Source organism: Halalkalibacter lacteus, from assembly GCF_036663595.1.
GTDB lineage: Bacteria > Bacillota > Bacilli > Bacillales > Bacillaceae_D > Halalkalibacter > Halalkalibacter lacteus.
The window spans coordinates 57,672-115,342 of record NZ_JAWRVL010000007.1; the positions used below are offsets into that span (position 1 = coordinate 57,672).

The window sequence follows — 57,671 nt, forward strand, 5'->3', positions numbered from 1 at the left end:
TGTGTCTTCTGTGGTTCTTCGGCTTGTACGTCTCGAACAAAGTCAATCGTAGGGACAAACAATCCAAATGTCAGAAGTGCTGATGAAATGACGAGGCCACGCTTCATATGTTGAAGCATATTCATACGCCCTTTCATAGTTTCATTTTTCTATTAAATCTATTCTCTCATGAAATCTATGAAAGCGCCATTACAATTCTATTACAAGCTTATGAAATACTATGGTAAATTAGAACATCCCATTAAATAACGATCACACTCTCTTGCTGCTTCTCGTCCTTCATGGATAGCCCATACAACTAAACTTTGTCCGCGACGATTATCTCCAGCAGCAAAAACACCTGGAACACTTGTCATATATTTTCCATACTCCGCATCAATTGTTGAACGAGATGACGTCTGAAGTGACAATTCTTCAATTATGCGTTCTTCTGGACCAGTAAATCCGATAGCTAATAACACAAGATCAGCAGGCCACACTTTTTCTGTACCAGGGATCGGTGTGCGAATTTTTCTACCTTTTTCATCAATCGTTGTCTCCACACCAATTGTATGAATTTCTGTTACATTCCCATTTTCGTCACCAGCAAATTTTGTTGTGCTTACTTGATAACTGCGAGGGTCTGTACCATAGACCGCTTTTGCTTCTTTTTGGCCATCTTCAATTTGGTGAATAATCGGAAATAATGGCCATGGGTTCTTGTCCCCTCGCTCATCAGACTTCTGACGGTTGATGTCAAATTGAGTAATTGACTTTGCACCGTGACGTACTGACGTTGTAATACAGTCAACTCCTGTATCTCCACCACCAATAACAATTACATTTTGGCCTTTTGCAGAAATGTATTTGCCATCTTCATGATTTGAGTTTAATAGGCTTTTCGTATTAGCTGTTAAAAAGTCCATTGCATAGTGAATTCCTTTTAAGTTACGCCCTTCTACCTCAACATCACGTGGTTTTGTTGCTCCTGTACATAAAAGAACAGAGTCGAAGTCATTATTTAATTCAGTAGCTGATATATCTTTTCCGATCTCTACATTTGTCTTAAACGTGATGCCTTCTTCTTTAAGGAGGCTCACACGTCGTTCAACGATATGATTAGCAAGCTTCACATCAGGAATACCATATGTTAAAAGCCCACCAATGCGATCGTCACGTTCAAATACAGTGACAGTATGGCCAGCTTTATTCAGTTGCGCAGCAGCTGAAAGTCCAGCAGGACCTGATCCTACTACTGCTACCTTTTTACCTGTTCGTTTTGACGGTGGTTGTGGTATAATCCACCCTTCTTGGAATCCACGTTCAACGATATGATATTCAATACTTTTAATTGACACAGCATCGTCACTTATCGCTACTGTACAAGATCCTTCACAAGGTGCTGGACAAACTCTTCCTGTAAATTCAGGGAAGTTATTTGTTTTATGCAGTCGTTCTAACGCTTCCTTCCATTTGCCTCGATAAACTAAATCGTTCCACTCAGGAATTAAGTTATACACAGGACACCCAATTTCACCTGACCCATCCATTGTCGTACCAGTTTGGCAAAAAGGAACACCACAATCCATACAGCGGGCACCCTGTTGACGTAAAGTGGGCTCCGGCATTAAGATCTGAAATTCCTTCCAATTTTTCGTACGTTCAAATGGATCTCTTTTCGTTGGGTTTTCTCTTTTGTATTCAATAAATCCAGTTGGCTTCCCCATCGCATTCACTCCAATCTCTCTTCTATATCTACTATTTAGAAGGAAGATGAACTCAAATAACGTTCTGATCTTAGGCTATATCCTTACTTAATATGGATTTGACCTTAAGATCAGAAGTTCATTTTGAGTCACCTTTAGTTATTTTCCAGTTACACGAGACTTATCGCTTTTGTTTGCATCAAAAGCAACCATGACAGCATCCATATCTGTAAGTCCTTCTTGTTTCACTCGATCGATCGCTTCAAGCATTCTCTTGTAATCTTTCGGAATAACTTTTACAAATTTCGGAAAATGATCATTCCAATTCGAAAGAACCTCTTTGGCACGAGCACTCTTTGTATAAGAAGAATGGTTGTTTAGTAACGTGCGTAGTAAATCCATATCTATTTTATCGACTACAGGTTCTAAATGAACCATTTCTTTGTTACATTTCGTATCAAACGTTCCATCCTCATCAAGGACAAAAGCAATCCCACCTGACATACCTGCAGCAAAGTTTTTCCCTACAGATCCTAAGTTCACGACAACTCCACCAGTCATATACTCAAGACCATGGTCACCAACACCTTCTACAACAACACTTAGACCTGAATTACGGACAGCAAAACGTTCACCCGCAATCCCATTGATGTATGCTTCACCGCTAGTGGCACCATAAAAAGATGTGTTCCCGATTAAAATATTCTTTTCTGCTTTAAACGTCGATATTGCCGGAGGATAAACAATGACTTTCCCACCAGATAGTCCTTTGCCAGTATAGTCATTTGCATCACCTTCGAGACGCAATGTCATCCCTTTTGGAACAAAAGCACCAAAGCTCTGACCTGCTGAACCTGTGAAGTCAAATGTGATCGTATCCTCAGGTAAGCCTTCTGCACCGTATCGTTTACTTATTTCACTACCAACAATGGTTCCAACAACGCGGTCAACGTTTTTAATAGGGAAGCTAGCATAGACTTTCTCTCCGTTTTCAAGAGCCGGCTTACTAGCAGTTAGTAATTCTCTGCTATCAAGCGATACCTCAAGCTGATGATCTTGACTCTTAGTACAGTAATTGCTTTTTTGGTCTTCAGGCTTAGGTTGATAAAGAAGGTTTGATAAATCAATGTGCTCAGCCTTCCAATTATCTACAGCCTTGTTCCCCTCAAGTAAGTCTGTGCGTCCAATTAAATCATCAAGTTTACGGAAACCAAGTTCTGCCATAAGCTCACGAATTTCTTCAGCTACAAAGCGCATGAAGTTCTCCACGTGCTCAACCTGTCCCATATATTTTTTACGAAGCTCTGGATTTTGCGTAGCAATACCAACAGGACATGTATCTAGATGACATACTCGCATAACAATACAGCCTAGCACAACTAATGGTGCTGTTGAAAATGCAAATTCTTCTGCTCCTAGTAAGGCAGCTACAACTACATCACGACCCGTCATTAACTTCCCGTCCGTTTCAAGTGTTACACGATCACGGAGGTTGTTAAGTAAAAGCGTTTGATGCGTCTCCGCTAAACCAATTTCCCATGGCAACCCAGTGTGCTTAATACTTGTTCTTGCAGCAGCTCCTGTACCACCATCATAACCACTAATGATAATACCGTCCGCTCTACCTTTCGCAACACCGGCAGCAATGGTCCCAACTCCTGTACCAGCAACAAGCTTTACGCTAACTTTCGCTGTAGGGTTCGCATTTTTTAAATCATGAATTAATTCAGCTAAATCCTCAATTGAATAAATATCATGATGCGGAGGTGGTGAAATAAGTCCAACACCTGGTGTTGATCCACGAACTTCTGCAACCCATGGGTAAACTTTATTACCTGGTAATTGTCCACCTTCACCTGGCTTAGCTCCTTGAGCCACTTTAATTTGGATCTCATCCGCATTAACTAGATAATGGCTTGTTACACCAAATCTTCCAGAGGCTACTTGTTTAATAGCACTTCGACGTAAATCGCCATTTTCATCAGGAGTAAATCGATTTGGATTTTCTCCACCTTCACCTGTATTACTTTTCCCACCAATACGGTTCATCGCAATCGCAAGTGTTTCATGTGCCTCGCTCGAAATTGAGCCAAATGACATTGCACCTGTACGGAATCGTTTAAAGATTTGTTCAGCAGGCTCCACTTCATCTAATGGCACAGAGGTACGGCCTTCTTTAAAAGCAAGTAATCCACGTAACGTTGTTTGTTCCTTTGTTTGCTCATTAATTGCATTTGAATACTTTTTAAACAAACCATAATTATCGTTTCGACATGCATTTTGAAGCATATGAATCGTATGAGGGTTATATTGATGAGGCTCCCCATTACGACGCCATTGTAAGTCATCACCTGGATCTAAAGCCTTATCGACACCTTCTTGGTCAGAATACGCTCTGCTGTGGCGTGTGCGTACTTCTTTTTCAATAATTTCAAGATTCACTCCACCAATTCGCGTTGTTGTCCAAGTGAAATAACGATCGACAACAGAGTCATGAATTCCGACAGCTTCAAAAATCTGTGCTCCACGATAACTCTGGATTGTAGAAATTCCCATCTTTGATAAAACCTTCATAATACCCTTTGTAGCTGCCTTTACATATTTGTTAACAGCTTCAACGTACGAAACATCCTCAAGCAATCCATCTTGAATTAGACCATCAATGGAATCTAATACAAGGTAAGGATTTACAGCTTCAGCACCGTATCCAAGCAAACAAGCAAAATGGTGTACTTCTCTCGGTTCACCTGACTCTACTAATAGGCTAACCTGCGTTCTCGTCCCTTGACGCATGAGATGATGATGCAATCCCGCAACAGCAAGTAAAGCAGGAATAGCACCTTGAGTTTCACTTACTCCACGATCACTTAAAATAATAAGCGAATGGCCAGTCTTAATTGCTGCATCTGCACGAGCAAAAAGAGAATCCAACGCCTGGTCAAGTTGACTTTCTTTCTTTGAAACATCAAATAGGATTGGTAACGTAATAGATTTGAACCCTTCCATTTTGTTATGACGAAGCTTCGCTAGTTCTTCATTATCCAAAATTGGGTAAGGAAGATGAATGTGACGACAGCTTAAAGGTTCTGGATTTAACAAATTACGTTCTGCTCCAATGGTTGTTCCCATTGCAGTAACAACTTCTTCACGAATCGCATCAATCGCAGGATTCGTTACTTGAGCAAACAATTGTTTAAAATAGTTATATAAAAGTTGTGGTTTCTTAGATAGAACTGCTAAAGGTGAATCATAACCCATTGAACCGACAGGATCGACTCCATCTTTCACCATTGGTTGGATAACTTTTGATAACTCTTCATACGTATAACCAAACGCTAGTTGGCGTGTGCTTAAGTTTTTAAAATCAGTATTTACAACATGAGCTGTTTCAAGAACATCCTCAAGTTGAATTAAATGATCTTTCACCCATTCTTCATATGGGTGTTCACTTGCAATTTGATGCTTAATTTCTTCATCTGGGATAATGCGCCCTTCCACTGTATCAACTAAAAGCATTTGACCTGGATGAAGTCGCTCTTTATAGAGGACATTCTCAGGAGCAATATCAAGAACACCTACTTCAGAAGACATAATGATGTAGTCATCTTTTGTTACATAATAACGAGATGGACGTAATCCGTTACGATCTAAACAAGCTCCAATTTGCTTACCATCTGTGAAGGCAATCGCAGTTGGACCATCCCAAGGTTCCATTAACGTACTATGGAATTGATAGAATGCTTTTTTCTCTGCACTCATTTGGTCATCATTTTGCCAAGGCTCTGGTATCATCATCATCGCCGAGTGCGCCATTGATCTACCAGCAAGAGAGAGAAATTCAATTGTATTATCAAACATTGAAGAGTCAGAACCATCTTTATCAACAACTGGATGGATCTTGTCAATGTCGTCACCAAATGCGTTTGATTCAAACATTGCTTCACGTGCGTGCATCCAGTTTACATTTCCTTTTACTGTATTGATTTCACCATTATGAATCATATAACGGTTCGGATGAGCTCGCTCCCAGCTAGGAAATGTGTTTGTACTAAATCTTGAATGGACTAGTGCAATCGCTGTTTCAAAATCAGCATCTGGAATGTCTAAATAAAATTGGTCAACTTGCTCTGTTGTCAACATCCCTTTATAAACAATTGTCCGACTTGATAAACTTGCAAAATAAAATGATTCATTATCTGGAACCATTGAAGCAAGTTCATTCTCGGCACGTTTACGAATAACGTAAAGCTTACGTTCAAAATCCAATTCAGTTTCTAGTTCTGAATTACGTTTAATAAATAGTTGGCGAATATATGGCATTGCTGCTTTTGCCGCATTACCAAGCATTGAATTATCAACAGGAACATTACGCCAGCCTAGAAGCTCCATATTTTCTTTCTCTATAATTGCTTCTAAACCTTTCTCGCAATTATCTCTTGCCTCTTCATCCTGTGGCAGAAACAGCATCCCTACTCCGTATTCGCCTGCTTCAGGAAGAGTTACACCATCTGCTAAACAGACTTTTTCAAAGAAACGATGAGGAATTTGTAATAGAATCCCTGCACCATCTCCAGTATTTACTTCGTCGCCTTGCCCACCGCGATGTTCTAAATTGCGCAAAATTTGAAGCGCATCTTGAACAACTTGATGCGATTTCTTCCCTTTCATATGGGCTAAAAAGCCGATACCGCAATTATCATGCTCAAATTGTGGATCATATAGGCCTTGTTTTTTCGGTAATTGTGCGTACCGCATTTGGCATCAACCCTTTCTCCAAAAAAGTAAAAATCAATCAACTCTCCCCAAAATCTAATGAGCTAATATACAGGATCATATCATTTTTCTGACATTTCGGCAAATTGAAATTTGCTGAAATATGTAATGAAAGCGCTTCATGTCGTGTGCTTTTACAAATTTTTTTTAGATTTTCTATAGTCAACAAATAAAAAAACTGCATAATAACAACTTTAAATTGTATAAAAATTCAAAAAAAGGTAACCGTAAAACTTTTTTTAGAAAAGTTTATTACCTTTTCAATTGAGTAGTTCCCGACAACTGAAAATTATCAAATTATCAATTCTAAATAAATTCTCTTACTAGCTCCATTGATATTTCTCTCCCCTACTCTTCTATAATCCTTAATTATATATCTGGTTCCATCTAGAGGAGGATTGTATTACTTCCAAAAATCCATCATAATATTACATAACCTGAAACTATATGACACGTAAAACGTAATAAATTTAATGAAATGATAACAAGTAAGAGGAGGATGAAAAGTGAGCGAACTTTCCAATAAATCAAAATCCGTTTTAGATCAGCTTAAACAAGATGAAGATATTTCGAAGCTATTAACTTCATTAGATACTCTAGGTGAGGAGGAACAACGCGAAGCTGGAGAATCTCTTGAAGCCCTCAAACGACCTGTAAAAGAAATGATGCAAGATCAGTCGAATCAACTACCAAGCCAGCTTCACCAATTAAAAGAAACAGTAAGTCAGTTAGAACCGAGTTATCTTAAAGCTAATCAAACGAAGAAGTGGCTCAACAAATTATTGCGTCGTAATCCCATTGAACAATATGCTCGCAAATACCAAACTGTAGAATCTCAAGTTGATCATATCGTCGAAGGACTTCTCTCTGGAAAAGATAAATTACAAGAAGACACATTAATGCTACATCAATTGAAAGGCGTTGCAAAAGAACGAATTGCTAACTTGAATGAACAGATTGAACTTGGTCATCATTTAAATAAAATGCTTGAAGATGAAATGACGAAAGAACAATGGCTAGATAACCCAAATGAATTGAAAAAAGGGCAGCTGAAAGTCATATCTCGGATTAAAAATATGTCTCAAGCAGTCATGGTCTTACAACAATCATTAGCTTCTGTTGATTTAATAGTTGAAAATAATGATAAATTAGAAGAGGCCATTTTCAACGCTATTACGATGACTAAAAACGTTATTACTGTCTCAGCATCTATTCAATTAGCCTTATCTAACCAACAAAAAGTCATTAAAGCAGTAAAACATGTTAATGAAGCAACAGAATCAATGCTCTTATCTAACTCTGAGCTACTGAAACAAAATACAGAGGACACACTAAAAACGTTAGAAGAGCCTGCTATTGCACTAGAATCTTTTAGAAAAGCTTATAATAATGTTTTTGAAGCGATTGAACTAACTGAAAAATCCAACGAACGAATCGTTCAAACTGGACAACAGTTTATTACTGAATTAGACTCCTTAAACAAAGAAATGTCGACAAAGCTACTTAAATAATAAACATACTGATCTAATAGAGAAAGGAGGGACATTATTTTATGCAATGGTTAGATAAAGTAAAAACCATATTTATCCCCGCACATAAAAAACAAGTTGAAGAACATTTAATTAGAGATACAACGACAAGAAAGTTAATAGACGATACTGAGGAATTACTTATTAGAATTGCAGAAAAGGCCCCCTCCTCTAATCAAAAAAAGACAGTTCGGAGAAAACAGAAAGAATGGCTAATTAAAGTGAAGGTGACTCATACATTTATTTCAGTTGTGATGATCGATGCAAAACATTCATCTTCACCAATAAAAAAACGATTTGTCATTAAGTGTTACAGAAAATACATGAAAGCAAAAAATGGTGTAGGTTTATGCAAGGAGGCAACGATTCGTTATATGAAAGATGGACGAGCTCACATACGTTCCATCCGCGAATCCCCTATGTTTCATAATCTTTTTTATCGAATTCATCATCTTGATCTAGCTTTTTCTAATGACCAAGTCACTTTTGATCAGCCTTCTAAGAAATTACTTGTTAATCAGCAACACCTCTTACAAGAAACAAATACAAACGATGTGACCTACTTACTCGAGGAAGCAAAACGATATGTTCAAACAGTCAAACAATTTTCTGTAGATCCTGTAATCGAAAGTCGAATGCATCGTTTGATACAACAAGCGCAGAAGTTACAAGAAGATTTTTTGCTTTTAGATTTTGAGGAACGCCATATTGTCAGACGAATGTTCAAAGAGGACATTCCCTCGATGATTCATACATATTTGTCGTTATCTTTAAAACATCAATTAGAACATAAAGAGAATATCTATATCACTTTATCAAAAATGGAACTAACTCTCATCGACTATGTTGAACGTTTGGAAAAGTTAAAAGTTGAAAGAATGAATTATTTATTTCAATTACAAACTTTGCGGTATGATAAAAAAACATAAATGGGTAATAAATCTTCCAACGACAACTTGCTAAAAGAATTCTAACCTGACTATAATTAAACTACATAATTAAAAGCTAATGGCTAGTCTGAAAAGTGAGGGATTATATGGACCGCAAGCAAGCACAATCACTTATAAATAAAATCGTGAAAGTTAAAGAAGGTGTTGAGGGAAGTTATTTAGGTATCTTAAAAAAAATCATTGCAGAGCCAAGAAAACCATGGAGGGGCATTGTCCAAATTCTTGCTGTAGATAAACTCCCTTTTTTTGATGAAACACTCGACCAACCTCAATTAAAACCTTTAAAATATCAAGATAGAGAAATGATTGAATGTGAAGGCGTGAAGTTATCAGCAGTGAGTAAGACAGAGACTCCTTCTTCTTTCGAATTGACTTTGCTAGATGCCGTTGAGCAGCGATACAACGAATTAACACTAAGCATTCAAACCATTCAAAACAAACAAGATGTGTTACGACAGTTCTTATCAGAGCGTAGCTTGAATGATCATTTCCAATCCAATGTAAAAAAAGAAGTGTCTGTTATTACCTACACTTTTCACCATGACGGTAATCACTTCATACTAATTGATGAGAATGAAAACAGACTTAATTTAGAAGATTGTCCTTTTTCGATCTCTTGGGAAAATCAACATGAGTGGATAACTGGAAAATATGAGGGGAATGGCATCTTTGTCTCTGAAAATGGCATCCGGTATGCTCCGAAAGAAGGTGCAGTCTTTGTCATAGAAGATGAGCAATTTAAGCCGTATGTTATTTTGCGTAATGAGCTTGAACCAGCTGCACTATCATCTCTTGAGAAAAGTTTAGAACGCTATCAAATTACTCACGATGATCTAGTTGAGTGTCACAACTCACTTCTCGCCCAACTATTAGAGGCTAGTGAAAAGAAATCTTTTCAAGGTGTAAATTTTCTTACCTATAGAGGACCACAAGGAATAATCCTCGTACAACACCATTATGAAAGAACGCTTCAGAACTACAATAATGATAGAATTTACGATCGGTTTGAATTTACAACTGAACAGGGTAAGCGTTCTATTTCAACTTATACAAACGCCTATTCCTTATAATATTAGAGGATGTTGCAAAGGGATCCCCCCTTTTTGCAACATCCTCGTTCTTTTCACATTATTCTATCGTTGTTTTTGAATGAGCCGAATACCAGTTAAGCATCTTATCTGCTTCTTTTTTGTCAACGTCGAACACTGTAAATGATTTCCCAATGACACTCGATAAAATGGAAAATCGAAAAGTTGCTAACCTGTATCGCTTTTGTAAAATTGACGTTCTTATTTCAGCTGATTGGATCTTTCTCTTGTTTGAAATAACGAGTATTTGACTAATTTTACGATAACGTAACCACAAATGAGTATGGTCAAAGCCTGATCCAGCATCATTATATTGTAAAAAACCAAACAATAAACAAACCGCCACAGCAATAAAGCCATAATAACCATATGGGCTAACCAGCGCCCCAATTACTACAGTAGCAATAAACGGCGCAATAGATGCGCGGATAAAAAAGCGTCGTAGCGATCTCTGTGGTACGGATTCTACCTTGTACTCCCTAGCATAATCAGGTAAGAGTTCAGCAAAAGCAGCGATCATTTCTTCTTCTTTTGCTATAGGTAACAAGACGGTTGAAAGTTGTTCATCATTTGTGCCACCACCGGCACTTTCAACATAAACCGTCCCAAATCCTAAAGGCTGACGAAAAATGTTTCGGACAACTCGAATTGCTGTTACATTGTTCGAATGAATCGTAAGTTGCCGTTTTTCTATTAACCCTCTTGAGATGACTAATTCTTTTTCGTATTTCTCTATGGTAAATCCCCCATACTTCAAAAGGGTTCCAACAAACGATATACACCATGAAATAAAAACAATAATTACAATGAACGTAGTAATAAGCATGATTTCAGTGCTCGCAAAAAAACGAAACACTTGATCATATATCATTTCAGGAAGAAACTGCTCAATCTGACTAAATAACGCTGCTACAGCAGATATCGTAAGGCCCAGACCACTTGAAGTTAGAGCGGCAATGATCAAGTGATTTGTCTTTAACTTCCATGTATAATCAGCTTCCGGTTTATCTAGCTTCTCTTCTAATCGTTCTGTTTGATCTGTGACAGCGTTTCTTTTTTTTAACTCAGCGCGAATTCCTTCCGCTTCTTCTCTGCTTATTGCAATAAGATTTACTTCTGGCTCTGCTCCTCCACCTGCTGTCTCAATTTTAAGTTTTACAAGTCCGAATAAACGTTGAAAGAGCCCAGCCGTTATATCAATACTTTGCACTCGATGTTGTTGAATATAGCGTTTCTTTTTCACAAAGATTCCTCTTTGAATGTAAAGCTCTCCTGCAATAATCCGATATTTAAACGTTACCCAATGTCCGATACCCGTAAAAAATATAAAAACCAATATAGCAATCCAAATGTACTCAAACCGAAAAAAACCGATTGGTTCACTTGAACTACCTAAAAAGAAACTTATGATAAAAGGAATCAAAAAACTTCTTAAGGCACTTAAAAATGATACAAAAATGGCAGCAATATGTAATCGTTTTAAGTCACTCATCTTCAACCACCGCAGCAAGCTCGGCAATACGATCTCGCAGCTCATCTGCCACTTCTATAGTTAGCGAAGGAATCTGATGCACTGTTGCTGCCGTTGAAATAGAGACTGCTGCTAATTTGTATCTTCGAAGTAGCGGCCCTTGTTCAGTATCTACGTGCTGAACACGTGACATCGGAATAAGTGTCCGTTTTCTGATAAAGAAACCGCGTTGCAAATCAATTTCATCTGCTAATACATCATAGCGCCAGCGCTTCCATCGTAATGGTGGGATTATCACCACTGTTAAAACTACATAAATGATATACCCGCTTAGTAAGATCCATAAAATCCATAACGGCACTGAAAAAAAGTAAATAATAATGCCATATGTAATTGGTACAAGCGCTACAAAAAGACTTTCTACGAATGCGCGTAGTCTCCAAACAGGTAATGCTTTTTCAGATAAAAATTGAGATGGTTCGAGGCGCAAAACTTTCCCCCCTCATATAAATAATTACTCGATTTCTTCATCGTCTGAAACATACACAATCTCTACACCAAGATCCTTAAATACTTGAATAAGCGTATGATTTAAATCACGGTCATAAAGTAAACCAATCGATTCAACTATTTCCAACTCTTCAAGTTGACCAGCTTCAGCATCTTCAATCAATTCAACGATATCATCCATTTTACGTTTTTTTAACTCATCTAGAACTTCTTCTTTAGTCATCGTCGCACCCCTATTCGTTCAATTTACGAGATTCAGTCATTTGTTTCCAAACAGAACCCTTTGCAACTTCGCCACCTTCAATACGCTCTAGAGCCATTTTCACTTGCAAAGCAACTTCAAATTCTCGGTCGTTCTCCGCTTGTTTTAATGGACCAATTGCTCTTTCATCCCCTACTTCATATAAAAACATCGCAGCACGCCAACGAACCAATTTATTTTTATCTTTTAATGCTTCAATCATAGCTGGAATTGCATTTTCATTTCCAAGATCAGATAAACAATCTCCTGCTGTACGCCTGACAGTGACAGAACTATCTTTAAGTGCCTTGTACAAATATGGTAATACTGCTTCTTTTTCAATCATTCCAAAGTAAACCGTTGCTAAGCGCCTGATTGATGCCTTTTCGTCATTTAGTGCTTTTTCTAAAACAGGAATATCTTTCTCTTTTGGATCCATTCTCTCTAACGCTGCATAGCGTTCACGCCAATCTGTTCGATCGAGCATTTCTAATGTAACGTCAACGAATCTTTCACGCCATTCTACTTGGATGTCTTGAGCTCCATTTGCCATCGCTGCAAGCCCCTTTAAACGCTCCTCGGAATACGCAGCCAAAAGTTCATCTGCGACTTCTTTAGCTACATTATCCAACTCACCATAACGGACTCCTTTTTCTATCCATTTTCGTTCCATTACTACATTATCATCAGGCTTTTGAGCACTTGCTATCGCCTGTACAAAACGTTCTGGTAAACCCTCGCGCTTTTCTTGTTCACCATCTGTTACTTTAAGTTGCATCGGAATCCCTTTAAATATTTGAACAAAGACATTTACTTCACCAAAGTGATCATTTCCCTTGTCGTTATCTTCTTGAGTTTGTACATCTTCTCCAAAAACCGCACGAACTTGTGGGAGGATACTTTTCCAATCAACTTTAGGGTGCCGGTCTATCGCAATAAAGTCAGCAACATGGTAAATCCCTTTTACGCCTTCGATTTCGAATAAAGCCTGTATGTATGACGGTGCTTCCTGCTTATTTTTTTCTGTATAATTATTTCTCGCACTTTCACCAAGGCTCTCACTTAACGTCAATTTCATCGTATTTGGACTTGGTGTCGGTTCAATTGATGTAATATGCACTGTTATAACCCCCAATTACTTTCCTTTTCTCTCCTTGATCTTATCACAGCACCGAAATTCGTGCCAACATCACCGACCTCGTAGAGATTGTTCAAAAAAGTCGGTTTTTACCTTTTTAAACAATCGCGAAGCAATGTTTGGAGCCACTTCATTGTTCAAGCCTGCTATGAGTGGATTTCCAATAGCACAGAACGTGGCGTGAGGAGCGATTGAAGTACCCTTTCGAACACGCTCTTGACAACTACTTTTAAATTTTTTTAACTTGATTGTCATTTACATGCATTTGAAACATGAAAAATGTAGCTTGTCTGTTATAATAGAGGAAAAGGGAGGGGTTTTTTCAATGAGAATAGCTTTTTTATCTGATATACATGGAAACGCTACCGCTTTAGAAGCGGTACTGGGTGATCTGAGATCTCAGCAAATTGATAAAATTTGCTTCCTCGGGGATTTGTGTTTCCGTGGTCCTGAACCAAAACGCGTTCTAGATATTGTCCGTAGCCTTGAAACAGATGTTATCAAAGGAAATGCCGACGAATGGCTAATACGTGGAATCAAAGAAGGTGAAGTTCCCGAAAGTGCTCTTTCTATCATGCAACAAGAACGCGATTGGACATTACAGCGACTGAACGAGGACGATTTAACGTATTTAAAGAATTTACCGACTGAACTAGTATTAGAAGAAGGATTAGATTCAATCGTTCATGCATTTCATGCAACACCATCAAGCCTTTTTGATGTTGTTCTACCTGACCAGACAAAAGAAATCGAAAACAACCTTATGCAACGAGATGACGCTGACCTTTACGTTTATGGACATATCCATCAGCCATTCATTCGTTCTCTTCACGGGAAAAATGTTGTGAATACAGGGAGTGTTGGAATGCCGTTTGATGGACACCCACTTGCTTCTTATGTTGTAGCAGAAATTGAAGAAGGCAGACATCGCCTCCACTTAAACCGTGTTCCTTATAATAGAGAACACGTTGTTGAAATTTACAAGCAAGGTGGGTATCCAAATATTGAAACGATGGGCCGAGTCATTTTTTATGGTGTTAGACCTTAATGGTTAGCACTTAGTAATGATGCAATACCTTTCATAATATCCATAATGGTTGCCTTATCATGATAGATAAAGGCAACTTCTTTTTTTTCATTTAGGAGAACCGTCGTTGGAACACCCATACAGTGGTAGAGGTCATAAACTTTTGTTCCTTCGTCTTTTAATACAGGAAATGTATAGGCGTTTTCCTCTAAAAAAGAGGCTACATTCATCTCTGGATCACGACCCGTTACGTGAATCATCACCATTTCCATTTCGTTCGTTTCCATTGATTGATATAAGGCATGTTTAGCTTGAAGGTCTCTTTGTGAATCCGGACACCAAGAAGTCCAAAACGTTAACAGCGTCACCTTCTTTGAAGCATCAGCTAATGACCATCTATTTTCTGAATTTAAAGTTGGTAATGAAAAGTCAGGTGCTTGTTTCATTCGTATCATTCCTTTTAAAGGTTGGTGACCCACTAATTGCTTGAGTCACCGTGTTTATAATTATTTAGAACAATGCTCATTATAAGCAAGAGCTAAATTACGAATAATATTCTCCGGGGCAGCGCCTTCAATCTGTTCACGCGGAATAAAATGCACAACTTTATTTCCCTTTAATAAAGCCATTGATGGTGAAGAAGGTGGAATTTCCTTAAAATACGAACGCATTTGGGCTGTTGCTTCTTTATCTTGACCCGCAAATACTGTAACTAGGTGGTCTGGTGTGTGATCATGTTGAAGTGAAGTAACCGCAGCCGGACGAGCCAATCCAGCCGCACAACCACATACAGAATTAATCATGACTAAAGTCGTTCCCTCTGCTTGCTCCATATATTGATCTACCTCTTCTGTTGTTGTTAACTCTTTAAATCCATTTTCCGTTAACTCTGCTCTCATTGGCATAACGACTTGACGCATGTATTCTTCATAAGCCATTGACATCTTTCTTATCCCCTTTCAGTATGTTCTTTTTCAATTAAAGACCAAGTTGCTGCATAAGGCTTAACAACGTTATGAACATAACCAATTGATTGGAATGCGTAAACACGTTCTACCCCTAGCCCTTTTTGAAACAAAAGTAAACATGGTACACTTTTAATCTTCCATTTTTGCGCAAATGCTGGTGAATGGTTAATATTTAATGAAAAAATAGGTAACGTTTCAAAAGCTGTTTCTACAACACGTACCATCCTCTCTGCCAACATACACGTCCCGCAAAGTGGAGTATAAACAAAGACGATCGTTAAGGGGGCACGAGCAGCAATCATTTTATCCAGTGTGCTACTTGAAATCTCCTCCATTTTTCTCTCCCTCATTTCATCACTTATCATTTTAACAGAAAACAATAAATGATGCATAAAATCTTACCCTGGGGTCTGACCCCACTTTCGTGAACAAAAGCGAGCATCAAGGATGCTCGCTTCTTTGTATTAGCGTCTGAGAATGAAATGATTTTTTAATTGGTTAACTTGAATTTGTGTACGATACAATTGATCACGCTGTTCAGGAGTTGCTGCATGCATTAATGTATCAAGCTCCATACTCAGTTCTTCTAAATGGGTTTGAGCTTGTATGTAGTTCTCTGGCTCCTCAGGTTGTACTCGTTGTGAATTGTTAAAAGCCTTCTGGGCTTCTTCAAGTGTTGTTTCTGCTTTTTCTAGAAAGTGTTCAAGGTTCGTGCGCTCTGCCATGATCATTCCTCCTATAATTGTTGAATTCCTGATCTTACTTTGCGCAACTAATTCAAGCGTTATTCATTAACTTAAATACCATGAAATCAAAAGCAATTATTGAACTTGGAAAGATCAATTGTGCTTCTTCTTCTAGCGCCTTTTCTTCTCCTGCATAACGCGAGCTAATATGAGTAAGAATTAAATTGGCAACATTTGCTTTTTTCGCAAGGGCAGCAACTTCCGCAATCGTAGAATGGCCAAATTGCTCAGCATGACTTTGTTTATCCATAAGGAAAGTTCCTTCATGGATAAGCAAATTAGCAGATTTAGCAAAAACAACCATTTTTTCTAGCGGACGTGTATCGCCAGCAATTACAACGATCCTACCTTTTTTATCCTCTTCAACGAAATCTTCCCCATAAATGATTCTCCCATCATCAAGGGTAATCTTTTCTTTTCGTTTAATTTGTTGATAAATTGGGCCTGGCTCTAATCCCCATTCCTTTAGCTTCTCTACTTTTAATGATCCAGGTTGATTTGACTCCGTTAGTTTGAATGCAAAACTTGGCATCACATGGTCAAGTTGTACGCACTCAACGTAAATGGTATCATCACTATATACCTTTCCTTCTTGCAATACAACAAAATGAAGATCATAGGAAAGATACGACTGTGATACAGTTAACGAAGTTTGAACATATTCTTCAATCCCTTTTGGTCCATAAATCGTTAACGGTGTTTTAGCACCTTGTGCTGACCGTGAGCACAACAAACCCGGCAGACCGAACAAGTGATCCCCGTGAAGGTGACTGATAAAAATCCGATCAACTTTTGTTAATGTAATTGGACTTTGTAAGATTTGGTGTTGTGTTGCTTCCCCACAATCAAATAACCATTGTGTGCTTTTTTTTTGCAGAAAACGAACAACTAATCCGCTAACATTTCGACTTGTTGAAGGTACTCCTGAACCAGTACCTAAAAAATGAAATTCCATAAAGTCACCTATTCTTTTAATGTTTCTATTTCGCTAAAGCATCTGCAAATGCTTTTGCATAAGGTGGTAAATCAGGAGGTCGGCGGCTAGAAATAATATGCCCATCTATTACTACTGCCTCATCAAGCCATACTGCACCTGCATTTTCCATATCGTCACGAATACCTGGTGTACTAGTAACCTTTTTTCCTTCTAAAATCTTCGCTGAAATTAGAACCCAACCAGCATGACAAATTTGACCAATCGGCTTTTGATCCTTATCCATCTCTTTTACAATTGTTAAGACTTCTTCGTATCGGCGTAATTTATCTGGTGCCCATCCACCTGGAACAAGGATTCCATCATACTCTTGCGCTTTCACATCCTGATAGGCAAATTCTGATGTGGCAGGAACCCCATATTTCCCTATGTACGTTTTCCCTTTTTCATTCCCGATTAAATGAACCGTTGCACCTTCTTCTCTTAATCGCATGACTGGGTACCAAAGTTCTAGATCTTCAAACTCGTCATCTACTATCGCCATCACTTTTTTCTCTTGTAGCCGCATACTATCACTCCTTTATTACGTAAGTATAGCATGACTAGTTGATTAAGAAAAATGGGATGAATAAAAAAACAGACAACGATTTGTCTGCTTTTCTCCGTTGATTCCAGTTATGACTCGTTTGCAGAATGAGAGTGAACCTCTTCATACTGATGTTGTTTTTCTGTGACTTTGATTGGTGATTTCTTGTAACGCCCTATGATCGTACTTGCAATAAAGATGACAAAAACAGACAAGAGAGCATTTCCCCATCCGACCAAAAATCCGGCAAAGACAATTATCAATAAATCACAAACAAAAATAGAAATGCCTCGATTAATCGTCCATTTTTGATCAAGATATAAAGCCAAAATATGAATTCCACCAAGTGACGAACCATTATTTAGTACTAGTGTTACCCCAAATCCTATACAGAGTCCTGCCAAAATCACAGCAAGCCACATCGGAACTGAGAAAAATGGGATAAGATCTAAACTTTCACGCACTATCGATATTCCAACAATTGACATAAAACTGGAAATCGTAAACCATTTTCCTAGTTTCTTTAACGACATCCAGAAAAACGGTAAGTTCACTAAGAAAAACAGCACACCCCACGACCACGTACTCACAAATGTTAATACAGTCGCAAGTCCTGCTGTTCCTCCAAAAGTAAGTTCATGTATCGCCAGAAATTTCAGCCCAATCGATGTAAGAAATAATCCTAATAGAACCAAAAAGACCATTTTCATTCGGTCAATCAATGTAAGCCACCTCCGACTTTTCTATTATACTATCTACCATACGAGAAAAAAGAGATTTGGTCAATGCATATCAATGTATTTTTATTCATCAGAATTATCAGTTAATGATTGTTTATCTCGTTTTTTTAGATTACCCCTTAAATAATATGCAGTTTTTCATTCATCAAAACGCATAAAAAAACAAGGAGCAAATAAGTCTACTACCTTATTCGCCCCTTGAACTTGTTACTAATAATTATATTGATTCCAAATGTTCCTGAACCAACTTGAAAAAAATGACTTCAAATTGATTTGTTCCACTTTCCAGTAATAAGCCAAAGCTATATAAGCAAGTGAAATAAACTTTCATCTTTATTAATTTCTTGATAATCAAACCCTTTTTTGTTTAAACGCTCAATTAGACCAGGATAATCATCACGACATTTCAACTCAATTCCAAGTAACACGGGTCCATTTGACTTATTGTTTTTTTTAGTATACTCAAAACGAGAAATATCATCGTCTGGACCAACAACTTCTTGAATGAACTCTCTTAAGGCCCCTGAACGTTGTGGAAATTGAATAATAAAATAATATTGAAGTCCTTCGTAAATAAGTGAACGTTCTCTCATTTCTTGCATCCGTCCAATATCATTATTCCCTCCACTAACTACACAAACAACGGTTTTTCCTTTAATTTCTTCTTTGTAGAAATCTAACGCAGAAATACTCATTGCACCAGCTGGTTCTGCCACAATGGCATTTTGATTATACAATTCTAAAATCGTTGTACAAATTTTCCCCTCAGGAACAAGCACAATATCCTTTAGTAAATTTTTACAAATCTCAAATGGGATTTCCCCCACTTTCTTTACAGCAGCACCATCAACAAACTTATCAATCTTTTCAAGTGTTACTACTTTCCCTTTTTCCAAAGACTCTTTCATCGCTGGTGCGCCTGCAGGTTCACAGCCAATAATCTTCGTATGTGGACTAATGCTTTTAATATAGGTCCCCACCCCGCTAATAAGGCCTCCACCACCAATGGCTGCAAATAAATAATCAATATTCTCATCAATATCATTCATTATTTCCATACCAGCCGTGCCTTGTCCAGCAATAATCTTTTCTTGATCAAAAGGATGAATAAAGGCCATATTATTCTCATTCGAATACACCATTGCTTCAGTAAAAGAATCATCAAATGTATCACCGGATAAAACGACTTCTACATATTCTTTGCCAAAAAATTTAACTTGGTCGACTTTTTGACGTGGAGTTGTAGAAGGCATAAAGATTCTTCCTTTAATACGCAATGTACGACAAGAGTAAGCGACACCTTGCGCATGATTCCCTGCGCTTGCACAGACTACTCCATTATCTAATTCCTCTCTTGAAAGACTAGAAATTTGATAAAATGCACCACGTATTTTAAATGAACGAACAACTTGCAAATCCTCTCGTTTTAAGTACACATTACAATCATAACGCTCAGATAAAACTTGATTTTTTTGCAAAGGTGTATGTGTAACGACATCCTTTAATCGCTGGTTGGCAATGATAATATCTTCAATATGAACGGTACCCATAGTCATAGTCATAGTCTAATCCTTTCACTCGAAACTGTCTCTTAAATTACAATATGTTTATCTTATCATACCCGTATTCATTTGCGTAACCCCTTTAGTTGGACACCTTCAATTGACAAACTAATGTATACGTTTACTTATAAAAAAGTTTTGATGATTGCTTATTTAAAACGTCCTAACTATAATAGAGAAGATAGAACTGGATACTTAATAACAGATACATATGAAAGTTACTTCATCTGTTTTTTTACTCAAGGAGGGTTGATCATGGGAAGAATCACGTCTTTACTAACAGCATGTACACTAATTTTCTTATTAGTGCCAACACAAGTACTTGGTGCAGGTAACGGTGCAGAAGAGGCAGCTCACGGAGAACCATCAAGTATGCTTTTAATGGCACTAACAATTATGTCAATTTTGACACTGATTATCATGGTAGTATTTTCATTTCGTGATAACGGTTAATTCACATGAAACGTGGACAAATTGTCTGCGTTTTTTTCATGTAGAGATCTCAGGGGGAGAAAAGAATGTGGGATGTATTAACAATTATTGGAACGGTTGCATTTGCCCTTAGTGGTGCATTTGTTGCCATGGAGGAAGACTACGATTTAATGGGGGTTTACATTTTAGGTCTTGTCACTGCTTTTGGAGGTGGTGCAGTCCGAAATCTGCTCATTGGTATTCCTGTTTCAGCTTTGTGGGAACAAGGATCATTATTTATTATCGCCATTGTTGTAATGAGCATTGCGTTTATTTTCCCAACACTATTGGTAAATCAATGGGGAAAATTCGGACTTTTATTTGACGCTATCGGACTTTCTGCTTTTGCGATACAAGGTGCTTTGTATGCAACAGAAATGAACCATCCCTTACCAGCTGTCATTGTTGCAGCTGCTCTTACAGGGACAGGTGGAGGCATGATACGGGATGTGCTTGCTGGACGTAAACCTCTTTTCCTCCAAAAAGAAATATACATTGTCTGGGCTATGCTAGCTGGTGTAATAATTGGCCTGAATCTAGTCACGAATTCAATAGGATTAAGTATTTTATTTTTTGCTATTATCGTCCTGAGAATGATGTCTGTCCATTTCAGATGGCAGTTACCACGGCGAAAATTAATAAATATTGCTTCAAACCAAGAAATAAAAGGGTAACTTCATAACTTTAGTACGAATAAATTGTAATAATGAATTCCCATTCACACTTATTCACAATAAGCTGAATGGGAATTCATCATGTGCGGTGTTCTTATTTTCGCATTCAACCGTCAATGGCCCCTATCAATTGGTTTAAAACATACTCGACTGATTTAAATGTCTCCATTTGTCTTTTTCGACTTGTCTCTTTATAAAATGACTTTATCGCGACAATTTCAAGGTTTTCTTCTGTTTGTTGTAACTGACTCGGATGTAAATGCAGAGGTTTTTCTTCTTGTACAAACATTAGCGCTAAAGGAAGCCATTCGATCCTTATTTGGTCAACCTGATCAGCAAACGGTTTTACAACTCCAAAAAAATCCGGTTCATACTTTTCTTCTTTTCTTGCCTTTTCTACATAAAATGTTTCAGCTTCTTTATTTAATCGATTTAATTCCTTCGTTAATACTAATAACTGAGAACGTGTTTTTTCATCCATAATTGCACCTCCGTCCCCATCTTAGCAAATTGGTCGATTGGTTAAAAGGAAAAGATTTGCATAAACGAACGCCATTTTCTCGACTTGACATTCCCTCCTACGACCAACGGCAATTCATTCTCTTCTGCTCCTAGATGTTGACTATGAACTTTGCTCTCCATTTTGGCTAGTCGCTCCTCAAGACTTTTAATCAACTTCATCATATCGTCTAATTCCGTACGATGCTTTAATAATTGATAGCTCACTACGTCATCTGCTTTTTGTGAAAGTTTTTGGTCAAGTTCTTTAACACGGTTCATTACTTCTTCTAATTTTTCCTCATAAACAGCTGATTGGATCATCGTTTCACTTTTCCTTTCCGGTTGCAGGTTCGGTTCCAAACCAGTTAGCTGAATATCCCTCATTCTCTTTCCTTGTTGTAATTGCTCTTGTACTTCACGCATGACCAAAACATGTTCAGGTGTAAATAAATAATGTCCATGCTCATTCGTCTCACAAACCAAACCAAAATACTTTGCCCACCGTTGCACTGTAGTCGGATTCACACCTAATTGCTCGGATACTTCTTTTGTTTTCATTGTCATTTCCATTAGACGTACCTCCCAATTTAAACTTGTTACAACGAATTCGGCCTCACTAAGAAAGATCCCTCCACCCTTGACAAAACTAGAATTGATTCGCCAAAGAAAGTGGAAAAATTCTCGTTTGCGTAGTCCGGTATTCGGATTTTGACAGAACTTGTTAACTTTTGTTTGCATCCGTCGTGAATGTCGAATGCTGTGAACTCACATAATAGACAATGTATGAAAGATGAAAGGAGGAGGTTTACTTGAATAAAGAGCGCAAACAAAACAGTGAAAACAACCCTGTTGACAAAACAAGTCAACAAAGAAAAGAAGGGTATACCGGCGACAAGAAGCTCGGTGGTCCAAACCGTCCAGCCGAGTAAAGCAAAAATGAAGACCTCTTAAACAGGTCTGACCCAACGGCAATATTTGTGGCATAAGCTTTTTTACAACGCCGTCTGTATTTGTAGTTGGGGCAGACCGCTCTTTTTGTCAATCTCTTATAACAGACAATTCCTTTAATTTTTGCAATACATATAGTTCAACCCATTTTCGATGAAGCCAAACCGTTCTTTCGGTTGGCTTTATTTGTGTAAGATCAGTGAAAAATTGATTAGTTTCTATTTCTTGTAACGACCAATCTTCTTTTTGCTTCCAGTTATGAGTTATGACTGGATATGTTTCCCTTAGCATAGGGCTCGTATTGCCCGTTACCCAATCCATATACTGTTCATAGTCTCTTCTAGAGCCCGTAGGGGCAGTAAGGAGAGAAAACTGATAAATATCCTCATGAATAGCTGGATGAAATAAGAGAGCTGCCAGTTGTCTCCCTAACCAAATCCGCGCTTTCACATCTTTAAAATTCCGAATATATAGCCCGTACACTTTCCCTTTTCTTGTCGGAAAGATAACGTAACTCAAATGAGCATGTTCTTCAACAATATAGATAAGAGAAGAGAATACTTTTTCTCGGTATAATGGCTGTTTCATAACGGTTTCTTCAATCATATATTGTTCATTCACAATCAGTGCTGTACAAAGTCTCTCCTCATTTCTATTTTCCCAAAATAACTTCCATTCTTTTTGCATAAATTGAGACACACCTAATTGGTCAAGCACATCAAATTGAGGATCATTCTTTCTTTTCGCATTTTCATACCATAATAATTGAGGATACGCATCTTGAAATATCGTCCAATTAGCTCGTTCATATGTATGAAACAACAACTTTCGATACTGTTCTGTTACCATTTGATGAAACCATTTGCTTTCTAAATCCGTCATATTCCAGCCAGCATTTCTAGATACAAGTCCTGCAAGGAATGACCACTTTATTTCAGGGTTTTTCTTATAAAATTGTTCATACATTATGGTACGTGAAATATTATCAACATTTGCTTTTTCTGTTTTCCTTTTTATTTCTTTCCTTTTACGATTCATATTTAAATTTCTCCTAGTTCGTTTTTTCTACAAAATTCACCTATCTCTTACTTGACTATTTATGGTAATATAATGTGATGGAATCTACCTTTACTGTTTCTAGTTCTTACAGATTCCATGCATGCATATGATTTTGTTTGGAAAGGTTTGTGAAAAAATGGCGATACGTTACCCAAATGGTCGGCGCTTCACTAAGCAAGAGTCCCAAAATAAAAAATTACCTTCTAAAGAGCTAACGTATAGCAACCGAGGAATGACATTAGAGGAAGACTTAAACGAAACAAATCGATACTATCTCGAAAAATCAATAGCAGTTATTCACAAGAAACCTACACCAGTTCAAATTGTTCAAGTTGATTATCCAAAACGTAGTGCCGCAGTTATTAAAGAAGCCTACTTCAAGCAAGCATCAACAACAGACTATAATGGTGTTTACAAAGGGCGATATCTTGATTTTGAGGCAAAAGAAACAAAAAATAAGACTTCTTTTCCCTTACAAAATTTTCACGAACATCAAATTGAACATATGAAACAAGTTAAAAACCAAAATGGAATTGCTTTTGTTATTCTACGATTTTCATTAACAGATGAAATTTATTTGCTTGATGCAAAACATTTAATTGAGTTTTATGATCAAAAAGAACTCTCGAGAAAATCGATGCGAAAGTTGGATATTGAAAATTTCGGATTTTTGATTAAAATAGGATATCATCCACGTATCGATTACTTACGAATTATTGATTCCGTTTATTTTCAGAACGAGTCATAATGGATGAAGAAAGGGAGAAATAAGATGTCAAATGAAATGGACAATACAAGACACGGGCGTCGTCTAGCCCGTAAACAATCAAACAAAAAAACAAAATCACCTAAAGGCTTATGGAAAAAAATACTCCTTACATTGGTTGCACTAGGAGCAATCGTGGTAATCGCTGGTGGGATTACGATCTTTGCTATGATTCAAGGCGCTCCACCACTTGATGAGGATAGACTAACACTGACGCAAGGCTCACAATTTTTTGATCAAGAAGACGTTTTCGTGTCACAATTAGACTCCGCTGAACGTCGAGTGAACGTGAAAATTCAAGATGTTCCACAAGTTCTTGAAGATGCTTTTATAGCAGTTGAGGATATTCGCTTTAGAGACCATTTTGGAATTGATATTCGCAGATTGTTTGGAGCAGTCCGAGCGAACATCACGGAAGGATTTGGTGCTGAAGGAGCTAGTACCATTACCCAACAACTCGTTAAAAATTTATTTCTTAATGAACAAAAACAGTTAACCAGAAAAGTTCAAGAACAATACTTGGCCATTCAGCTAGAGCAAAACTATTCAAAAGATCAAATTCTTGAAATGTACTTAAATCAAATTTATCTTGGTTCTGGTGTCTACGGGGTTGAACTTGCGTCTCGCACATACTTTAACAAATCTGTTGGAGATTTATCTCTTGCTGATGCTGCTCTCCTTGCGGGAATTCCGCGTCGTCCAAGCTTTTACGATCCAACAAAAAACCCTGAAGCTGCCGAAAGTAGACGTAATCTCGTACTGTCACTGATGGAGCAACACGGGAAAATTTCAAGTGAGGAAGCAGCAGAAGCAATGAACGTTCCTCTTGAAGATCAATTGGTGTTAACGGAGCGCGAATCTTATAAATATGAAGCCTTCTATAACCAAGTTCTAGCTGAACTTGAAGAAATGGACGGAATCTCCATTAACGATATTTACAATGCTGGTTTAAAAATTTATACAACTCTTGATGTCGATGCTCAAGAACATGTAGAACAAGTGTTGCAAACAGACAACTTTGTAACTGTCTATCCTGAGAATGAGGACTTTACAGCTGCCGTTACCCTTCTTGATACAAAAACAGGTCAAATTAAAGCACTCGGAAGCGGTCGTGAAGACACGGGACATCAACGAGGATATAATTTAGCAACTGATGAACGTAGGCAGCCAGGATCAACAATCAAACCGATCCTTGATTACGGACCTGCGATTGAATACTTGCAGTGGTCAACGGCTCATCGAATTGTTGATGAAGCGCACACCTATTCAGATGGAACGCCAATTCGAAACTTTGATCGTCAACATCAAGGATCCATGACAATGCGAACTGCCTTAGCTCGTTCACGAAATATAACTGCCGTCAAAGCATTGCAAGAGGTTGGTGTAGAACGAGCACAAACATTCGCCGAAGGGGTAGGAATCCCATTCGAACTAAGAGAAAATGAAACCCAAATGCCTGAAGCTTATGGTCTCGGTGGTTTTAACACAGGAGTCACAACAAAAGAACTTGCAGGAGCTTATGCTACATTTGGAAATAATGGTACCTATACTGAGCCATATACCATACGAAAAATCGAATTCCCTGACGGCCGGATCATTAATATGGAGCCAGAATCAGTTATAGCCATGAACGATTATACTGCATACATGATTACCGATATGTTAAAAACAGCTGTAACAGATGGTACAGGTGGCGTTGCTAATATCCCTGGTCTTCCTATGGCTGGGAAAACAGGTACAACGAACTTCCCTGCAGATATTCGCGAATCACGCGGGTACCCAGAAGGAGCGGTCCCAGATATTTGGTTCTCAGGCTATACAACGAACTATACAGCTTCTGTTTGGACAGGTTTTAAACGTCAAACGGAAGACTTAAGTAATAACTACTTCCCTAGCGGATCGAACCAACGTCAGGCTGCCCAGCAGATTTTTAAGGCGATTATGCAAGAAATATCTGCTGACATAGAAACGGAAGATTTCGTGATGCCTAATTCGGTTGTTCGTCTTGGTGTCGAGCGTTCTACTGGGCTATTACCAAGTGATTTCACACCACAAAGTGAAATCATTTATGAATTATTCGTACGTGGCAATGAGCCAACACGTATTTCAAAAGAATTTAATAAATTAGATGCCCCAACGAATTTAATGGCAAACTTTGAAGAAGAAGCAAATCAAATTATTGTTACGTGGGACTATCCAGATAAGCATGCTGATAAAGTGACGTTTGAAATTCAAGTAGCAATCGATGGTGGTAGTTCCCAAACTCTAGATAGACAAAAAGATATGCAATACATTTTCGGAGAACCAAAACATGGTTCTAGTTATGTCTTTACTGTTACTGCCATTTCCGACGACGACTCTGATTTAAGAAGTGACCCGGTTTCAGTTGAAGTGAAAATTGAGGAAGAAGAGGAGGAGGAAGAAGAAGAAGTCGAAGATGATCTCGAAGAAGAGATTGAGGAGGAAGATAATACAATTCCAGATCCTCTTGATGAATTGGAAGATGAATTGGAAGATGAATTGGAAGATGATCTCGAGGATGAAGTTGTGGAAGAAGAACCGACAGAAGATGCACCTTCAAATAATGATGATCAAACACCGAATGAAGAAGAGCCTGAGGAAGAATAATCTCACCTCAGCAAGAAAACCCGCACATGCGTGCGGGTTTTCTTCTTCTATTTAATTGTATGAAACGCTTCGAGTTCTTTCTTTAGTGATTGAAGATGCTTCGGGTCTGATAATGAATCAAACCTATCTACTTCACGCTTCAACGCAATATATATCGCTGTTTTTGAATGTGTGACAAGTTGTTCAAAATTCGCTCTCAAACGTTCCTCAGTTCTTTGTTCGATCTCGCGAAGTAGCTCACTAGTTCGTTTTGAACTGTCGTTTATGATATCTTCTTTTAACTTTTTCATCTTTCCTTGTTCAAAAAAGATTTTAAGTGATTGAAAATAAGAAGTATATGGCTCGATTTCAAGCGGAATAAACCGCTCAGAAATAGTTGGAGTAACATCTACCTTCTCTATTTCGTGTGAGAATGAAAAAGCTGGGAACACTAAGCGAATCTCTTGAACTGTTTCTGTCACCCAATTCTCAACCGCCTCATAAAGAGCCAATTCAATTCGTACAAACGTTGCTTGAAGTTCTTGTTTAATAAAATGTTCTCCCTCGCTTCTCCATTCTTTCAAAGCAGAAAGAAGAGCTTTCTGTTGCGCTCGTTTACTTGAACCGACAATTGTCGTTACATTAATTGATTCAGCGAATTGATCACCTAGTACGTATCTTATTCGATCACGTAAATAAAGAAAGAGTTGTGACACTTCTTGTATACTTGTTAAATATGCAGTTAGTGGATTAAGGTTTTGAATTTGTTTCTCCCAAGTAGCAATGGTCGTTACAAGTTCTTCTCTCTTCTCTTTCTTTCCTGATTCTTCACTTGTCGCATACTCTAATCCCTTCTCTAAAACAGCCTGATAACGCTTTGCTTCTTCTTTGACCAATTCATAGCTTAACCGTTTCAATTCTGTAATCGTTTTTTGGTAGAATGCTTTTTCAAAATGTGAAAAAAGCTCATCTCCAGATCGACTATTCCGTTTTCCTTCAAGACCTTTCTTACTTGAAAGAGGATAAAGTCTTGGATTTATAAGACCATTTGTCACAAGCTGATCATGAACATGCTTTTTAACACCATTTAATTCATATGGGCTACTCGCTAGATCAGCTGCATTTAAAATAAAATATAATTTGTCACTTCGAAATCCTTCATTCACTTTTGCCATCTGTTGTAAAAACTGTTGATCAGCCTTCGAGAATGCATGATTATAATACGTTAAATAAAAAATTGCATCTGAATCTCGTAGCTGTTTAAAAGCGACATTTGTATGTCGACCATGAATCGAATTCACACCTGGTGTATCTACTAGGATTATGCCTTTTTCAGTTAAAGAACAATCGTAATAAAGCGTAACAGAATCAATTAAGCAAGCATGGTGTTCATTGGCAACAAATGGTTGAAGATCTGCTAACTCCACTTGAAAAGAAGTACCTAGCTCGAATTCAGTTTCTAACAGACTCGATTTAAGTGTACTTACATACGCTTGATATGTTCTTTGCCAACTAGTGGTAGTATTAGGATCTTCTTTCCAACTATCAATGGTGTCTAATGTTAGTTCGGTATCTAATTGCTCAGCGACAGATTGAATTTCACTAGCTAATTGCTCCCTCGTCTTTACTTTTACAACAGCCGTGTTTGATCGGTGTCCTTCTTCGGATCTCTTAACGATATTGACCGTTGCTGTAGTCGGATGAGGAGATACTGGTAGGACGGTCTCTCCAAGCAAGGCATTAGCAAAGCTCGATTTCCCTGCACTGAAAGCTCCAAATAATGAAATTGTAAACGTTTGGTCTTGAAAACGTTGTATACGCTCTTGTAATACCGCTCGCTCGTATCCCATTCTTTCTTCTTCACAATATGGCATAAGAGCTTCTAATAAATCATTTGTCCACCTAGTAGCTTCCTGCTCATTAAAATGATTGTGTTGGCTACTGTCATCTTGTTCCCAAGTTGTGTCGATAACCGTCTCTTCTGGCAAAGTGATTGAAGTAAATGACGATGTCTTTGGAAAAACCGGAAACTCTTTGTCCATCGTTTCAATGATAACTCTTTCAAATGCACCGGTATCTTGAAATTGTTTTCCTTTCTCTTGATGCTTTTCAATAACCTCATTATAGCTATCTTCTATTTTGTTTAGCTGCATGACAAAAGAATCGAGTTCATGCAATTGTTCTAATTCTTGTTCAATTTCAATTCGACTTTGCTCCCAATGATGTTCCATTCCCTTGCTAATTAATGTGAGCAAAGAAACTGATTTTTGACGAAGCTCTTTCACAACCGCTGCCGTCCGATCCTTTGTAAAAGTATATACATATTCGCGATTTTTAGGTCCTGCTTGAACAGCATTTATAAAAAAGCTAGAATCAATGTTCACGTGAAGATGTTCAAGCTCTCGTTCTACTTCTTCGCGATTGGTGAGCAATGTGAAATCATATGCCTGAAACAAACGGTGAAGATGAAACTCTAATTGACTTTTTACCTTGTCTTCTGTTTCTTCCAATAAGCGCTTTAACCTGACTTCTTGTTCTTCTTCCGTTTTCTTTTTGGAAAAAAGAAAACCTACTTTAAATCCAGGCTGTATGCTCTCAATCCAGTTTCTGACAAGCTCTGTCGTCGTATATGGAAAAATCGTAATATCTTTCACGAGTTTTTTCCACTTATTCTCAAAGTCTTCCTCAAAATATTTTCTTGCGTGAAGCATTTCGTCATAACTTGATGCTAATGTTTGACGCTTATCTAATTGCTTCAGCGAAAAGCCTTCTTGTTTCATGCGTTCTTTCACTTGATCCAAGTCTTCCTCTTTATCTTCTTCAAGCCGAGATATGAGACTTAAAAAGTAGCCCTGCTGCAATCGTTGTTTCGCATATGGTACTAATGTATCACCATTATATAAAATCGCTTTCATGTCTTTTTCAAACTGAGGTAGCTGATTTAAATGGTGGTCTTTTGCTTTCATACTCGTATAGCGTAGCTTAATGATATTAATTCCCCATGCTTGAAACGTATCTCGCACTGATTGATCAAACGATTGAAAAGAAAGCTCCTTCTCATCATGTTTATCAATTTGATTAATAATCAAATAAAGAGGTTTCAACTCGTCTGACAGTTGCTTTAAAAACGATAAATTCGTTTCAGATTGAACATGATTGTAGTCCATTACATAAACAATAAAATCTGTTGTATAAAGCGCTTCTAAAGTAATAGCCTGATGGGTAGGATCGGTAGAATCAACACCAGGGGTATCATAAATGGTGCTTGCTTCTCCTAAAAAAGGCAGCGGTGCTTGAATGGTTAAAGAAGCTATTTCTCCTCCATTCATTCCCCATTCTCTTACTCGTTGCCAAGGAATCTCCCCTTGCCATTCTTTCTTATCCCCATTTGTCTGGTTAACGGTTAACCCAAGATCTCCATTTTTTATAGCAATGATATTGGCACTCGTTGGAATTGGGCTAGTTGGTAACATGTCTGAACCAAGCAGGTGATTTAATATAGTAGACTTTCCAGCTGAAAAATGCCCACAAAACGAAACTTGAAAGGATTGGCTATTCCCTTTTTTCTCAAGTAGATGAAGGCGTTCACGCTCTTTGTCCGTAATTTCCATTACCTGTCCCACTGTTATTTCATTTATTGTCTTGCTCATATTTGACCACCCACTTTATAAAATCTCTATGTATCCTAAAAAACAAGCGAGAAAAAAGGGACGTTTCACAGTATCATTGTCCCTTTTCCATAACTTTCATCTTTGCATACAACTTTCTAAGCTCAGAAAACAACGCTTTTAGTTGTACAAATGTGTGATACCGATTTGGTTCTGATAGCAAATAATGAAGTCTCTCCACACTATTGACAGGCTTATGAATCAAGCTATTCACTGAATGTTGAAGATCATCAATACCATCAACCTTCCTGTCGTTTAACCAAAATAATGAATCAATAAAGACAGCTAACATCGTTCGCATCATTTCTTTGGCCGCAAGAGGGTTTCTTTGCTTATAGTATTTAGCAAGCTGCATTTCTTCCTCACACCACCATTGGAACATTATCGGAAGAAAATCATGTTTTTGTTCCCATGGTCGAATATTCCCCGTTATATCATAATAGAAAGGAACCTCTTGGCATATGTCTTTAAATGTCGCTAATGTTGAAGGGAATTCTATAGTTGATTCCTCGTAAAAAGGAAAAACTCGAAAGGCCTTTGGAACAAGAATAATCATTTTTTCATTTGCACCTTCATCCGCTTCTTCCCTTCACGACAGCGATCTAACAATGGACACGTCTCACATTGAGGTACCTGTGCTTTGCAATGATACCTTCCGAAGAAAATAAGCTGGTGGTGTGAATCAGACCAACGATTCTCAGGTATTTTCTTCATTAGTGTTTCTTCTACCTCACGAACATTATCTTTCCAACGACAGATCGCAAGGCGCTTAGAGACGCGCTCAACATGAGTATCTACAGCAATAGCCGGTACACCAAACGCGACAGAAGTAACCACATTGGCTGTTTTACGCCCTACTCCTGCCAGTTTCACTAATTCATCACGTTCTTTTGGGACATTGCCATTGTAATGTTCAAGTAAGGCTTGCGACAATTTCTTTATGTTTTTTGCTTTGCTTCGAAACAGTCCAATCGAGCGAATGTCTTCCTCTAACTCCTCAAGTGGAACTGCAAGATAGTCCTCTGGTTGGTTATACTTGTCAAACAAATGTGGAGTCACTTTGTTCACAAGTACATCTGTACATTGAGCTGACAGAACAACCGCAATAAGCAATTCAAATGGATTGGAGTGTGTAAGCTCACATTCTGCATTAGGGTACATATTTGCAATCACATCAAGAGCTTCAATTGTTTGTTTCTTTGATAACATGAATCTAACACTTCCTTAGATGTTTACGACTGATCAAGCCAACTAAAGGATGGATATGAATCAACCTTAATAGGCTTTGGTTCTTGTCTTGGTTGCTGGTTATATTTTCGAAACTTCTCGCCATGTGCACGAGCCTGTTCCACTGTATGAACACCATTTCGTTTCCATTCAAAAAGAATTCGATCGATATAGCGAAAGTTTAATTTTCCAGAAACAACTGCTTCTCGTAAGGCGGCAGTAATTAATTCTGCTGAATGCTGATCCTGATCAATCCACATCGATAAGGTTTCTGCTTCTATCGGAGATAAAGGTCTACAAAATTCTTCTTCAAAACGTTTATACAACAAACCTTCTTGACTCTGCTTTTGTTGCTCTTGCTTCTCTTTTTGTTCCCCTTTTAGCAATTTCATTAATCGAATCCACAATGGGTCAAGTGTGAAAAATTCAAATAAAATTCCTTGCTCGTCCCATCTTTTATCTAATGTTAAAAATCCATTACGGATTAACCGCCCTAACATATCTGCGCATTCATTCATTGACAACGTCATCCGTTCACTCAGTAACTCAGGTGTAGGAAAGCCATCTCCTTCATCAATAAAGGATTGAACATGTAATAATGCTATAAGTTCATTTTCCTTAAGTCCTAATTCTTTATAATGTTTGAGCAACAATGTTGGAACGGATAGCTGTCTTTGTGTTGTCCATTTTAGTAGTAAATTCTGATCCATTTTCAAACACCTCTACCCACTATTATAACATGGCAGCTGGTCTAGTCGTTCTTTTTATTCACTCTAGAAATAAAAAGAATGTTTCACACTGCCCGTATCCTATATGCAATAGAAACCTAAGGGTCTGATCCCGAACTAGTCGGGGTCAGACCCTTTTAAGATAATCTCTAAAGAAGGCTACTGCTACCTGCTTACGGATAAAGACGGTTTAACAGTCTAGGGAACGGAATTGTTTCACGAACATGTTCAACTCCTGAAATCCACGCAACGGTTCGTTCAAGACCTAAGCCGAAGCCAGAATGTGGAACCGATCCATACTTACGTAAGTCAAGGTACCATGAATATGCATCAAGTGATAACTGATGCGCTTCTAGGTTTTTCTTCAATAAGTCATAATTGTGAATACGCTGTGATCCACCGATAATCTCACCATAACCTTCTGGAGCAATTAAATCTGCACAAAGAACAACATCATCACGATTATCAGCTGGTTGCATATAAAAAGGCTTAAGAGCTGTCGGATAATGCGTAATAAAAACTGGTTTCTCGTAATGCTCAGCAATAGCCGTTTCATGAGGAGCGCCAAAATCATCCCCCCATGTAATATTATCAAATCCTTTTTCTTGTAAGAACTCAATTGCTTTGTCATACGTAATCCTTGGGAACGGTGCTTTGATTGCCTCAAGCTTATTTAAATCACGGCCAAGGATTTTTAGCTCTAACCCGCAATTTGCTAATACCGATTGAACAACGTACGCTACGTATTGTTCCTGAATTTCAAGGTTTTCATCAAACTCAACAAACGCCATTTCTGGCTCAATCATCCAAAACTCAATAAGATGACGGCGTGTTTTTGACTTTTCAGCTCTAAATGTCGGACCAAACGAGAATACGCGCCCCATTGCCATAGCAGCTGCTTCCATATAAAGCTGCCCACTTTGAGAAAGATAAGCGTCTTCATCAAAATATTTTGTCGCAAAAAGCTCTGACGTACCTTCTGGTGCACTCCCCGTTAAAATAGGCGGATCAACCTTAACAAAATCATTTTTGTTGAAAAATTCATACGTTGTACGAATGATCTCATTTCTAATTTTCATCACAGCATGTTGACGCTTAGAGCGAAGCCATAAATGACGATTGTCCATTAAAAATTCGGTACCATGTTCTTTTGGTGTTATTGGGTAATCTGTAGCTGCATGTAGAACTTCAACTTTCGTAACAGTTAATTCATATCCCGAAGGAGCTCGATCATCTGCGCGTACGGTTCCAGTTATATATAATGAACTTTCTTGGGTAAGATTTTTCGCTTGTTGAAACACAGCTTCCTCTACTTCTGCTTTTACGACAACACCCTGAATAAAGCCTGTCCCATCACGCAATTGTAGAAAAGCAATTTTCCCACTTGAACGCTTACTAGCAAGCCAAGCACCAATTGTGACCTCTTGCTTTACATACTGACCAACTTTTGCAATTGTTGTTTTCACTTTTATACCTCCATCCTACTATGTATAACATTTTACATTATACCCTTGGGTAATTTTTCAAGTCAACGATCGATATTGTACCTACATTATCCTTTAATTCAGACAAAAATCAAAGAAATCAATAACTATAGGGATATATATAACGATATCATTCGTTTAAAGAGATGCAGTTTGGTTTTTCACTCTCTGATTCACGACTGTTCAAATAGAAAAGATGACCATTCCCAGAGTATAAAAAGGGCGCACGAATATCAATTCGGCGCCTTTAACGTTTATTTAGTATGATTACGAACAAAGCGTTCAATTCGCGTTAATGCCTCTTCTAAAGCATCAAAAGATGTTGCATAAGATAAACGAACATTATCTGGCGCCCCAAAACCTGAACCTGGAACTAATGCAACCTTTTCTTCTTCTAAAATTGCCTCAACCCATGAATCAACATCGGCAAAGCCATTTAATTTGACTGCTTCACTAACATTTGGGAACAGGTAGAAAGCCCCTTTTGGTTTAACGCACGATACACCTGGAATAGTCACAAGCTTATCGAATACTCCATTTAAGCGTTCTTCAAAAGCCTGTCTCATCGTTTCTACAGATCCGTCATCCTCAGTATAAGCAGCAATCGTACCATATTGTGCATTCGTTGTTGGGTTGGATGTACTATGGCTTGCAAGATTGGTCATCGCTTTAATCACTGCCTGATTCCCCGCTGCATAACCTATTCTCCAACCTGTCATAGAGTGTGACTTCGACACTCCATTTACAACGATAGTTTGTTCTTTTAATTCCTTTGAAAGCTCGGCAACAGATGTGTGTGATGCCCCGTCATAAACGAGTTTTTCATAAATTTCATCTGACACAATTAAAACACTATGTTTTACACAAACATCTCCAAGTTCACGAAGCTCTTCGTCTGAATACATTGATCCTGTAGGATTACTTGGTGAATTAAGAATAAATGCTTTTGTCTTTGGAGTAATTGCCTGCTCTAATTGCTCAGCGGTTACTTTAAAATCATTACTTTCTAAGCCTTCAATATAAACGGGAACCCCATCTGCAAGTTTTACTTGCTCTGGGTAACTAACCCAATAAGGTGTTGGAATAATCACTTCATCACCTTCGTCTAAAATGGCTTGAAACAGTGTATAAAGCACATGCTTCGCACCAGAGCCAACAAGAATTTCAGCTGGTGTATATGTAATTTGTTGGTCTCGTTCAAATTTGCCAATAATGGCTTCTTTTAATTTAGGTAATCCAGCAGAAGGTGTATATTTTGTATGCCCTTCATCCATTGAACGCACAGCAGCGTCAATTATGTATTGTGGCGTATTAAAATCTGGTTCTCCAGCTCCAAGTCCAATGACATCATGACCTTGTTCCTTGAGCTCTTTTGCTTTTGCTGTAATAGCAAGTGTAGAAGATGGTGTTAATGTAGAAACTCTTTTAGCTAATTTCATTTGTGTTGTCCCTCCCATGTAATATACTATACACTATAGATTGTCGAAAGCGATCATTCAAGTATCAATTCTTTAATCTGTCCGCAGAACATATCTTTTCATAAATGTTCCGTCTTCAAACGTAACGTAGTAGTACCCTTTTCTGTTTTCATTATTTACATAAATGATTTCATAAACAGGCAAACCTCTCTCAATCCCTAATTTCACAGACTGGATACGTTTGATTTCATCTTGTTTCTGTACTATCGAAATGGCTTCGCCTTCCGATATTCCATCGCTAACCTTAGCAATTTGATGAGAGTCAAACTCTTCAGATACCCAGACAATCACTTCTTCCTCGTCCATGATTCCTTCAAATACATAATAAGCATCTGTACCGTGATAATACGTACCATTGGACACGGTATGTAATAAAGATTGCCCTAATACGTAACGCTCCGCCTGCTCGTAATTATCTTTCAAAGGCTCTCGTATCGTTTGATAGCCGTAAACACTTAGCCCTGTTGTTAGTACAACAAAAATAATAACCACCCAAAAAATCCATTTTTTCATTAGTAACCCCAATTACGTGCGATAGATAGTAAAAACCATCGTATCCTGATCTTTCTCATCTAATGCAAGGCCAAACAATAAGTCCTTTTCTTTCAACGTCCGATTAAGCGCATCAACAATTTTATATGTATCTGGTGCCTTTTTCACTTTTATTGTCGATAATACAACCATTTTTTGTTCCATTTTTTCTCCTCCATTGGTTAAAGTTATTCCTTGTGTACAAGTTTTGCTAAACATAGCGCTAACAAATGTGGTGATACTAAAAGTACGCCGATGAAAGGGGGCGTGCAAATGTCTAACCATCTTCATACAACTGCAAGACGTTTTCAAAAAGAAAAAGAAGATGTAGCATTATTACGTCGTGACGGGCTTAAGTGGCATCAAGTATTTCCAACTTCCATCCGTCAAACATTATTTCCCTCTATTTTTAAGAAAGATCGTAATAAAGATTGAGATGCGTATATACATGATACGTCATATACGTTAAGTAATTCAACAATAATCAAACTGCCTACTCACACCTCAATGATGTTCTGCACGATGCCCCGTGCAGAACATTTTATCATTTTTAGACGAATATTATACCATTGGCCAAATTGCCATCAACCCTAAACCTTCCGTCTAATCTTTAAAATGCACGGTAATAATTTCATAATCAAATTCGTTCACTTTTACTATCACTGAGCCATTTTGCTTTGTCCGATAAGTATCAATCCATGTTTCTTGTAATCTCTCTAAGAGCTGGCTGCTCACTTCCCCGTTTTGCTTTGCAAATAGAATGGCAACTTGTGGGTCAATTTCATTTAAAAAGCGTTGTGTAGTCCCTTCATCTGTTCCAAATTCAGCTACCTTTAAAATAGAAACAGGAGATAATCCTTTCTTTATCCATTCATACTCAAGTTTCTCACTTGCCTCTGAGGCGAAAAAAAACTGGTGAGTATCATGTATTGTAATGATAAAGGTAAGCATTGGCATTATTGCAGATTCATCAGGTAAGATCGACACAGATACATGACTGGCCAACTCTTTTAGTTCTGATTCATCCCACCCAATAATTTCCACGCCTAATTTTTGGTATTGAGAAATCGCTTGGTCAAGACCTTGCCCGGGGACAACAATGGTTTTCGTTTGCAATTGCAAAATTACATCTTCTACGTTTCCACTATATTCTTTTTCGAACCTCGGTAAAATAATCGTATCAATAGTTGAGACATTCAATTTTTTCAACCGTAAAAACAAAGACTCTGCTGAATCTTTCGCACCCGTTCCAATTAGAATAGATTCATTATTCGGTAATTTTAGGTAGGTTGCTTCTCCATTGGGAAGATCTAAGAAAACAAATCCGACATCTTCTTCTTCGAGCTGTAAATCTAATTCAAACTCTGCTTCTTCATCACTCGAATTTATAACCATTCGAACGTCAAAACCTAATGTAACACTCATGACAATTAAGCATACAAGCCCAAAAAGAACTTTACGCATATCGTCTGATCCCTCCAAAATATAGTAGTCGGTTTGCTACGTACTATATTGTTCTTAAACGTAATGTTTTGCTCACAGGAAGCTGTACTTACCTTTTTACATATACTCTTGAAATTGTTCTAGTAAGTCTTCCAACTTCCCTTCATGTATAGGTACATCAGGTAAAGATCGTATAAACTGTTTCCCATAACGAGTCGTTGAAATTCGTCGGTCTAAAATGACCACACACCCACGATCATGCGTCGTCCTTATTAACCTTCCAAAGCCTTGCTTAAATCGAATAATAGCTTGTGGTAAAGAAATCTCCATAAACGGATTTCGTTTGTCTTCCTTTGCTTTCTCATACTGAGCTTGAAGCAATGGCTGATCTGGAGGAGAAAAAGGAAGCCTAACAATGACAAGCATACGCAACTGATCCCCAGGTAGATCGATTCCTTCCCAGAAACTACTCGTGCCAAATAAAATGGCTTGGCTGCTTTGTTTGAACATTTTCATAAGCTTAGCCCTGCTACCACTTGTGACTCCTTGACCAATTAATTGAAACGAACCAAATTCATTAAAATCTTTCACATGGTAATACACTTGCTTTAACATTTCATAAGATGTAAAGAGAACAAGCATTTTTCCACTTGATGCTTCCATCATTCTCCATAACTTCACAGAGACTTCCTCTGCAAACTCTTTATCTGACACTTCATTTATGGCAAGTATATCCGTCGGTAAGAGTAGTTTGACTTGTTCCATATATGAAAATGGTGACGGAATAATGCACTTCTCCACTCCAAAATCTGTCAACCCTAACCGTTTTTCTTGGTAACGAAACGTACCGTTCACGGATAGAGTTGCTGATGTCATAACTATACTTTTTTTCTTTGTGAAAAAATAATCTGCAAGTAAGTCGGACACATCAATTGGCTTACTAAATAGAAAGGTTGCATTTTTTGCTCCTCTTGGTTCTACTTCGATCCAATACACATTATTTGGATCAAACTCAAGCAACATCTCATATAATATTTGTTCTTGCTCATAGAACGATTCAACAACACTTTCTACATCTGCGATAAATCCACGATCTTTATAAATCATATCTTCTTTCTTTTCAGAGAATGGCTTCAGCCACCCGCGAAGTAACCTGATGGAGTCCTTTGTTTGCATATGAACACGCATTGCACATTCAAGAATGGCTTGCCATTTCGAGCTTTGTTCTGTATAACTCTCATAGCGATAGCGAATCCGTCCAACGTCAGTAGAACTAGTCTGGTTCTTTTGCAATACATACCCGTGAAGCATTCGAAAAAGTTCATCCAGCTCTTCTTTAAGCTGTTGCAATAAATCATTCATCACTCCACTGTCTTTTGGTACTACTATTTGATAGCCACTAACAAGTTTATTAAGGCGATCAAGCATTCCATCGTCTTGACTTACTCCTAATCGTTGAAACAAATAAGAAAATGTCAAAAAATCAATTTTAGCCCCTAAATGGTCACTTGCCGTCTCTTCTAGATGATGTGCTTCATCAATGACAGCATGCGAATAAGCCGGCAACAGTCGTTGCTCATGAACGAGGTCCGTACATAGTAGTGAATGATTGGTAATAATAAGTTCAGCATTTTGTGCTCTTCTCCTAGCCCTATGATAATAACAGCGTGAAAACCAAGGACTATACCGGCCTAAATCCGAAGCAGAATCACTCTGCACTTCATACCAAAACCCTCTACCTCCTGATGGAAGGTTCAATTCTTCTATATCGCCATGTTCTGTCTCAGTTATCCAAATAAGCAACAAAGCTTTTGTTAATAAAACATCATAAGTGTCGTCTTGGATGTTCAATAGTGATTGTTCAAATTTACGTAAGCATAAGTAATGACTTCTCCCTTTAAGAAGAGCAGCTTTTACTTTAAACGGCAACATTTTATCAAGTAATGGCAAGTCACGCGATAATAGCTGATCTTGAAGTGGAATCGTCTGTGTACTAATAATAACCGGTTCCTGTTGTGCATGTGCATAAAAAGCAGCTGGCAGTAAATAAGCTAACGATTTACCTGTCCCAGTCCCTGCTTCAATGAATTTATGAACATTTTGTTGGAACGCTTCATCCACCTCTCTCATCATTTGCTGCTGACCTTGCCTTAATTCATATTGGCTGAATGCATTTTCCATTTTTCCTTCTTTAGCAAATAGCATTTCGGTATATTCCGAAAACGTAACAGAATCCGATTGAACGTCTATATCCTCTGTCACTTTTTTGATTGCAATTTGACGATAACAATCATATTGTTTGGCGTCTTTATTACCATAAGAAAGCTTTTCTTGTATAAAAGCTTCTAACATTTGCTTTAAATCACTTTTAAACTTTCTTGATAAAGGTACCAATTGTTGAAGAGTCAAAACCGGTAAAGTTTTAAGTTTATGTAGTAAAGTCATAAAAAGAGTTGCTGTTACTTCAGCATCACTATCCGCTTGATGTGGGCGATCATGAGAGTACCCTAATTGCTCTGCTAATTGCCCGAGCTTATAACTTTCTTGTTGTGGCAACAATATCCTTGAAAGCTCCACCGTATCAAATACTGGAAGGGAAGGAAACGTATAACCTTCTACCTCAATTTGATTTCTCAAAAAAGTTAAATCAAAATCAACATTATGTGCAACAAACGTACTCTGTTCAAACAGAGGTAATAATTCAGGGATAATCTCATGAAAAGACGGGGCATTTGCTACGATTTCATCAGAAATGCCCGTTAATTCCTCTATAAATGGAGGAATGGTTTGGTCAGGGTTGACAAAAGTAGCGAACGTTTCTACTATTTCTTCATCCTCGATCACAACCGCTCCGATTTGAATAATTCGATCACCCTTTGTGACTGAGTGCCCCGTTGTTTCAACATCAACCACTATATAACGTTCTTTCATACTTCCACCTCAATCACTCAAAACCCCTAATTCAACTAGTTGTCCATTCACTTACCTCTGGCCAACCTTGACGAAGCCAATTGAGTGAAAAACAGACATTTGCATTGTTTGGGTCTAGGAATAATGCTTCACGAAACGCTTTAAGCGCATTTTCTTTGTCATCTAATAGTGCATAATTCCAGGCTATTCCATGCAATACGTTGACAGATTCTAGATATTTTTCTTGTACTCGTTTGTAACAATGAATGGCTGCCTGATGGAATCCATGCCACTCACAAACATATGCTAATGACAGCAATGCTTCTTTAGAATCTAATAAATGAATACTTGTCGTCCATGAAGACCAAGCCGCATCATGTTCACCAGTCTCCCATTGACAGCACCCTAAATAAAATAATGCTTCTCCGTCTTCTGGCTCTTGTTCAACATAAGAGGCAAAATAGTCTTTCGCCAAATGAAATGCCTCATTAGTAAAATAACATATTCCTAAATTATACACGACATCATTTGTGGACGTAAGTTGATTTGCATTTTGAAAAGACACAATCGCATCTTCTATCCGCTGTTGCCTTGTTTGAACACAGCCAAGCCCAACAAGGGCAAAATGTTTTAAATATGGAAAATAACTCACTTGAATAATGTACAAAAAGGTCTCTTTTGCTTTTTCTAGCTGTTCTGAAAAAAGGAATGCATATCCAAGATAGAGTCTTCGCAATTCATCCTTTTCACCAGTTGAACTTTCCATCTTTAGTGTACGAGCCGCTTCCGCAAACATGTCTAACTCATAATAGGTTGTTCCTTTAGAATGATACGAAACAACTCGGTCCGTGCTATGATCATCAATCTTAAGTTCATTAATTTTTTCATCTAACTCTGTCCATTTATCTAAAAGCATACCTGCTGTTTCTTCTAAATATGCTAATTCATTAGCTTGTTCTGACTGTGACAATAATGACCATTTTTTTTCTATCTTCTCATAAATGGTATTCCAAGATGATAACCATTCTTTCAAAAAAAACCCTCCTCTCGATGCTTATACATAAAGTGTTTATCGAAGAGGACGGGAATATGCGAATTATAAGACGGTAGAAGCTGGCTCTGTGGCTAACATTTCAACAATTTGGTTATCTTCGTTCATAATTGCTACTTTTGGATGGTGATTTTTCACTTTTTCTTCGGCTATCAATGCATAAGAAATGACGATAATCACATCCCCTTCATGAACAAGTCTCGCTGCTGCCCCATTTAAACAAAAAACATTGCTACCTCTAGGCCCTTTAATAACATATGTTTCAAACCTTGCTCCATTGTTATTATTAACAATTTGAACTTTTTCATTTTCGACTATGTCAACCGCATCCATTATATCTTCATCAATCGTTATACTACCAACATAATTTAAATTTGATTCTGTGACACGAGCACGGTGAATTTTAGCTTTCATCATCGTACGATACATACGTTTCTCCCCCTACGCTTCAACAATGTAATTATCAATTAAGCGTGCATTTTTATAGTGATAAGCAACAGCAAGGATGATCTGACCGCTAATTTCCTCCGCCTGTTCTAAACTTGGATACTTTAAAACATCGATGTAATCCAATTTTCCTGACCCTATTTGTAATCGTTCGGTCAGTTCTTTTATGATCTTTGTTCTGTTGTGGTTCCCTGAATGTATAAGGTTAGCCCCATATTTTAACGTTTTATATAAAAATGGCGCTTCTAAACGTTCTTCCTCAGTTAAATAAACATTCCTTGAACTTTTGGCCAAGCCATCCTCTTCACGAATCGTTGGACAAGCGTTAATCGCGACGGGAATATTAAAGGCATCAACCATATTTATAATAACTGCCAATTGTTGAGCGTCCTTTTGACCAAAAAAAGCCTCGTCAGGTTGAACGATCTGTAGCAACTTCATTACAACGGTTGCAACTCCGTCAAAATGACCGGGTCTGCTAGCCCCACAAAGAACTTCCACACCTTTTGTAACTTGAATGGTCATTGGCATCTTTTCTGGATACATTTCTGATACAGTCGGGTAAAAAATCAGATCTGTACCCGCTTCTTTAGCAATTTGTTCATCTCGTTTAAAATCTCTTGGGTAACGTTCTAAATCCTCATTTGGTCCAAATTGTAATGGATTAACAAATATACTAACAATGATCATATCGTGTTTTTTTCTGGCTGCTTTGATCAAGCTTACATGTCCTTCATGCAAGAATCCCATTGTAGGAATAAATCCAACCGATTGACCTACTTTTCTTGCCCTTCCAATCTCTTGCCTTACTTCTTGAATCGTTTCTACTATTTTCACGAATTGACGCCTCCATATAATTGCATGAGCGCCTCTTCACTCATTGTAAAAGAATGTTCTTTTGCTGGAAATTGCCGATTTTTCACTTCATGTACATACGTCTGTAAGGCCTTTTGAATAACAGGAGAAACAGTTGCATAGCTCTTAACAAATTTCGGTACATGTACACTCCCATACTCTATCACATCATGGTAAACAAGCACTTGTCCATCTGTATCAACACCTGCACCAATTCCGATAATCGGAATGTCACATGCTTCCGAGAGCATAGCCCCGACTTGTTCAGGTACACATTCAACGACGATCGCAAACGCTCCTGCTTTTTCTAATGCTTTTGCATCTGCAACTAATTCTTTAGCTGATTGAGCATCTTTTCCTTGAACTCGATATCCGCCTAACACTCCTACAGACTGCGGAGTCAAACCTAAGTGTCCCATAACTGGAACTCCAGCTGTCGTTAGCTTAGCCACTGTTTCAATTACCTCTTTTGCGCCCTCAAGCTTCACCGCATTGGCTCCCCCTTCTTGCAACAAACGCCTTGCATGATTGAACGTTTCTTCAAGGCTAGAATGATACGTTAAAAAAGGCATATCTGCAACTATAAACGTATTCTTCGCTCCTCTGCGCGCCGCTTTCGAATGGAGTACCATATCATCCATTGTAACAGGTACTGTCGAATCATATCCAAGTACAACCATGCCAAGAGAATCCCCAACGAGAATCATATCCATTCCTGCATCTTCAACAAGCCTTGCCGCAGGAGCATCATAGGCTGTCATCATCGTAATTTTCTCTTTTGACTTCTTCATATTCATAAAACTAGCTGTTGTTTTCATTTTTCTTCCTCCTTTTTTAAAGGAGGGCCTCATAAACGTCAGATTAAAAAAAGATCTGATCCCTTTGCAAAACACATTATGTTGTGCCTCGTTTATCAGGGGTCAGATCATTCCTAGCCAACAAGTGGCACACACTAAAACCATTCGCTTCTAGCGAAGTAGTTAATTGACGTCAATATTATGAACCCCTCTGTCCTAGTCCTAAATTGGATCAAGGCAGATCCGCTATTAAATGGATAAATCGGTGCAGTTCCGAAGGATACCGCCCATTCCCCAAAAGTATAACAATTTTCTTTATCGTTGGGAAGCAATTTCAATATCAGCTGAGTAAATTTGATGAACTTTTCCTTGCTCGTCTTCTAAAAGCAAAACGCCTTCATCTGTAATTCCTTTTGCATAGCCATACAGTACTTCACGCATAGTCCGTGCAAAGATGTAAGTTCCTACACTAATCGAATACATCTCCCAAAGGGTTTTAACCGCCTCAAATCCATTAGTAAGATAATGATCATATAATGTCTCAAACTCATTTACTATCGCCGCTACGATGAGAGCTCGTTCAAAAGAATTACCACTTTCAATTGCTAATGATGTTGCTAAATCTTGAATATCAGGATCAAGATCTTCCATTCGTTGGTTAACATTGATTCCAATTCCAATAATAATTGAATGCACTCTATCTGGATCGGCTTGCATTTCTGTTAAAATCCCAACAAGCTTTTTCCCATTAACCAAAACATCATTTGGCCATTTAATTGCACAATTTATTCCTGTTTGATTTTTCAATGCTCGTACAACTGCTACCGCAGTCAATAATGTAAGCTGTGGTGTTTTTTGCGGCGCAAGATCTGGCCTGAGAATCAAACTCATTGAAACACTCGTTCCTTGTTTTGAGAACCATTTTCGTCCAAGTCGACCTTTTCCTTTTGTCTGTTCATTTGCAAGCACAAGATGACCTTCCCCTATACCATCTTGTGCTAATTTATGTGCAACAATCTGAGTTGACTCAGTAGCATCAAGGTACGTAATGTCTCGACCTAAGCGTGTCGTCTGTAAAGCAACTTTTACTTCATGAGGTTTGATCCCATCTCCTTTTCTGACTAGTCGATACCCTTTTCTAGGTGCAGATTCAAGCTCATATCCATTTTTTCTTAGTTCATCAATATGTTTCCAAATGGCTGTTCTTGAACAACCTAGCTGCCGACTAATCATTTCCCCTGATACAAATTGCCCTGGATGCTCTGCAAATACTCTAAGAAGCTTTTCTTTCACAGCTCATCCCTCCTTTTTTCTAAAGCGTCTAGAATAGCACGTTTATCATTCGTACATTGCTCGGTTACGACAAGTCTTTCAGCTAAAGAAAGAACTTCTTTTACCCATGGACCTTGTTCTCTTTGAAAAACACATAACAAATCTCGACCAGTTACAGCAAGCTCTGATCGATTATGTATCGATAGCGCTTCCCACATCAACTTCAATTCTTGAAATGGTAGTATTTTCTTTTTTGATAATGAACGAATTTTTTCAACATCTATCGCAACATGAATGGAAGCTTGGTAAAGATCTAATGAATTCCATTCACGTTCTTTTCTATTATTGTAATAGTACAGTCTAGAACTAACATCTCGTAAGCGTTCCTTTGAGAGCAATAATTGCTTTATTGGTGTTTCATCGTTAGCACCTAAACATAAACAATAAATAGCCCAGCATATCGTCTCAGATTCATTCTTTAACGCTCCCACATCCGCTAGTTGTTCCAACATACTCTTGTTCAGTGAAAGACCTGGAAGTTCTTCATACATTCCTGTTTCAAACAGTAAGATGATGGCTGTATTTCGATGTTCTCCCTTTAGTAATTTGATCCATTCTTTGGTAATTCGCTCGATTGCTACATCTTTCAACAAGTGTTTTTTTCGGACAAGCGTGTCACTAAGTTCCCCATCCACATCAAAACCTAACTCACTTACAAACCGAGCAACTCGTAACATTCGTAATGGATCCTCAACCATTCGCTCTTGTGGATGAATCGATCTTAATCTTTTAGCGTATACATCTATTTCTCCATTCACTAAATCAATTAGGTTCCCTTCATCATCCAAAGCCAAACTATTAATCGTTAAATCACGGCGATGAAGATCTTCTTCAAGTGTGGCACCTCTAATCGTTGTCACTTCAAACTGCCACTGATTTAGGCGAACTATAACCGTTTCGTGTTGATTGTTCATCGTGAACGTCTTTAAAAAAATAGCAGCTACTTCCTCTGGTGTAGCTGATGTTACAATATCAACATCGGCTATATCTCGCTTTAGAAGTAAATCACGGACTGCACCACCAACGATATAGGACTCGTAACCTTTTTTTTTAAGTGTATGTGTAACTTTTTTTGCTTCCATCCATGAGCTTGTCACAACTTCTTCCTCATTTCTATTCGTTAGCGGTTTTGCATAACTTGTTGATACAAATTCTCATACTGCGAAACAATTAAGTGAGAATGAAATACGGACTTGACTCGATCCATTCCGCGCTTAGAAAATGCTTCATGACACGCATCATCCTTTAAAAGTTCAATTGCCTTACTAGCAACACAGCCTACATCTCCAACATCGCATAAGTAACCAGTTACTCCATCTACTACAACTTCTGGTACCCCTCCTGCGCGTGTACCAATTACCGGAACGCCGCAAGCCATTGCTTCTAACGCAACAAGCCCAAAACTCTCTTTTTCGCTTAATAGAAGCATGAGATCACTCATAGAAAGTAACTCAGCAATATGCTTTTGGTTTCCTAAAAACAATACTTTATCCTCGATTTCTAATTGCTTAACTAGCTGTCTAACTAAAGCTAATTCCGGTCCATTTCCTATTAATAATAGCTTAGATTTTACCTTTTCTGTAATCATTGCGAAACTTCGAACGACATCAGTAACTCTTTTTACAGGGCGAAAGTTCGATATATGAATCAAGACCCGTTCATCTTCGGCAATGTGATAATGTTTTTTCAACTCTTCCACTTCTCGTTTCATATACACTCGTTCATCTATAAAATTATAAACCGTCTCGATTGATTTTTCTGTTGGTACAAGCTCACGAGTTTGCAACACTAAGTCGTTTGAAACGGCTGTAACCATGTCTGATTGTTCGATGCCAAACTTAATAATATCTTTTAAGGATCGGTCATAGCCTAAAACAGTAATATCCGTACCGTGAAGAGTTGTAATAATCTTCAGATCACTCTGAAGCATTTGCTTAGCTAAAATGGCACAAATCGCATGTGGTACAGCATAATGAACATGAATTAGATCTAACTTTTGTCGCTTAGCTACTTCCGCCATCTTACTAGCAAGTGTTAGATCATAAGGGGGATACTGAAAAACGGAATATTGATTTACTTCGACCTCATGATAATAAATATTTGGGTAAACACGATCAAGGCGAAACGGCACATTTGAAGTAATAAAATGAACTTCATGACCTCGTTCAGCAAGTAATTTCCCTAGTTCTGTTGCAATAACACCTGATCCACCAACAGTTGGGTAACAACTGATTCCAATTTTCAATTTCATCTATCACGCTCACCTCCTGCGAACAAGTTTGAAACAACTAGTGGTTTCATCGTCTTAAACCCTTCTGCATATGTCACTCCCACTTCTTTCCCAAATAAGCGTTCTCTTGATTCTACGACAGATATGTAATCATTTGTTAATGGCGTATCGACCGAATCAGATGTTTTCACAAACTGACTTTCATAGGCCAAGAGCGCCTGTTTCTTGTTTTCGATAAAATTAGTAACATCAATGACAAAATCAGGGTGTTCGTACCCATTAATGAAATAGAAATATAAGTCATCTGGGCGGAAAGCATGTAAATGATCAGCACATTGATAGCGCTTAATACCGGCATTAAAAAAAGCTTCCTTAACAATATCAGTACATGCACCATGATCAGGATGACGATCAACATGAAAAGGAGCAAAGACGGCAGCTGGTTTATACTTCCTAATTATTGAAACGACCTCTGCAAGTTGATCATCCGTGATAGTTTTCAACCCTCTATCAGGGAGTGTTAGTTGGATACGTATCTTAAGACCTAAAATCTCTCCAGCACGCTTTGCCTCTTTTTGTCTTATTTCAACTGTCCCGTTTGAAGATAACTCAGCTTTTGTTAAATCACAGATCCCTACACGATATCCCGCTTCTACATATTTTGCTAATGTGGCGCCCATCCCGATTTCAACATCATCGGGATGGGCGCCAAAAGCAAGAATATCCAACCTATTCATTGTGTTCATCCTTGTCAGCCTCTCGCCATGAAAAATCTCCACGTTCTAAACCTTTAATTAACACTTCAGCTGTTCCAATATTTGTGGCAAGTGGCACATTTCGAACGTCGCACAGGCGAATTAAAGCAGTGACATCAGGCTCATGCGGCTGCGCTGTCAGTGGATCACGGAAAAATAAGATTAAATCAAATTTATTTTCAGCAACAAGTGCTCCAATTTGTTGGTCCCCCCCTAGAGGTCCTGATTTAAATCGTGTAACCAATAAATTAGTTGCTTCCATCACACGAGTGCCTGTCGTGCCCGTTCCATATAAATCGTGATTTGCTAAAATCGTTTCATATGCAATGGCAAATTGAACCATTTCATTTTTTTTCTTATCATGGGCGATTAGAGCTATTCTCATCCGGTTTTTCTCTCCTTTATAGTGACGGTTTAAGGGGGCAGACCCCAAATAGGTACTATTAATAATAATGATTTAGCAATTTCCAAAACATAGTTCATACTAATTGTGACTTAAGAGGTCACACCCTTGAGTTTTTTTCATTATTCAAACGTTTTTTATTCGATAATATGTTCTAGACCATATACTAATGTATCGATGCGAAGGACAGACTCAACAGCAAGTTTCACGCCAGGCATAAAGGATGTTCTGTCGATCGAGTCATGGCGGATCGTTAACGTTTGGCCAACTCCCCCAAATATCACTTCTTGATGAGCAACAAGGCCAGGCAGACGAACACTATGAATTCTCATACCTTCATGATCGGCTCCACGTGCACCTTTCATTTCTTCTGTTTCATTTGGATGCCCTTGTGATCTTGCAGCTCGCACTTCAGAAATAAGCTGTGCTGTTTTAACTGCTGTCCCAGATGGAGCATCTAACTTACGATCATGATGACGTTCAATAATTTCTACATCTGGTAAATACTTCGCCGCCATTTGTGAAAATTTCATCATCAAAATAGCGCCAATAGCAAAGTTTGGCGCTATAATTGCTCCAAGTCCTTTTTCTTCTGCCATTGCTCGAAGTTCATCAATATCTTCTTCTGTAAATCCAGTTGTCCCCACAACAGGGCGAACACTATTTGCAAAAGCTGCTTCCATATGCTTTCGTCCATATGCAGGTGCCGTTAAGTCAATTAACACATCTACCTCTTGCTCTTCAAAGCATTTATGTATATCTGTATAAATGGTAGCTTCAATTCCATGAAAACCATCTATTTCGCTAAGGTTTTTTCCTTCATGTTTTGAATCTACAACAGCTACAAGCTGAAATTCTTCTGTTCCTGTTACCATTTTCACGGCTTCTTTTCCCATATTTCCACGCGGTCCAGCGACAACTATTTTCACTTTACTCATCCAATACACCTTCTTCTCTTATTCTTGTCCAGCGATCCTTGTCTCTGGAATTGAATTTCTCCATAACTAGGTCAAACGCCTCTTCTAAATCAATTTCCAATGAATTCGCGAAACAAATTAATACAAATAGAATATCTCCCATTTCTTGCTCCATCGTTCGATCTTCTTCACTTGATTTTTTCGGTTTTTCTCCATAGAAGTGATTTACCTCTCGAGCTAATTCTCCCACTTCTTCACTCATTCTTGCAAGCATCGCTAAAGGACTGAAATATCCTTCTTTAAATTGTCCTATATATTGATCAACTTCTCCTTGCATTTGTTTCATTGATTTCTCACTCACTTGGCTCACCTCACATCCTTACCAAATCCATGTTAGCGAAATGTTCGCATTTTGACAAACAATAAAACTACATTTGCCGTTAAATATCTCTTTCTATATAATAGAGCTTGTCCCCAAAAAGAGATAATGACTGTGCTTCTAGTTGTTAAAACACTAAAACGATTCCATCATTTAACTACGTCTTAAATAGGTATGATATCCCCAATGCATGTCACTTGTATTTTATCATAAGGAGGACTATATGGCTTATAAGGTGCGCTTGAAAAATATTCTTTTTATTTTACTTGGATCTGCTATTCTTTCTTTTGGACTCGTTTACTTTAATATGGAGAATAATTTAGCGGATGGTGGCTTTACTGGAATTACGCTTATTCTTTACTTTATATTTTTCATTAACCCTGCTATTTCTAACCTCGTACTAAACATCCCTCTCTTTTTTATCGGATGGAAAATACTAGGAAAAGTCACGTTTGTTTATACCATTATCGGAACAATAGGAGTATCTATTTTCCTTGAGATCTTTCAACGTTATCCATTTGTAAGCATCCCTCTTCATGACGACATGACGCTTGCAGCATTATTTGCTGGTGCTTTTATCGGTGTCGGACTGGGAATTGTTTTTCGATACGGCGGAACGACAGGCGGGGTCGATATTATCGCAAAGCTAGGCTTTAACTATCTTGGTTGGAGTATGGGGAAGACCATGTTTATGTTCGATGCCCTAGTTATTGCAACATCACTTATTTATTTAAATTACCGAGAAGCAATGTATACACTGCTTGCTGTTTTTATTGCAGCAAAAGTAATAGATTTTATTCAACAAGGTGCTTATTCTGCAAAAGCTTCTCACATTATCTCAGATAAAGTGCCAGAAATAGCAGATGCAATCTTGAAAGAAATGAATAGAGGAGCAACCATTTTAAAAGGAAAGGGGAGCTTTACTAAAACGGATAAAGAGATCCTCTATTGCGTTGTCGGCCGAAATGAACTAATCCGCTTAAAAACATTAGTCGAACGCATTGATCCTCATGCTTTTGTAACGGTAAACGATGTTCAAGATGTTATTGGCGAGGGATTCACGCTGGATGAAAACAAAAAACCTTTACATATGTAAGAAATTGATTTAATGGTAGACACCGACCCTCCGCTGTAGTTCAAAAGGAAAATAAGCTTGGAGCGAATGGCTCCAAGCTTATTAATCGTCATTGCTCATTCCAAGATATATAAAAATAAAGCGAGCAAGTTCAAGTAAAGCAACCAGTGCACCAGCAACGTATGTTAATGCAGCAGCATTTAACACTTTACGTGTATCGCGCTCTTCATCATTACGAATAACTCCCGTTGAAACAATCTGCTCCATTGCTCGACTTGAGGCATTAAATTCAACTGGTAATGTAACAACTTGAAACAAAACAGCAGCTGCCATGGCAAAAATCCCCAGCAATATGAAGCCCGAAGCTTGCATTAATATCCCAGCTAAGATTAAAAAGAATGAAACATTTGAACCGAAGCTGGCAACTGGAACGAGTGAATGACGAATGCGCAAAAATGCATAATCCTCTGCATCTTGCATGGCGTGTCCAACCTCATGCGCCGCAACAGCAGCACCAGCAACAGACGTTCCATAATAATTATCTGTTGACAAACGAACTACTTTTGAACGCGGATCATAGTGGTCAGTTAATGTACCACGAGTCTCCTCGACTTGAACGTCATACAAGCCGTTATCATCTAGGATTTTCCTAGCAACTTGCGCACCTGTCATACCTGATGAAGCATGGACTTGTGAGTACTTTTTGTAAGCGCCCTTTACTCTCATCTGTGCCCAAACTGGAATGATAAGAAGGAGAATAAAATAAACGATAAAACCCATTGATTGTACCACCTCTGTTGTTAGTTCTTACTTAACATTTTAAATTGAACATCAAACAAAGTCAAACAAAAACACTATGATTACAGTGGGTTCAGCTACTTCTCACATTTTTGTCACATTACTCTTTCCCACGAACCTTTTGTTTTTCAGCCTTGTATTTTTTATAACCTACATAGGATAAAGACATTGTGATCATCCCACCAATTGTAAACATGACCCACCAAAGAGAAGGATCAGCGCTGTCTTCTTTTTCCCTACTATATAGATTTGTCCATTCCGTTTCCATCACTTCAAGATGTGGCGTAACCTTATCTTTATCTACATTCCCAGATCTCAATCTTTCTAGATAGGTAATTTGAGAATCAATTTTTTGTAAATGTTGTGGCTCAATATCGATAAATAAAGCAGGTCTAATCATGTCATAGTGGCGCAAAAATTCATTAAAGCGGTGTTGAAAGCCTTGAGAATCTTCTGCAACAATTGTAATCTTCATATTAGCTAATGAATTCATTACTGATTTTTCAGTGTGTAGCCAAAGTGGGTGATGTTCACTGGACAAGGCATCAACAGCAAGGCGAAAAGCTGTTACGTTATAAATACGTTGATCGAATGGCATATCTATAGCTGTAACAGCCTCAACTGCATGTTCAAATGATCCTGTTACAGTTCGTAATGAGCTCATTGTAATTTTCTCTTCCTGGAAATCAACCTCTAAAAACATAACAGAAAAATAATCCAACAATTGCTTAGCTTCTTCAAATTTTTCTTGTTTGACTAACTGAAGGATTTGGTCGGAAGTGTGATTTAATTCTTTCCATGTATGTAGCGATGTCGTTTCATCTGCTTGGATACTCATCGGAAAGCTTAAAACGATTACGGCTACCATTACCATGATTATTTGACGCATGTTTGTCCCTCCTTCTTCTCATAACATCCTATGAACGGATGGACAAGAGTAGACCAAGAAACAGAGACAAACTGTCATTGAATTTCTAATTCAAAACGATTTTTTCTTACTCCTACTAAATAAACAACTGCAATTGAGAAGACACTAAGCCAAAAAGTGAAATAACCAATCATATCAATATCACTCATTAATCGTCCTGAAACCCATGGATGCATCATAAAAACATAATCAATTATATCATTATGAATAGTCCACACAGCAGCAATTAGTAAGTGCCATCGTTTTATTCTGAAATAAGGTGCATATAGCACAGCTTGTAAGGCCATACCTGCGTGTGAAAAAACCAACATGTAATTTTTCCAATTTAGTGTGTCCCCTGCCCAACCAGCAGCTACATTCATGACAACCGCCCAGATCCCGTATTTAATTAGTGTGATAGCCGCTAACGCCTCAATTAATGGCCAATTTCGTCGCATTAAAAAAGCCAGCAATACGAAGACGAAGAACAGACTTGCTGTCGGACTATCAGGAACAAAAATCAAAAATTGGATTGGCGTTATAGCCAATTGATCCCGATACCATATGTATCCATATATAGTTCCTGGAATATTAACGAGTAATAAAAAAATGATCATCCACTTGTGCCCAAACAGTAAGAGCAAACGTTTTACCATCATCATTCCTACCTTTTGTTATGTATTGTTTTAGTTTATATGAATTGATACGAAAAAAGCTGACCATAACAGTCAGCTTTTTCTTTTATTCTTCTTCAGGTTGGCCATGAGCAGCAATATACTCAGCAAGAATTTCAAGCTCCTCGTCTGAGCCATCAAATAAGTCAGCAGGCATTGCCCCTTGACCATTTATAATTGTGTTCATTACTTCCTCAGCATCTTTTTCTGTTTCAAGCAATGAAGGACCACCAGCTCCACCTGTCATTGTATCACCGTGACATCCGATACACGAAGCTTGAGCTGAATAAATCTCATACCCTTGTGCTTCCGTATCAATGTCTCCTTCTTCAACAATCGCACCTTGTTCAGCAGCTGCTTCCCAATCATGTTGATCAACCGATTCCCAAGTTAGGTAGAACACAGAAATAAATCCAAGCATCATCATGCTTGTTGCGATCGGACGTCTTAATGGGCGACGTTCTTTACCCGTATCTAACCAAGGAGCTAACAAGAGTGCTCCAAAAGCAAGTCCAGGCATAACAATTGTACCAATGACGTTAAAGTCACCAGAAGCATATTGATATTTTAGTAACTGATACAAAAATAAAAAGTACCAGTCAGGTAATGGAATATATCCAGCGTCAGTAGGATCAGCCATACGCTCAAGCGGTGCCGGATGAGCAACCGTAATAAGGAGGTACCCCATTAAAAATACCGCACCAACCATCCACTCTTTTAAGAGGAAGTTCGGCCAGAACGCTTCTGTCTTACCTGGATATTCCGAGTAATCTTTTGGAATGTTAGGTTTTCGATTGTTTGCCTTGACACGAGAGTCGCCAACAAACTTCATCCCTTTACCACGTTCCATCTCGTTCCCTCCTTTTTTCATTTGTTTGAGTCATTTAGAGTTTCATTTTACAACGGTCCAGAAATACCTTGTTTGCGGATCATGTAGAAGTGAGCCGCCATTAAGCCTAGTAATGCTGCAGGCAAGAAGAATACATGGATCGCAAAGAAACGAGCTAGAGTCGCTGCACCGATAATATCTCCACCAGCAAGCAACGTCTTTGTGAATCCACCAACAATCGGTACACTTTCAGCAATTTGAAGTACAACCGCTGTTGCGAAGTATGCCTTCATATCCCAAGGTAATAAGTAACCCGTTACTCCTAATGCAAGCATAACAAAGAAAATAAGGACACCAACTACCCAGTTTAATTCACGAGGCTTCTTGTACGATCCCGTAAAGAAGACACGTAATGTGTGCAAAAACATCATAACAATAACTAAACTTGCGCCCCAATGATGCATACCACGTACGATTACACCGAAAGCGACTTCATTTTGTAAGTATGCTACTGATTGATAAGCGTTGACAATATCTGGTACGTAATACATCGTCAAGAACATTCCAGATAAAATCTGAATCACTGTAATAAAGAATGTTAAACCTCCAAAACAGTACACGAACGCAGAGAAGTGGTGAGCCGGATTAACATGCTCTGGTACTTCGTGATCGGCAATATCGCGCCACATTGGCGTAATATCGAGACGCTCATCAACGTAGTCGTAAATTTTTTGAAGCATCGATTACGCCCCTCCTTATGTTCGCTGATTAATTTGACCTAAGTAAACTTTTCCATCTTCCACTACGACATCATAGACGTCTAATGGACGTTGTGGAGGTGTTCCTGGAATATTAATTCCGGAACTATCAAACATTCCAAAATGGCATGGACAGAAGAATCGTTCTGGATGGTCTTCTTGCGTTCCATACGCAACCGTACAACCTAGATGCGTACATGTCGGTGATAAAGCCGTTACTGTATCATCGCGCATATAAATGTACGCTTCACGAGTCACTTCTGATTCGTACCATGCATCAACCTGTTCAAATGAAAATCTGAACTTTTGTGGCTCTTCCGTTAATTCTGCCACATCACATACATATCTTAGGTCTGATTCCGCACCAGCCTTTAGAGCAGGATCAAGTGCAAATCGAGCCATTGGCATTAACATACCTGCTGCCATAAAGCCACCAACACCTGTAAGTGTGTATGTTAAAAATTGTCGTCGTGAAACTCTGTGGTCTTTTTCACTCACTCGTTTTCCCCCCCTTACACAATAAGGTAAACCCAAAAATGGGCATAAGATAAACACTTTATTATACTAGGACATACCCATGATAATATAACACGAAGTAATAAGCAACAATTTCCGCATTCTGGCACAAATTCGGCATATTTCATAGGTCATCTGATAAATAGATCATTGACTATAATAACAGATTCACACTTGTAATCAAAATCCAGACAAAAATCCCCCCCTACATCATGCCACCTAAAAAAACGAAGCATCATTGTTTGAAACAAATAAGAAAAAGCTTCCTCAAGTATAAGAACTTGAAAGAAGCCATTGACTTCAATTGTAAAAGCAGGCTACTTACTATGATCTACTGGGATTACCTACCCTGCCATTTATTGGTCATGATTGGAATCAGTTGCTTTAATTGATCAGCAATCACATCACGCTTATAGCTCGCTTCTATATTTTCAAGTGGGATTGTTGGGAGCCAAAGTAACATCCCGTCTAATTGACCTTCCACAGACTTCCACTCCCCGTCTGATGTTAAATAAACAACATGGGAAATTCCACCAGCCCTTAATTCTTCTTGCCAACTTTGAATTCGACTAATACGCGTTGAAGAATCTTCTACTCTCAAATAGGTAAAGGGCGGAAATTGAACAACTCGTCCATGAAATTGTTTTTCTACTTCTAAAGCAATAATAGAGATAAATTCACCCATTGCTACCGTTGACTTTACTTCCTTTTGCCACGATAAAGGGATAAGCGGAATAATAGCCGTGTCAACATATTCCTTTGCTTGTAAATACGTATCCATTTCACTAGCTTGCCATTTCATATATACACCTTCTCCTAAATCACAATCTCAAGTTTTATCTTAAACGCGAATGAACGTAAAGGCACAAAACAAAGGATGACCGCTTTATACCAATCTACTAGTTAGCTTCCTCTATCAAGGGTATACGTCTCACCTTAAATCAGATTCTAGTAGCAAGCCATAAATAAGAGTCACCCATAGTCATTTTCACCTTTCATCTAACCGCTGTAACTGCTCGACTAATTCATTAAAAAGCTCCTTATTTTGCTCATCCAATGCGATATCAATTTCATTTAATAGTCGTTCTTTTTTAAACGATCTAAGAGAACGATCAAGAACAATTTCCGATTCTTTTTGAAAAGCAACAGTAAGCTCAATGTTTTCTGGGACGTGAGGGTTCTCTTCAAGAACAACTAAGTATGGTGGATACTGTCTTTGCCCTGAAAAATGTAGTTCAATATAAATGTCTTCGGTTTGGTTTAAACGAATATCATGAAATGCTTTTTCTGCATCAGTTGTTATGTGCTTTTCTTTATGAAAGGAGAACGGAATACTATCGACTCCCTTCGCTGAGATAATTAGCGCTTTCGGAGTATGTGCTGCCTGTTCAACAAAATGAACTCGTTCCATAAGCTCATTATCACTCATTAAATAGTTCAATAACCAAGCACATTCCCGGCGTTTTAATTCAAACTGTTGCAAAAAATTTTTAAGAAATTCTTTCTTATCTACAACTGGAATGATGTTGCCCATGCCTCACTCCTCCTTAAGATTTTCTTATTTCATGGCTATTCATCGAATAGATTGTATAATGTTAGTATTCGCTATAATTTATTAATTTTCCTTTTTCAAAATATAAATCAATTTATATTTTGAAGCAGTTCAACTATATCTGCTCTTTCTGGATGTAGTTCTACTATTTTTTCAAATTTTCGTTGTGCTTCTTCTCTCCTTCCATATTCAAGTAAAAAATAGCCGTATTCTTCTAGAAAATCAACATCTTCAACGTATGTTTTTTCAATTTCTTTGTATCGTTTAAATGCTTTGTCATAATCATCATCTTCTTTTAATGCGGTCGCCTCATACCACGTATACAATGTGTCCTCTTCACCGTAGTCACGCATATGCTCCATTAACTCTAGCAACTCTTCGAATGATTCAGTATGTTTTAGATAGGCTGCTAACGTTTGAACCGCTTCGACATTTGATGGATTTAACGCAATGACTTTTCTAAGAAACCCCTCTCCCTCTGTTGGCTTTTGACGTTTAAAACTGAGCTTACCTGCATGAACATATAATGATTCGTTATACTCATCTACCTTCATTCCTTTTTCTAATGTTTCAATTGCATCATCTGACCTTCCTTCAGCCTCATATGCTTTAGCTAAATACGTATACAAGCTTGAATAATCAGGATCAAGTGTCATTAATGCCTCAAGTTGCTCAATCGCAAGGACCATGTCTCCCATTTGATACGCCGTAAAACCATAACCAAATAAAGCATTTGGGTCAAAATTCTCCTTTATCCCTTCTCGATAATATTCAAGTGCATCTTCAAATTGACCAGTGGCACTATAAGCTTCTGCCAATAGCAATCCTAAATGAACATTTGGGATATGTTCACCTGAATGGACAGCTTTCTTTAAATGTGGAATGCTTTTTATGTAATCTCCACGCTCTAAATAAAATTCCCCAAGACCGTATGAAATAATCACTTCATTTGG

At 38.1% G+C, this 57,671-nt stretch carries 58 protein-coding genes (2 of these 58 cut by a window edge); 10 read left to right on the top strand and 48 right to left on the bottom strand.

Going from position 1 to position 57,671, the window contains the following annotated elements:
* The 3 genes from SAZ04_RS06995 to gltB form a co-directional block, all read right to left on the bottom strand.
* On the bottom strand, window positions 1-119 hold the 5' end (the start) of the coding sequence (locus SAZ04_RS06995) for a YpjP family protein (protein WP_332693143.1). 532 nt of this gene lie to the left of the window's left edge; only the first 119 of its 651 coding nucleotides appear in the window; it begins with the start codon at window positions 117-119; its stop codon lies beyond the left edge, outside the window.
* A 99-nt stretch (window positions 120-218) separates the two neighbouring features.
* The gene (locus SAZ04_RS07000; RefSeq protein WP_332693146.1) at window positions 219-1,706 is read right to left on the bottom strand and encodes a glutamate synthase subunit beta; all 1,488 of its coding nucleotides are present in this window, start codon (window positions 1,704-1,706) and stop codon (window positions 219-221) included.
* A gap of 138 nt (window positions 1,707-1,844) precedes the next feature.
* On the bottom strand, window positions 1,845-6,440 hold the full coding sequence (gltB, locus tag SAZ04_RS07005; protein ID WP_332693148.1) for a glutamate synthase large subunit: 4,596 nt from the start codon (window positions 6,438-6,440) through the stop codon (window positions 1,845-1,847).
* Window positions 6,441-6,964: 524 nt separating this feature from the next.
* On the opposite strand from gltB, the gene SAZ04_RS07010 reads away from it, so the two are divergent.
* The 3 genes from SAZ04_RS07010 to SAZ04_RS07020 all read left to right on the top strand — a co-directional run bounded on the left by SAZ04_RS07010 (window position 6,965) and on the right by SAZ04_RS07020 (window position 10,007).
* Window positions 6,965-7,969, top strand: a complete 1,005-nt coding sequence (locus SAZ04_RS07010; protein WP_332693151.1) for a toxic anion resistance protein — start codon at window positions 6,965-6,967, stop codon at window positions 7,967-7,969.
* Window positions 7,970-8,010: 41 nt separating this feature from the next.
* Window positions 8,011-8,916 (top strand): hypothetical protein, encoded by a 906-nt coding sequence (locus SAZ04_RS07015; protein ID WP_332693154.1) that lies wholly within the window; start codon window positions 8,011-8,013, stop codon window positions 8,914-8,916.
* Between the two features lie 107 nt (window positions 8,917-9,023).
* The gene (locus SAZ04_RS07020; protein WP_332693156.1) at window positions 9,024-10,007 is read left to right on the top strand and encodes a DUF2777 family protein; all 984 of its coding nucleotides are present in this window, start codon (window positions 9,024-9,026) and stop codon (window positions 10,005-10,007) included.
* 58 nt (window positions 10,008-10,065) lie between these two features.
* On the opposite strand, the gene SAZ04_RS07025 is transcribed toward SAZ04_RS07020, so the two are convergent.
* The 4 genes from SAZ04_RS07025 to SAZ04_RS07040 are packed head-to-tail and all read right to left on the bottom strand — an operon-like array spanning window position 10,066 to window position 13,367.
* Entirely contained in the window at window positions 10,066-11,517 is a 1,452-nt protein-coding gene (locus SAZ04_RS07025) for a PH domain-containing protein (RefSeq protein WP_332693158.1), read from the bottom strand.
* Entirely contained in the window at window positions 11,510-11,986 is a 477-nt protein-coding gene (locus SAZ04_RS07030; protein ID WP_332693161.1) for a PH domain-containing protein, read from the bottom strand. Before SAZ04_RS07030 ends, SAZ04_RS07025 begins: the two co-directional genes overlap by 8 nt.
* A 24-nt stretch (window positions 11,987-12,010) precedes the next feature.
* Window positions 12,011-12,229 (bottom strand): hypothetical protein, encoded by a 219-nt coding sequence (locus SAZ04_RS07035; RefSeq protein ID WP_332693164.1) that lies wholly within the window; start codon window positions 12,227-12,229, stop codon window positions 12,011-12,013.
* A gap of 10 nt (window positions 12,230-12,239) precedes the next feature.
* Window positions 12,240-13,367, bottom strand: coding sequence for a conserved virulence factor C family protein (locus tag SAZ04_RS07040; RefSeq protein WP_332693167.1), 1,128 nt, complete (start codon window positions 13,365-13,367; stop codon window positions 12,240-12,242).
* Window positions 13,368-13,710: 343 nt separating this feature from the next.
* On the opposite strand from SAZ04_RS07040, the gene SAZ04_RS07045 reads away from it, so the two are divergent.
* A complete protein-coding gene (locus SAZ04_RS07045) occupies window positions 13,711-14,433 on the top strand; it encodes a metallophosphoesterase family protein (RefSeq protein ID WP_332693170.1) in 723 nt (240 codons plus the stop codon).
* On the opposite strand, the gene SAZ04_RS07050 is transcribed toward SAZ04_RS07045, so the two are convergent.
* The 8 genes from SAZ04_RS07050 to ilvA all read right to left on the bottom strand — a co-directional run bounded on the left by SAZ04_RS07050 (window position 14,430) and on the right by ilvA (window position 19,936).
* Window positions 14,430-14,858, bottom strand: a complete 429-nt coding sequence (locus tag SAZ04_RS07050) for a TlpA disulfide reductase family protein (protein WP_332693173.1) — start codon at window positions 14,856-14,858, stop codon at window positions 14,430-14,432. The genes SAZ04_RS07045 and SAZ04_RS07050 overlap by 4 nt on opposite strands.
* Before the next feature lie 60 nt (window positions 14,859-14,918).
* Window positions 14,919-15,356 (bottom strand): BrxA/BrxB family bacilliredoxin, encoded by a 438-nt coding sequence (locus SAZ04_RS07055; RefSeq protein WP_332693176.1) that lies wholly within the window; start codon window positions 15,354-15,356, stop codon window positions 14,919-14,921.
* Between the two features lie 5 nt (window positions 15,357-15,361).
* Window positions 15,362-15,715 (bottom strand): thioredoxin family protein, encoded by a 354-nt coding sequence (locus tag SAZ04_RS07060; RefSeq protein ID WP_332693179.1) that lies wholly within the window; start codon window positions 15,713-15,715, stop codon window positions 15,362-15,364.
* A gap of 129 nt (window positions 15,716-15,844) precedes the next feature.
* Entirely contained in the window at window positions 15,845-16,105 is a 261-nt protein-coding gene (locus SAZ04_RS07065) for a DUF2524 family protein (RefSeq protein ID WP_332693182.1), read from the bottom strand.
* 52 nt (window positions 16,106-16,157) lie between these two features.
* Complete coding sequence (gene rnz / locus SAZ04_RS07070; protein ID WP_332693185.1) at window positions 16,158-17,081, bottom strand: ribonuclease Z; 924 nt, start codon at window positions 17,079-17,081, stop codon at window positions 16,158-16,160.
* A gap of 25 nt (window positions 17,082-17,106) precedes the next feature.
* Window positions 17,107-17,628: a type 1 glutamine amidotransferase domain-containing protein gene (locus SAZ04_RS07075; protein ID WP_332693188.1), complete on the bottom strand. Its 522-nt coding sequence runs from the start codon at window positions 17,626-17,628 to the stop codon at window positions 17,107-17,109.
* 107 nt (window positions 17,629-17,735) lie between these two features.
* Window positions 17,736-18,368, bottom strand: a complete 633-nt coding sequence (locus tag SAZ04_RS07080) for a YitT family protein (protein WP_332693191.1) — start codon at window positions 18,366-18,368, stop codon at window positions 17,736-17,738.
* Window positions 18,369-18,688: 320 nt separating this feature from the next.
* The gene (ilvA, locus tag SAZ04_RS07085; protein ID WP_332693474.1) at window positions 18,689-19,936 is read right to left on the bottom strand and encodes a threonine ammonia-lyase IlvA; all 1,248 of its coding nucleotides are present in this window, start codon (window positions 19,934-19,936) and stop codon (window positions 18,689-18,691) included.
* A gap of 267 nt (window positions 19,937-20,203) precedes the next feature.
* Here ilvA and SAZ04_RS07090 point away from each other — a divergent pair, with 267 nt between their 5' ends.
* Both SAZ04_RS07090 and SAZ04_RS07095 read left to right on the top strand, forming a co-directional pair.
* On the top strand, window positions 20,204-20,401 hold the full coding sequence (locus tag SAZ04_RS07090) for a hypothetical protein (protein WP_332693194.1): 198 nt from the start codon (window positions 20,204-20,206) through the stop codon (window positions 20,399-20,401).
* 65 nt (window positions 20,402-20,466) lie between these two features.
* Window positions 20,467-21,093, top strand: coding sequence for a trimeric intracellular cation channel family protein (locus tag SAZ04_RS07095; protein ID WP_332693198.1), 627 nt, complete (start codon window positions 20,467-20,469; stop codon window positions 21,091-21,093).
* 106 nt (window positions 21,094-21,199) lie between these two features.
* Here SAZ04_RS07095 and SAZ04_RS07100 read toward each other — a convergent pair whose 3' ends face one another.
* From SAZ04_RS07100 to SAZ04_RS07110, 3 genes are all read right to left on the bottom strand, one after another.
* Window positions 21,200-21,574, bottom strand: coding sequence for a YppE family protein (locus tag SAZ04_RS07100; RefSeq protein WP_332693201.1), 375 nt, complete (start codon window positions 21,572-21,574; stop codon window positions 21,200-21,202).
* Window positions 21,575-21,615: 41 nt separating this feature from the next.
* Window positions 21,616-22,164, bottom strand: coding sequence for a chromosome-anchoring protein RacA (racA, locus tag SAZ04_RS07105; protein ID WP_332693204.1), 549 nt, complete (start codon window positions 22,162-22,164; stop codon window positions 21,616-21,618).
* Between the two features lie 468 nt (window positions 22,165-22,632).
* Window positions 22,633-23,580, bottom strand: coding sequence for a DUF2515 family protein (locus SAZ04_RS07110; protein WP_332693207.1), 948 nt, complete (start codon window positions 23,578-23,580; stop codon window positions 22,633-22,635).
* A 157-nt stretch (window positions 23,581-23,737) separates the two neighbouring features.
* Here SAZ04_RS07110 and recU point away from each other — a divergent pair, with 157 nt between their 5' ends.
* Window positions 23,738-24,349, top strand: a complete 612-nt coding sequence (gene recU / locus SAZ04_RS07115; RefSeq protein ID WP_332693210.1) for a Holliday junction resolvase RecU — start codon at window positions 23,738-23,740, stop codon at window positions 24,347-24,349.
* Between the two features lie 24 nt (window positions 24,350-24,373).
* Window positions 24,374-26,995, top strand: a complete 2,622-nt coding sequence (locus tag SAZ04_RS07120) for a transglycosylase domain-containing protein (RefSeq protein WP_332693213.1) — start codon at window positions 24,374-24,376, stop codon at window positions 26,993-26,995.
* 47 nt (window positions 26,996-27,042) lie between these two features.
* On the opposite strand, the gene SAZ04_RS07125 is transcribed toward SAZ04_RS07120, so the two are convergent.
* The 8 genes from SAZ04_RS07125 to SAZ04_RS07160 form a co-directional block, all read right to left on the bottom strand.
* A complete protein-coding gene (locus SAZ04_RS07125) occupies window positions 27,043-30,624 on the bottom strand; it encodes a dynamin family protein (RefSeq protein WP_332693216.1) in 3,582 nt (1,193 codons plus the stop codon).
* Between the two features lie 73 nt (window positions 30,625-30,697).
* The gene (locus SAZ04_RS07130) at window positions 30,698-31,198 is read right to left on the bottom strand and encodes a YpoC family protein (RefSeq protein ID WP_332693219.1); all 501 of its coding nucleotides are present in this window, start codon (window positions 31,196-31,198) and stop codon (window positions 30,698-30,700) included.
* On the bottom strand, window positions 31,195-31,851 hold the full coding sequence (gene nth, locus SAZ04_RS07135; protein WP_332693222.1) for an endonuclease III: 657 nt from the start codon (window positions 31,849-31,851) through the stop codon (window positions 31,195-31,197). The genes SAZ04_RS07130 and nth overlap by 4 nt, the downstream gene beginning before the upstream one ends.
* A gap of 23 nt (window positions 31,852-31,874) precedes the next feature.
* On the bottom strand, window positions 31,875-32,579 hold the full coding sequence (locus SAZ04_RS07140) for a DnaD domain-containing protein (RefSeq protein ID WP_332693225.1): 705 nt from the start codon (window positions 32,577-32,579) through the stop codon (window positions 31,875-31,877).
* Between the two features lie 191 nt (window positions 32,580-32,770).
* Window positions 32,771-34,063: an asparagine--tRNA ligase gene (gene asnS, locus SAZ04_RS07145; RefSeq protein WP_332693228.1), complete on the bottom strand. Its 1,293-nt coding sequence runs from the start codon at window positions 34,061-34,063 to the stop codon at window positions 32,771-32,773.
* A gap of 272 nt (window positions 34,064-34,335) precedes the next feature.
* Complete coding sequence (locus tag SAZ04_RS07150; RefSeq protein WP_332693231.1) at window positions 34,336-35,520, bottom strand: pyridoxal phosphate-dependent aminotransferase; 1,185 nt, start codon at window positions 35,518-35,520, stop codon at window positions 34,336-34,338.
* Between the two features lie 72 nt (window positions 35,521-35,592).
* A complete protein-coding gene (locus SAZ04_RS07155) occupies window positions 35,593-36,072 on the bottom strand; it encodes a cell wall elongation regulator TseB-like domain-containing protein (protein WP_332693234.1) in 480 nt (159 codons plus the stop codon).
* A gap of 12 nt (window positions 36,073-36,084) precedes the next feature.
* Window positions 36,085-36,255, bottom strand: coding sequence for a YpmA family protein (locus SAZ04_RS07160; protein WP_332693237.1), 171 nt, complete (start codon window positions 36,253-36,255; stop codon window positions 36,085-36,087).
* A 108-nt stretch (window positions 36,256-36,363) separates the two neighbouring features.
* Between SAZ04_RS07160 and SAZ04_RS07165 the strand changes: the two genes are divergently transcribed.
* Window positions 36,364-36,525, top strand: a complete 162-nt coding sequence (locus SAZ04_RS07165) for a hypothetical protein (RefSeq protein ID WP_332693240.1) — start codon at window positions 36,364-36,366, stop codon at window positions 36,523-36,525.
* Between the two features lie 168 nt (window positions 36,526-36,693).
* Here SAZ04_RS07165 and SAZ04_RS07170 read toward each other — a convergent pair whose 3' ends face one another.
* From SAZ04_RS07170 to SAZ04_RS07230, 13 genes are all read right to left on the bottom strand, one after another.
* Entirely contained in the window at window positions 36,694-37,554 is an 861-nt protein-coding gene (locus tag SAZ04_RS07170; protein WP_332693243.1) for a ComEC/Rec2 family competence protein, read from the bottom strand.
* Between the two features lie 96 nt (window positions 37,555-37,650).
* Window positions 37,651-40,464, bottom strand: a complete 2,814-nt coding sequence (dinG, locus tag SAZ04_RS07175; RefSeq protein WP_332693246.1) for an ATP-dependent DNA helicase DinG — start codon at window positions 40,462-40,464, stop codon at window positions 37,651-37,653.
* 31 nt (window positions 40,465-40,495) lie between these two features.
* A complete protein-coding gene (locus SAZ04_RS07180) occupies window positions 40,496-41,476 on the bottom strand; it encodes a tetratricopeptide repeat protein (protein ID WP_332693249.1) in 981 nt (326 codons plus the stop codon).
* Window positions 41,477-41,539: 63 nt separating this feature from the next.
* A complete protein-coding gene (gene panD, locus SAZ04_RS07185; protein ID WP_332693252.1) occupies window positions 41,540-41,923 on the bottom strand; it encodes an aspartate 1-decarboxylase in 384 nt (127 codons plus the stop codon).
* 12 nt (window positions 41,924-41,935) lie between these two features.
* Window positions 41,936-42,778, bottom strand: a complete 843-nt coding sequence (gene panC / locus SAZ04_RS07190; protein ID WP_332693255.1) for a pantoate--beta-alanine ligase — start codon at window positions 42,776-42,778, stop codon at window positions 41,936-41,938.
* The gene (gene panB, locus SAZ04_RS07195; protein WP_332693258.1) at window positions 42,775-43,614 is read right to left on the bottom strand and encodes a 3-methyl-2-oxobutanoate hydroxymethyltransferase; all 840 of its coding nucleotides are present in this window, start codon (window positions 43,612-43,614) and stop codon (window positions 42,775-42,777) included. Before panB ends, panC begins: the two co-directional genes overlap by 4 nt.
* A gap of 294 nt (window positions 43,615-43,908) precedes the next feature.
* Window positions 43,909-44,886 (bottom strand): biotin--[acetyl-CoA-carboxylase] ligase, encoded by a 978-nt coding sequence (locus SAZ04_RS07200; protein ID WP_332693261.1) that lies wholly within the window; start codon window positions 44,884-44,886, stop codon window positions 43,909-43,911.
* On the bottom strand, window positions 44,883-46,022 hold the full coding sequence (locus SAZ04_RS07205) for a CCA tRNA nucleotidyltransferase (RefSeq protein WP_332693264.1): 1,140 nt from the start codon (window positions 46,020-46,022) through the stop codon (window positions 44,883-44,885). The genes SAZ04_RS07200 and SAZ04_RS07205 overlap by 4 nt, the downstream gene beginning before the upstream one ends.
* 23 nt (window positions 46,023-46,045) lie before the next feature.
* A complete protein-coding gene (gene bshA / locus SAZ04_RS07210; protein ID WP_332693267.1) occupies window positions 46,046-47,176 on the bottom strand; it encodes an N-acetyl-alpha-D-glucosaminyl L-malate synthase BshA in 1,131 nt (376 codons plus the stop codon).
* Window positions 47,173-47,892 carry a bacillithiol biosynthesis deacetylase BshB1 gene (bshB1, locus tag SAZ04_RS07215; protein WP_332693270.1) on the bottom strand — a complete coding sequence of 240 codons (720 nt, stop codon included), beginning with the start codon at window positions 47,890-47,892 and terminating at the stop codon, window positions 47,173-47,175. The genes bshA and bshB1 overlap by 4 nt, the downstream gene beginning before the upstream one ends.
* Window positions 47,885-48,295 carry a methylglyoxal synthase gene (locus SAZ04_RS07220; protein WP_332693273.1) on the bottom strand — a complete coding sequence of 137 codons (411 nt, stop codon included), beginning with the start codon at window positions 48,293-48,295 and terminating at the stop codon, window positions 47,885-47,887. The genes bshB1 and SAZ04_RS07220 overlap by 8 nt, the downstream gene beginning before the upstream one ends.
* Before the next feature lie 155 nt (window positions 48,296-48,450).
* Window positions 48,451-49,251: a 4-hydroxy-tetrahydrodipicolinate reductase gene (dapB, locus tag SAZ04_RS07225; protein ID WP_332693276.1), complete on the bottom strand. Its 801-nt coding sequence runs from the start codon at window positions 49,249-49,251 to the stop codon at window positions 48,451-48,453.
* Window positions 49,244-49,576: a nucleotide pyrophosphohydrolase gene (locus SAZ04_RS07230; RefSeq protein ID WP_332693477.1), complete on the bottom strand. Its 333-nt coding sequence runs from the start codon at window positions 49,574-49,576 to the stop codon at window positions 49,244-49,246. The genes dapB and SAZ04_RS07230 overlap by 8 nt, the downstream gene beginning before the upstream one ends.
* 256 nt (window positions 49,577-49,832) lie before the next feature.
* On the opposite strand from SAZ04_RS07230, the gene SAZ04_RS07235 reads away from it, so the two are divergent.
* On the top strand, window positions 49,833-50,705 hold the full coding sequence (locus SAZ04_RS07235; protein WP_332693279.1) for a YitT family protein: 873 nt from the start codon (window positions 49,833-49,835) through the stop codon (window positions 50,703-50,705).
* 81 nt (window positions 50,706-50,786) lie between these two features.
* Here SAZ04_RS07235 and SAZ04_RS07240 read toward each other — a convergent pair whose 3' ends face one another.
* The 9 genes from SAZ04_RS07240 to SAZ04_RS07280 form a co-directional block, all read right to left on the bottom strand.
* Window positions 50,787-51,464 carry a zinc metallopeptidase gene (locus SAZ04_RS07240; protein WP_332693281.1) on the bottom strand — a complete coding sequence of 226 codons (678 nt, stop codon included), beginning with the start codon at window positions 51,462-51,464 and terminating at the stop codon, window positions 50,787-50,789.
* A 118-nt stretch (window positions 51,465-51,582) separates the two neighbouring features.
* Window positions 51,583-52,371 carry a sporulation protein YpjB gene (ypjB, locus tag SAZ04_RS07245; RefSeq protein WP_332693284.1) on the bottom strand — a complete coding sequence of 263 codons (789 nt, stop codon included), beginning with the start codon at window positions 52,369-52,371 and terminating at the stop codon, window positions 51,583-51,585.
* A gap of 74 nt (window positions 52,372-52,445) precedes the next feature.
* Window positions 52,446-53,045, bottom strand: coding sequence for a lipoprotein heptaprenylglyceryl N-acetyltransferase LhaT (gene lhaT, locus SAZ04_RS07250; RefSeq protein ID WP_332693480.1), 600 nt, complete (start codon window positions 53,043-53,045; stop codon window positions 52,446-52,448).
* 85 nt (window positions 53,046-53,130) lie between these two features.
* Window positions 53,131-53,913 carry a menaquinol-cytochrome c reductase cytochrome b/c subunit gene (locus tag SAZ04_RS07255; RefSeq protein ID WP_332693288.1) on the bottom strand — a complete coding sequence of 261 codons (783 nt, stop codon included), beginning with the start codon at window positions 53,911-53,913 and terminating at the stop codon, window positions 53,131-53,133.
* A 47-nt stretch (window positions 53,914-53,960) separates the two neighbouring features.
* Window positions 53,961-54,632, bottom strand: coding sequence for a menaquinol-cytochrome c reductase cytochrome b subunit (qcrB, locus tag SAZ04_RS07260; protein WP_332693291.1), 672 nt, complete (start codon window positions 54,630-54,632; stop codon window positions 53,961-53,963).
* Window positions 54,633-54,647: 15 nt separating this feature from the next.
* The gene (locus tag SAZ04_RS07265) at window positions 54,648-55,148 is read right to left on the bottom strand and encodes a Rieske (2Fe-2S) protein (RefSeq protein WP_332693294.1); all 501 of its coding nucleotides are present in this window, start codon (window positions 55,146-55,148) and stop codon (window positions 54,648-54,650) included.
* A 358-nt stretch (window positions 55,149-55,506) separates the two neighbouring features.
* Window positions 55,507-55,968 carry a YpiF family protein gene (locus tag SAZ04_RS07270; RefSeq protein ID WP_332693297.1) on the bottom strand — a complete coding sequence of 154 codons (462 nt, stop codon included), beginning with the start codon at window positions 55,966-55,968 and terminating at the stop codon, window positions 55,507-55,509.
* Between the two features lie 186 nt (window positions 55,969-56,154).
* Complete coding sequence (locus SAZ04_RS07275) at window positions 56,155-56,700, bottom strand: ReoY family proteolytic degradation factor (RefSeq protein ID WP_332693300.1); 546 nt, start codon at window positions 56,698-56,700, stop codon at window positions 56,155-56,157.
* Window positions 56,701-56,807: 107 nt separating this feature from the next.
* Window positions 56,808-57,671, bottom strand: the 3' portion of a protein-coding gene (locus tag SAZ04_RS07280; protein ID WP_332693303.1) for a tetratricopeptide repeat protein. The gene runs 390 nt beyond the window's last position; 864 of the gene's 1,254 nt are visible here — the last part of the coding sequence; the start codon falls outside the window, past its right edge; its stop codon occupies window positions 56,808-56,810.

What these genes read in the sequence shown, in the direction of transcription:
- SAZ04_RS07140 (WP_332693225.1), bottom strand. Translation starts at nt 32,579, where the DNA reads ATGGATCAGAATTTACTACTAAAATGGACAACACAAAGACAGCTATCC.
- SAZ04_RS07150 (WP_332693231.1), bottom strand. Translation starts at nt 35,520, where the DNA reads ATGAAATTAGCTAAAAGAGTTTCTACATTAACACCATCTTCTACACTT.
- bshA (WP_332693267.1), bottom strand. Translation starts at nt 47,176, where the DNA reads ATGAAATTGAAAATTGGAATCAGTTGTTACCCAACTGTTGGTGGATCA.
- SAZ04_RS07110 (WP_332693207.1), bottom strand. Translation starts at nt 23,580, where the DNA reads ATGAATCGTAAAAGGAAAGAAATAAAAAGGAAAACAGAAAAAGCAAAT.
- SAZ04_RS07090 (WP_332693194.1), top strand. Translation starts at nt 20,204, where the DNA reads ATGGGAAGAATCACGTCTTTACTAACAGCATGTACACTAATTTTCTTA.
- SAZ04_RS07015 (WP_332693154.1), top strand. Translation starts at nt 8,011, where the DNA reads ATGCAATGGTTAGATAAAGTAAAAACCATATTTATCCCCGCACATAAA.
- SAZ04_RS07220 (WP_332693273.1), bottom strand. Translation starts at nt 48,295, where the DNA reads ATGAGAATAGCTCTAATCGCCCATGATAAGAAAAAAAATGAAATGGTT.
- SAZ04_RS07270 (WP_332693297.1), bottom strand. Translation starts at nt 55,968, where the DNA reads ATGAAATGGCAAGCTAGTGAAATGGATACGTATTTACAAGCAAAGGAA.
- dapB (WP_332693276.1), bottom strand. Translation starts at nt 49,251, where the DNA reads ATGAGTAAAGTGAAAATAGTTGTCGCTGGACCGCGTGGAAATATGGGA.
- SAZ04_RS07120 (WP_332693213.1), top strand. Translation starts at nt 24,374, where the DNA reads ATGTCAAATGAAATGGACAATACAAGACACGGGCGTCGTCTAGCCCGT.
- SAZ04_RS07255 (WP_332693288.1), bottom strand. Translation starts at nt 53,913, where the DNA reads ATGGAACGTGGTAAAGGGATGAAGTTTGTTGGCGACTCTCGTGTCAAG.
- SAZ04_RS07160 (WP_332693237.1), bottom strand. Translation starts at nt 36,255, where the DNA reads ATGGAACAAAAAATGGTTGTATTATCGACAATAAAAGTGAAAAAGGCA.
- SAZ04_RS07230 (WP_332693477.1), bottom strand. Translation starts at nt 49,576, where the DNA reads ATGAAACAAATGCAAGGAGAAGTTGATCAATATATAGGACAATTTAAA.
- gltB (WP_332693148.1), bottom strand. Translation starts at nt 6,440, where the DNA reads ATGCGGTACGCACAATTACCGAAAAAACAAGGCCTATATGATCCACAA.
- SAZ04_RS07165 (WP_332693240.1), top strand. Translation starts at nt 36,364, where the DNA reads ATGTCTAACCATCTTCATACAACTGCAAGACGTTTTCAAAAAGAAAAA.
- SAZ04_RS07100 (WP_332693201.1), bottom strand. Translation starts at nt 21,574, where the DNA reads ATGGATGAAAAAACACGTTCTCAGTTATTAGTATTAACGAAGGAATTA.
- SAZ04_RS07125 (WP_332693216.1), bottom strand. Translation starts at nt 30,624, where the DNA reads ATGAGCAAGACAATAAATGAAATAACAGTGGGACAGGTAATGGAAATT.
- SAZ04_RS07020 (WP_332693156.1), top strand. Translation starts at nt 9,024, where the DNA reads ATGGACCGCAAGCAAGCACAATCACTTATAAATAAAATCGTGAAAGTT.
- ilvA (WP_332693474.1), bottom strand. Translation starts at nt 19,936, where the DNA reads ATGGGTACCGTTCATATTGAAGATATTATCATTGCCAACCAGCGATTA.
- lhaT (WP_332693480.1), bottom strand. Translation starts at nt 53,045, where the DNA reads ATGGTAAAACGTTTGCTCTTACTGTTTGGGCACAAGTGGATGATCATT.
- SAZ04_RS07095 (WP_332693198.1), top strand. Translation starts at nt 20,467, where the DNA reads ATGTGGGATGTATTAACAATTATTGGAACGGTTGCATTTGCCCTTAGT.
- SAZ04_RS07065 (WP_332693182.1), bottom strand. Translation starts at nt 16,105, where the DNA reads ATGGCAGAGCGCACGAACCTTGAACACTTTCTAGAAAAAGCAGAAACA.
- SAZ04_RS07035 (WP_332693164.1), bottom strand. Translation starts at nt 12,229, where the DNA reads ATGACTAAAGAAGAAGTTCTAGATGAGTTAAAAAAACGTAAAATGGAT.
- recU (WP_332693210.1), top strand. Translation starts at nt 23,738, where the DNA reads ATGGCGATACGTTACCCAAATGGTCGGCGCTTCACTAAGCAAGAGTCC.
- SAZ04_RS07050 (WP_332693173.1), bottom strand. Translation starts at nt 14,858, where the DNA reads ATGAAACAAGCACCTGACTTTTCATTACCAACTTTAAATTCAGAAAAT.
- rnz (WP_332693185.1), bottom strand. Translation starts at nt 17,081, where the DNA reads ATGGAATTTCATTTTTTAGGTACTGGTTCAGGAGTACCTTCAACAAGT.
- ypjB (WP_332693284.1), bottom strand. Translation starts at nt 52,371, where the DNA reads ATGCGTCAAATAATCATGGTAATGGTAGCCGTAATCGTTTTAAGCTTT.
- SAZ04_RS07045 (WP_332693170.1), top strand. Translation starts at nt 13,711, where the DNA reads ATGAGAATAGCTTTTTTATCTGATATACATGGAAACGCTACCGCTTTA.
- SAZ04_RS07055 (WP_332693176.1), bottom strand. Translation starts at nt 15,356, where the DNA reads ATGTCAATGGCTTATGAAGAATACATGCGTCAAGTCGTTATGCCAATG.
- panB (WP_332693258.1), bottom strand. Translation starts at nt 43,614, where the DNA reads ATGAAAACAACAGCTAGTTTTATGAATATGAAGAAGTCAAAAGAGAAA.
- racA (WP_332693204.1), bottom strand. Translation starts at nt 22,164, where the DNA reads ATGGAAATGACAATGAAAACAAAAGAAGTATCCGAGCAATTAGGTGTG.
- SAZ04_RS07275 (WP_332693300.1), bottom strand. Translation starts at nt 56,700, where the DNA reads ATGGGCAACATCATTCCAGTTGTAGATAAGAAAGAATTTCTTAAAAAT.
- SAZ04_RS07075 (WP_332693188.1), bottom strand. Translation starts at nt 17,628, where the DNA reads ATGCGGCTACAAGAGAAAAAAGTGATGGCGATAGTAGATGACGAGTTT.
- SAZ04_RS07130 (WP_332693219.1), bottom strand. Translation starts at nt 31,198, where the DNA reads ATGATTATTCTTGTTCCAAAGGCCTTTCGAGTTTTTCCTTTTTACGAG.
- dinG (WP_332693246.1), bottom strand. Translation starts at nt 40,464, where the DNA reads ATGAAAGAACGTTATATAGTGGTTGATGTTGAAACAACGGGGCACTCA.
- SAZ04_RS07155 (WP_332693234.1), bottom strand. Translation starts at nt 36,072, where the DNA reads ATGAAAAAATGGATTTTTTGGGTGGTTATTATTTTTGTTGTACTAACA.
- SAZ04_RS07000 (WP_332693146.1), bottom strand. Translation starts at nt 1,706, where the DNA reads ATGGGGAAGCCAACTGGATTTATTGAATACAAAAGAGAAAACCCAACG.
- bshB1 (WP_332693270.1), bottom strand. Translation starts at nt 47,892, where the DNA reads ATGAATAGGTTGGATATTCTTGCTTTTGGCGCCCATCCCGATGATGTT.
- SAZ04_RS07235 (WP_332693279.1), top strand. Translation starts at nt 49,833, where the DNA reads ATGGCTTATAAGGTGCGCTTGAAAAATATTCTTTTTATTTTACTTGGA.
- SAZ04_RS07060 (WP_332693179.1), bottom strand. Translation starts at nt 15,715, where the DNA reads ATGGAGGAGATTTCAAGTAGCACACTGGATAAAATGATTGCTGCTCGT.
- SAZ04_RS07240 (WP_332693281.1), bottom strand. Translation starts at nt 51,464, where the DNA reads ATGGGTTTTATCGTTTATTTTATTCTCCTTCTTATCATTCCAGTTTGG.
- SAZ04_RS07170 (WP_332693243.1), bottom strand. Translation starts at nt 37,554, where the DNA reads ATGCGTAAAGTTCTTTTTGGGCTTGTATGCTTAATTGTCATGAGTGTT.
- qcrB (WP_332693291.1), bottom strand. Translation starts at nt 54,632, where the DNA reads ATGCTTCAAAAAATTTACGACTACGTTGATGAGCGTCTCGATATTACG.
- nth (WP_332693222.1), bottom strand. Translation starts at nt 31,851, where the DNA reads ATGTTATCAAAGAAACAAACAATTGAAGCTCTTGATGTGATTGCAAAT.
- SAZ04_RS07025 (WP_332693158.1), bottom strand. Translation starts at nt 11,517, where the DNA reads ATGAGTGACTTAAAACGATTACATATTGCTGCCATTTTTGTATCATTT.
- panD (WP_332693252.1), bottom strand. Translation starts at nt 41,923, where the DNA reads ATGTATCGTACGATGATGAAAGCTAAAATTCACCGTGCTCGTGTCACA.